Origin of the sequence: uncultured Sphingomonas sp., assembly GCF_964237335.1 — a bacterium.
Classification (GTDB): Bacteria; Pseudomonadota; Alphaproteobacteria; order Sphingomonadales; family Sphingomonadaceae; genus Sphingomonas.
This window is the reverse complement of the sequence record NZ_CAXSHM010000001.1, coordinates 175,694-232,195: the sequence shown is the minus strand read 5'-3', so window position 1 is coordinate 232,195 and position 56,502 is coordinate 175,694. Positions and strand designations below refer to the sequence as shown.

Annotated in this window: 52 protein-coding genes, 1 other RNA gene and 2 pseudogenes (2 of these 55 only partly in view); 39 read left to right on the top strand and 16 right to left on the bottom strand. The window is 68.7% G+C overall.

Features of this window, described 5'->3' with window-relative positions; translation table 11 throughout:
* The 6 genes from ACFE65_RS01100 to ACFE65_RS01075 form a co-directional block, all read left to right on the top strand.
* Positions 1–643 carry the 3' end of an efflux RND transporter permease subunit gene (locus tag ACFE65_RS01100; RefSeq protein ID WP_375380474.1) on the top strand. Its footprint begins 2,543 nt before the window's first position, so only the last 643 of its 3,186 coding nucleotides appear in the window; its start codon lies beyond the left edge, outside the window; its stop codon occupies positions 641–643.
* 64 nt (positions 644–707) lie between these two features.
* Positions 708–1,970 carry a DUF445 domain-containing protein gene (locus ACFE65_RS01095; protein ID WP_375380473.1) on the top strand — a complete coding sequence of 421 codons (1,263 nt, stop codon included), beginning with the start codon at positions 708–710 and terminating at the stop codon, positions 1,968–1,970.
* 57 nt (positions 1,971–2,027) lie between these two features.
* Positions 2,028–3,149: an MlaE family lipid ABC transporter permease subunit gene (locus ACFE65_RS01090; RefSeq protein ID WP_375380472.1), complete on the top strand. Its 1,122-nt coding sequence runs from the start codon at positions 2,028–2,030 to the stop codon at positions 3,147–3,149.
* The gene (locus ACFE65_RS01085; protein ID WP_375380471.1) at positions 3,149–4,036 is read left to right on the top strand and encodes an ABC transporter ATP-binding protein; all 888 of its coding nucleotides are present in this window, start codon (positions 3,149–3,151) and stop codon (positions 4,034–4,036) included. Before ACFE65_RS01090 ends, ACFE65_RS01085 begins: the two co-directional genes overlap by 1 nt.
* Entirely contained in the window at positions 4,036–5,013 is a 978-nt protein-coding gene (locus ACFE65_RS01080) for an MlaD family protein (protein WP_375380470.1), read from the top strand. Before ACFE65_RS01085 ends, ACFE65_RS01080 begins: the two co-directional genes overlap by 1 nt.
* An 8-nt stretch (positions 5,014–5,021) precedes the next feature.
* Positions 5,022–5,699 (top strand): ABC-type transport auxiliary lipoprotein family protein, encoded by a 678-nt coding sequence (locus tag ACFE65_RS01075; RefSeq protein WP_375380469.1) that lies wholly within the window; start codon positions 5,022–5,024, stop codon positions 5,697–5,699.
* Positions 5,700–5,926: 227 nt separating this feature from the next.
* Here the strand turns inward: ACFE65_RS01075 and ACFE65_RS01070 are convergent, their stop codons facing one another.
* Positions 5,927–6,799, bottom strand: a complete 873-nt coding sequence (locus ACFE65_RS01070; RefSeq protein WP_375380468.1) for a peptidylprolyl isomerase — start codon at positions 6,797–6,799, stop codon at positions 5,927–5,929.
* Between the two features lie 83 nt (positions 6,800–6,882).
* Between ACFE65_RS01070 and ACFE65_RS01065 the strand changes: the two genes are divergently transcribed.
* A complete protein-coding gene (locus tag ACFE65_RS01065; protein ID WP_375380467.1) occupies positions 6,883–7,149 on the top strand; it encodes a hypothetical protein in 267 nt (88 codons plus the stop codon).
* 91 nt (positions 7,150–7,240) lie between these two features.
* Here ACFE65_RS01065 and ACFE65_RS01060 read toward each other — a convergent pair whose 3' ends face one another.
* The gene (locus ACFE65_RS01060) at positions 7,241–8,032 is read right to left on the bottom strand and encodes a crotonase/enoyl-CoA hydratase family protein (protein WP_375380466.1); all 792 of its coding nucleotides are present in this window, start codon (positions 8,030–8,032) and stop codon (positions 7,241–7,243) included.
* 22 nt (positions 8,033–8,054) lie between these two features.
* Positions 8,055–9,194 carry a PQQ-dependent sugar dehydrogenase gene (locus ACFE65_RS01055; protein ID WP_375380465.1) on the bottom strand — a complete coding sequence of 380 codons (1,140 nt, stop codon included), beginning with the start codon at positions 9,192–9,194 and terminating at the stop codon, positions 8,055–8,057.
* A gap of 173 nt (positions 9,195–9,367) precedes the next feature.
* On the opposite strand from ACFE65_RS01055, the gene rimP reads away from it, so the two are divergent.
* From rimP to ACFE65_RS00980, 15 genes are all read left to right on the top strand, one after another.
* Positions 9,368–9,991, top strand: coding sequence for a ribosome maturation protein RimP (rimP, locus tag ACFE65_RS01050; protein ID WP_375380537.1), 624 nt, complete (start codon positions 9,368–9,370; stop codon positions 9,989–9,991).
* Positions 9,991–11,670 carry a transcription termination factor NusA gene (gene nusA / locus ACFE65_RS01045; RefSeq protein ID WP_375380464.1) on the top strand — a complete coding sequence of 560 codons (1,680 nt, stop codon included), beginning with the start codon at positions 9,991–9,993 and terminating at the stop codon, positions 11,668–11,670. The genes rimP and nusA overlap by 1 nt, the downstream gene beginning before the upstream one ends.
* Entirely contained in the window at positions 11,670–11,978 is a 309-nt protein-coding gene (locus ACFE65_RS01040; protein ID WP_375380463.1) for a 4-oxalocrotonate tautomerase family protein, read from the top strand. The genes nusA and ACFE65_RS01040 overlap by 1 nt, the downstream gene beginning before the upstream one ends.
* Entirely contained in the window at positions 11,959–12,741 is a 783-nt protein-coding gene (locus tag ACFE65_RS01035) for a DUF448 domain-containing protein (RefSeq protein ID WP_375380462.1), read from the top strand. The genes ACFE65_RS01040 and ACFE65_RS01035 overlap by 20 nt, the downstream gene beginning before the upstream one ends.
* Entirely contained in the window at positions 12,742–15,594 is a 2,853-nt protein-coding gene (infB, locus tag ACFE65_RS01030) for a translation initiation factor IF-2 (protein ID WP_375380461.1), read from the top strand.
* A gap of 36 nt (positions 15,595–15,630) precedes the next feature.
* Positions 15,631–16,032: a 30S ribosome-binding factor RbfA gene (rbfA, locus tag ACFE65_RS01025; RefSeq protein ID WP_375380460.1), complete on the top strand. Its 402-nt coding sequence runs from the start codon at positions 15,631–15,633 to the stop codon at positions 16,030–16,032.
* Positions 16,033–16,074: 42 nt separating this feature from the next.
* Positions 16,075–16,590, top strand: a complete 516-nt coding sequence (locus ACFE65_RS01020; RefSeq protein WP_375380459.1) for a TIGR02281 family clan AA aspartic protease — start codon at positions 16,075–16,077, stop codon at positions 16,588–16,590.
* 70 nt (positions 16,591–16,660) lie between these two features.
* Positions 16,661–17,263, top strand: coding sequence for a thymidine kinase (locus tag ACFE65_RS01015; protein WP_375380458.1), 603 nt, complete (start codon positions 16,661–16,663; stop codon positions 17,261–17,263).
* A 13-nt stretch (positions 17,264–17,276) separates the two neighbouring features.
* Entirely contained in the window at positions 17,277–17,954 is a 678-nt protein-coding gene (locus tag ACFE65_RS01010; RefSeq protein ID WP_375380457.1) for a site-2 protease family protein, read from the top strand.
* On the top strand, positions 17,947–18,972 hold the full coding sequence (gene truB, locus ACFE65_RS01005) for a tRNA pseudouridine(55) synthase TruB (RefSeq protein WP_375380456.1): 1,026 nt from the start codon (positions 17,947–17,949) through the stop codon (positions 18,970–18,972). Before ACFE65_RS01010 ends, truB begins: the two co-directional genes overlap by 8 nt.
* A 21-nt stretch (positions 18,973–18,993) precedes the next feature.
* The gene (rpsO, locus tag ACFE65_RS01000; protein ID WP_375380455.1) at positions 18,994–19,263 is read left to right on the top strand and encodes a 30S ribosomal protein S15; all 270 of its coding nucleotides are present in this window, start codon (positions 18,994–18,996) and stop codon (positions 19,261–19,263) included.
* A 173-nt stretch (positions 19,264–19,436) separates the two neighbouring features.
* On the top strand, positions 19,437–21,860 hold the full coding sequence (gene pnp, locus ACFE65_RS00995) for a polyribonucleotide nucleotidyltransferase (protein ID WP_375380454.1): 2,424 nt from the start codon (positions 19,437–19,439) through the stop codon (positions 21,858–21,860).
* A 406-nt stretch (positions 21,861–22,266) separates the two neighbouring features.
* The gene (locus tag ACFE65_RS00990; RefSeq protein ID WP_375380453.1) at positions 22,267–22,773 is read left to right on the top strand and encodes a hypothetical protein; all 507 of its coding nucleotides are present in this window, start codon (positions 22,267–22,269) and stop codon (positions 22,771–22,773) included.
* Positions 22,774–22,775: 2 nt separating this feature from the next.
* Positions 22,776–23,093 (top strand): hypothetical protein, encoded by a 318-nt coding sequence (locus ACFE65_RS00985; RefSeq protein ID WP_375380452.1) that lies wholly within the window; start codon positions 22,776–22,778, stop codon positions 23,091–23,093.
* 449 nt (positions 23,094–23,542) lie between these two features.
* Positions 23,543–24,280 (top strand): hypothetical protein, encoded by a 738-nt coding sequence (locus ACFE65_RS00980; RefSeq protein ID WP_375380451.1) that lies wholly within the window; start codon positions 23,543–23,545, stop codon positions 24,278–24,280.
* Between the two features lie 258 nt (positions 24,281–24,538).
* Here ACFE65_RS00980 and ACFE65_RS00975 read toward each other — a convergent pair whose 3' ends face one another.
* The 4 genes from ACFE65_RS00975 to ACFE65_RS00960 are packed head-to-tail and all read right to left on the bottom strand — an operon-like array spanning position 24,539 to position 29,833.
* On the bottom strand, positions 24,539–24,688 hold the full coding sequence (locus tag ACFE65_RS00975; protein ID WP_375380450.1) for a hypothetical protein: 150 nt from the start codon (positions 24,686–24,688) through the stop codon (positions 24,539–24,541).
* On the bottom strand, positions 24,685–25,584 hold the full coding sequence (locus ACFE65_RS00970) for a 5-oxoproline transporter, DUF979 family subunit (RefSeq protein ID WP_375380449.1): 900 nt from the start codon (positions 25,582–25,584) through the stop codon (positions 24,685–24,687). Before ACFE65_RS00970 ends, ACFE65_RS00975 begins: the two co-directional genes overlap by 4 nt.
* Positions 25,581–26,237, bottom strand: a complete 657-nt coding sequence (locus tag ACFE65_RS00965) for a DUF969 domain-containing protein (RefSeq protein WP_375380448.1) — start codon at positions 26,235–26,237, stop codon at positions 25,581–25,583. Before ACFE65_RS00965 ends, ACFE65_RS00970 begins: the two co-directional genes overlap by 4 nt.
* Complete coding sequence (locus tag ACFE65_RS00960) at positions 26,237–29,833, bottom strand: hydantoinase B/oxoprolinase family protein (RefSeq protein ID WP_375380447.1); 3,597 nt, start codon at positions 29,831–29,833, stop codon at positions 26,237–26,239. Before ACFE65_RS00960 ends, ACFE65_RS00965 begins: the two co-directional genes overlap by 1 nt.
* 331 nt (positions 29,834–30,164) lie before the next feature.
* On the opposite strand from ACFE65_RS00960, the gene ACFE65_RS00955 reads away from it, so the two are divergent.
* The 8 genes and pseudogenes from ACFE65_RS00955 to cobA all read left to right on the top strand — a co-directional run bounded on the left by ACFE65_RS00955 (position 30,165) and on the right by cobA (position 41,151).
* A complete protein-coding gene (locus ACFE65_RS00955) occupies positions 30,165–30,761 on the top strand; it encodes an ANTAR domain-containing response regulator (RefSeq protein WP_375380536.1) in 597 nt (198 codons plus the stop codon).
* Positions 30,761–31,975: a CmpA/NrtA family ABC transporter substrate-binding protein gene (locus ACFE65_RS00950; protein WP_375380535.1), complete on the top strand. Its 1,215-nt coding sequence runs from the start codon at positions 30,761–30,763 to the stop codon at positions 31,973–31,975. Before ACFE65_RS00955 ends, ACFE65_RS00950 begins: the two co-directional genes overlap by 1 nt.
* 272 nt (positions 31,976–32,247) lie before the next feature.
* Positions 32,248–33,627, top strand: coding sequence for an MFS transporter (locus ACFE65_RS00945; protein WP_375380446.1), 1,380 nt, complete (start codon positions 32,248–32,250; stop codon positions 33,625–33,627).
* 56 nt (positions 33,628–33,683) lie between these two features.
* Positions 33,684–34,897, top strand: a pseudogene (locus ACFE65_RS00940) (alginate export family protein).
* On the top strand, positions 34,897–37,380 hold the full coding sequence (nirB, locus tag ACFE65_RS00935) for a nitrite reductase large subunit NirB (protein ID WP_375380445.1): 2,484 nt from the start codon (positions 34,897–34,899) through the stop codon (positions 37,378–37,380). The pseudogene ACFE65_RS00940 and the gene nirB overlap by 1 nt, the downstream one beginning before the upstream one ends.
* Positions 37,377–37,730 carry a nitrite reductase small subunit NirD gene (gene nirD, locus ACFE65_RS00930; protein ID WP_375380444.1) on the top strand — a complete coding sequence of 118 codons (354 nt, stop codon included), beginning with the start codon at positions 37,377–37,379 and terminating at the stop codon, positions 37,728–37,730. Before nirB ends, nirD begins: the two co-directional genes overlap by 4 nt.
* Positions 37,731–37,745: 15 nt before the next feature.
* A complete protein-coding gene (locus tag ACFE65_RS00925) occupies positions 37,746–40,364 on the top strand; it encodes a molybdopterin-dependent oxidoreductase (RefSeq protein ID WP_375380443.1) in 2,619 nt (872 codons plus the stop codon).
* A complete protein-coding gene (gene cobA, locus ACFE65_RS00920) occupies positions 40,351–41,151 on the top strand; it encodes a uroporphyrinogen-III C-methyltransferase (RefSeq protein ID WP_375380442.1) in 801 nt (266 codons plus the stop codon). The genes ACFE65_RS00925 and cobA overlap by 14 nt, the downstream gene beginning before the upstream one ends.
* A 252-nt stretch (positions 41,152–41,403) precedes the next feature.
* Here cobA and ACFE65_RS00915 read toward each other — a convergent pair whose 3' ends face one another.
* The gene (locus ACFE65_RS00915; protein ID WP_375380441.1) at positions 41,404–42,111 is read right to left on the bottom strand and encodes a DNA helicase; all 708 of its coding nucleotides are present in this window, start codon (positions 42,109–42,111) and stop codon (positions 41,404–41,406) included.
* A gap of 270 nt (positions 42,112–42,381) precedes the next feature.
* On the bottom strand, positions 42,382–43,281 hold the full coding sequence (locus ACFE65_RS00910; protein ID WP_375380440.1) for a LysR family transcriptional regulator: 900 nt from the start codon (positions 43,279–43,281) through the stop codon (positions 42,382–42,384).
* 89 nt (positions 43,282–43,370) lie between these two features.
* Here ACFE65_RS00910 and ACFE65_RS00905 point away from each other — a divergent pair, with 89 nt between their 5' ends.
* Entirely contained in the window at positions 43,371–44,132 is a 762-nt protein-coding gene (locus tag ACFE65_RS00905) for an SDR family NAD(P)-dependent oxidoreductase (protein ID WP_375380439.1), read from the top strand.
* A gap of 28 nt (positions 44,133–44,160) precedes the next feature.
* Positions 44,161–44,373, top strand: coding sequence for a hypothetical protein (locus ACFE65_RS00900; RefSeq protein ID WP_375380438.1), 213 nt, complete (start codon positions 44,161–44,163; stop codon positions 44,371–44,373).
* Here ACFE65_RS00900 and ACFE65_RS00895 read toward each other — a convergent pair.
* Complete coding sequence (locus ACFE65_RS00895) at positions 44,351–45,136, bottom strand: class II aldolase/adducin family protein (protein ID WP_375380437.1); 786 nt, start codon at positions 45,134–45,136, stop codon at positions 44,351–44,353. The genes ACFE65_RS00900 and ACFE65_RS00895 overlap by 23 nt on opposite strands.
* A 235-nt stretch (positions 45,137–45,371) precedes the next feature.
* Positions 45,372–45,779, bottom strand: a transfer-messenger RNA (tmRNA) gene (ssrA, locus tag ACFE65_RS00890).
* 59 nt (positions 45,780–45,838) lie between these two features.
* On the opposite strand from ssrA, the gene ACFE65_RS00885 reads away from it, so the two are divergent.
* Entirely contained in the window at positions 45,839–46,270 is a 432-nt protein-coding gene (locus ACFE65_RS00885; protein ID WP_375380436.1) for an RrF2 family transcriptional regulator, read from the top strand.
* 129 nt (positions 46,271–46,399) lie between these two features.
* On the opposite strand, the gene mscL is transcribed toward ACFE65_RS00885, so the two are convergent.
* Positions 46,400–46,855, bottom strand: a complete 456-nt coding sequence (gene mscL / locus ACFE65_RS00880; RefSeq protein ID WP_375380435.1) for a large conductance mechanosensitive channel protein MscL — start codon at positions 46,853–46,855, stop codon at positions 46,400–46,402.
* A 107-nt stretch (positions 46,856–46,962) separates the two neighbouring features.
* On the opposite strand from mscL, the gene ACFE65_RS00875 reads away from it, so the two are divergent.
* From ACFE65_RS00875 to ACFE65_RS00855, 5 genes are read left to right on the top strand one after another with little or no spacing between them, the layout of a single operon-like run.
* Complete coding sequence (locus tag ACFE65_RS00875; protein WP_375380434.1) at positions 46,963–47,553, top strand: LemA family protein; 591 nt, start codon at positions 46,963–46,965, stop codon at positions 47,551–47,553.
* A gap of 4 nt (positions 47,554–47,557) precedes the next feature.
* The gene (locus ACFE65_RS00870; protein ID WP_375380433.1) at positions 47,558–48,436 is read left to right on the top strand and encodes a TPM domain-containing protein; all 879 of its coding nucleotides are present in this window, start codon (positions 47,558–47,560) and stop codon (positions 48,434–48,436) included.
* Positions 48,436–49,113: a TPM domain-containing protein gene (locus ACFE65_RS00865; RefSeq protein ID WP_375380432.1), complete on the top strand. Its 678-nt coding sequence runs from the start codon at positions 48,436–48,438 to the stop codon at positions 49,111–49,113. The genes ACFE65_RS00870 and ACFE65_RS00865 overlap by 1 nt, the downstream gene beginning before the upstream one ends.
* Positions 49,110–49,640 (top strand): NUDIX hydrolase, encoded by a 531-nt coding sequence (locus ACFE65_RS00860; RefSeq protein ID WP_375380431.1) that lies wholly within the window; start codon positions 49,110–49,112, stop codon positions 49,638–49,640. The genes ACFE65_RS00865 and ACFE65_RS00860 overlap by 4 nt, the downstream gene beginning before the upstream one ends.
* Positions 49,633–49,938, top strand: a complete 306-nt coding sequence (locus ACFE65_RS00855; RefSeq protein WP_375380430.1) for a hypothetical protein — start codon at positions 49,633–49,635, stop codon at positions 49,936–49,938. The genes ACFE65_RS00860 and ACFE65_RS00855 overlap by 8 nt, the downstream gene beginning before the upstream one ends.
* Positions 49,939–50,111: 173 nt before the next feature.
* Here ACFE65_RS00855 and ACFE65_RS00850 read toward each other — a convergent pair whose 3' ends face one another.
* Positions 50,112–50,396 (bottom strand): ETC complex I subunit, encoded by a 285-nt coding sequence (locus tag ACFE65_RS00850; protein ID WP_375380429.1) that lies wholly within the window; start codon positions 50,394–50,396, stop codon positions 50,112–50,114.
* Between the two features lie 9 nt (positions 50,397–50,405).
* Positions 50,406–52,937: an ATP-dependent helicase HrpB gene (gene hrpB / locus ACFE65_RS00845; RefSeq protein ID WP_375380428.1), complete on the bottom strand. Its 2,532-nt coding sequence runs from the start codon at positions 52,935–52,937 to the stop codon at positions 50,406–50,408.
* A gap of 121 nt (positions 52,938–53,058) precedes the next feature.
* Between hrpB and ACFE65_RS00840 the strand changes: the two genes are divergently transcribed.
* Complete coding sequence (locus tag ACFE65_RS00840; protein WP_375380427.1) at positions 53,059–54,072, top strand: cation diffusion facilitator family transporter; 1,014 nt, start codon at positions 53,059–53,061, stop codon at positions 54,070–54,072.
* Between the two features lie 194 nt (positions 54,073–54,266).
* On the opposite strand, the gene ACFE65_RS00835 is transcribed toward ACFE65_RS00840, so the two are convergent.
* Both ACFE65_RS00835 and ACFE65_RS00830 read right to left on the bottom strand, forming a co-directional pair.
* Positions 54,267–55,595, bottom strand: a complete 1,329-nt coding sequence (locus ACFE65_RS00835; protein WP_375380426.1) for a hypothetical protein — start codon at positions 55,593–55,595, stop codon at positions 54,267–54,269.
* A gap of 275 nt (positions 55,596–55,870) precedes the next feature.
* Positions 55,871–56,502, bottom strand: a pseudogene (locus tag ACFE65_RS00830) (polyprenyl synthetase family protein) (it continues 383 nt past the right edge of the window).

Sequence of the window (56,502 nt, the reverse complement as noted above, 5' to 3'; positions counted from 1 at the left end):
CATCTTCCTGGTCTTCGCGGTGCTGGTGCTGCTCTACCGCCGCTTCCTGCCGCCGTTCGTCAACATGGGGTCGCTGTTCCTGGCGCCGCTTGGCGCGCTCGTCGCGCTGATCGTCACGCACAACCCGATCTCGATGCCGGTGTTCATCGGCCTGCTGATGCTGCTGGGCATCGTCGCCAAGAACTCGATCCTGCTGATCGACTTCGCGCTGGAGGAGATGGCCCACGGCGTGCCGACGATGGCGGCGATCCTGGACGCCGGGCACAAGCGCGCGCAGCCGATCGTGATGACGACGGTGGCGATGGTCGCAGGGATGATCCCGACCGCGATGGCGCTGACCGGCGACAGCTCGTTCCGCTCGCCGATGGGCATCACGGTGATCGGCGGGCTGACGCTCTCGACCATCCTGACGCTGCTGATCGTGCCGGCGACGTTCAGCCTGGCGGTGGGCGCCGAGGAGTGGATCGGGCCGCGGCTGGGCAGGCGCCTGCTCACCTATCGGCCGGGCGACGATGGTTCGCCGGTGATCGAGGGGCCGCGCGGTCCGGCGATCGAGGGCGGGCGCGGGCACGGTGCCGGGCAGGGGGCCGCCCCGGGCGCGATCGGCTATCGCGGCGACGAGCCCCATCCGGCGGCGGAGTAGGCGGTACCGGCCGGCCGACGGTGGCGCGGGTGAACCTTCGCGACGGCCGGTCATTCGTCCCGCCATGGCCATCCGCATGATCGACGCCCGCGAGGAAGCGCCCCCCGGGCTGAAGCGCATGCGGGCGGTCGCGACCGGGCTGCTGATCGCGATGGCGGTGCTCTACCTGATCGCACGGTTGGCGGCACCGGCGCGGCCGGGTTTCGGGTTCCTGCGCGCGTTCGCGGAGGCGGCGATGGTCGGCGGCCTCGCCGACTGGTTCGCGGTCACCGCGCTGTTCCGCCACCCGCTCGGCTTGCCGATCCCGCACACTGCGATCGTGCCGCGCAACAAGGACCGGATCGGCGAGACGCTGGCCATGTTCCTGCGCACCAACTTCCTGATCCCCACGGTGGTGGCGCGGCGGATGCGACCGCTCGACGTCGCCGGCGCGGTCGCCCGCTGGCTGACCGATCCGCCCGAGGAGGCGGGCGGGCGGTTTCGCCGCGGCGCCTCGAAATTGGTGGCGCAGGCGCTGGAAGGGCTCGACCCCGCCCGGCTCGGCGGCATGGTCAAGGCGGCGGTGGGGCAGCGGTTGGCGGACACCAAGATCGCGCCGATCCTGGGCCAGCTGCTCGGCGCGGCGATCGCGGAGGGTCGGCACGCGCCGCTGCTCGACGGCGCGATCGGCTGGTCGGCGAACGCGTTGGCGGCGAACGACGTGCTGATCCGCCAGATCGTCCACGACCGCGCCGGCGCGGTGCTGCGCTGGACGGGGCTGGACGAGGCGGTCGCCAACCGACTGATCGCGGGGCTGCAGAAGCTGCTGGCCGACATGGCGGAGCATCCCGACCACCCGTTGCGGGTGCGCGCCGAGGATGGCCTCGCGAGCCTTGCCGAGCGGCTGCGGACCGATCCCGAGATGCAGGCGCGGGTGGAGGCGATGAAGGACGAGCTGATCGCCAACCCCGCGATGCAGCGCTGGCTCGACGGCCTGTGGGAGCAGGCGCGGGGCGGGCTCCTCAAGATCGCGCGCGATCCCGAGCGGGCGATGCGCGGGCCGCTGGGCGAGGTGCTGCGCCAGATCGGCGACACGCTGCACCGCGACCGGCGGCTGGCGACGACGATCAACCGCTTCGTCCGCCGCGCGGTCGTCGGCATCGCCGCCGATTACGGCGACGCGATCGTGCGGCTGGTGTCGGAGACGGTGCGCGGCTGGGACGCGCGGACCATCACCCGCCGGCTGGAGAACCAGGTCGGCCGCGATCTCCAGTACATCCGGGTCAACGGCACGATCGTCGGCGGACTGGTGGGGCTGGCGATCCATGTGGTGGACGTCGCGCTGTGAGGCGCCTTACCTGATGCGCTTGCGGTGGAGCAACCTTTGCAGCAAGGGTCCGCGGACATGAGCGGACGAGCCGACTTCGACGAGCAGGGCACGGGCGATGGCCGCACGCTGCGCTTCACCGGCGACCTGCGGCTGTCCGAGCTCGGCAAGCTGCCCGAGCGGCTGAACGGCGTGTCGGGCGACGTCGCCACCGTCGACCTGTCGGCGGTCGGCCGGATCGACACGATCGGCGCCTGGGTCGTCCACCGCTTCGCCCTGCAGCATCACGCGCGGATAGAGGGCGTGTCCGGCGACAACCGCCACCTGTTCCAGCAGGTGGAAAAGGCGGATCAGCCGGTCGCGACCCGCGTGGCGCCGCAGGCCGGTTTCGCCCGGGTCGTCGGCGAGATCGGCGACGCGACCGCGACCGCCGGATCGACGGTGATCGGGCTGCTCGGCTTCCTGGGCGCGACGGTGGTCGCGTTCGGCAACGTGCTGGTCAGCATCGTCCGGCCGCCGCGCCGGTTCCGCTTCAACGCGACGGTGCAGCGGTTCGAGGTGGTGGGCGTCTCCGCGCTCGGCATCATCGGGCTGATGAACTTCCTGATCGGCATCGTGATCGCCCAGCAGGGCGCGGTGCAGCTCCAGCAGTTCGGCGCGGAGGTGTACACGATCAACCTTGTCGGCCGGCTAACGTTGCGCGAGCTCGGCGTGCTGATGACCGCGATCATGGTCGCCGGACGATCGGGCAGCGCGTTCGCCGCGCAGCTTGGCACCATGAAGCTGACGGAGGAGATCGACGCGATGCGCACCATCGGCGTCTCGCCGATGGAGGCGCTGGTGCTGCCGCGCGTCATCGCCGCCGTCGTGATGATGCCGCTGCTGGCCTTCTACGCATCGATCCTGTCGATCGTCGGCGGCGGGCTGCTCGCGTGGACGACGCTCAACATCCCGCCCGTCACCTTCATCCAGCGCATCCAGGAGGTGGTGCCGATCACCGACCTGTACATCGGCCTCATCAAGGCGCCCGTCTTCGGCGTGATGATCGCGATCATCGGCTGCTACCAGGGCATGCAGGTGGAGGGCGACGCCGAGCAGGTCGGCAGCCGCACGACGTCGGCGGTGGTGCAGTCGATCTTCATGGTGATCGTGCTCGACGCGTTCTTCGCGGTGTTCTTCGAGAAGATCGGCTGGATCTGATGGCGCGCCACGACACCGACCCGGGGCTCGACTTCGACGCCGATCCGATCATCACCGTCCGCGGCCTGCGGAACCATTTCGGCGATCAGGTGGTGCACGACGATCTCGATCTCGACGTCCGGCGCGGCGAGATATTGGGCGTGGTCGGCGGATCGGGCACGGGCAAGTCGGTGCTGATGCGCTCGATCATCGGGCTGCAGCCGCCCGCGGCGGGCCAGGTCCATGTGTTCGGCGAGCCCACGATCGGCCGCAACGCGACGGAGGCGACCGCGGTGCGCAAGCGGTGGGGCGTGCTGTTCCAGGGCGGCGCGCTGTTCTCGACGCTGACGGTCGCCGAGAACGTCGAGGTGCCGTTGCGCGAGTTCTACCCGGACCTCGATCTGGCGCTGATGGCCGAGATCGCGGCCTACAAGGTCGTGATGACCGGGCTGCCGGCGGACGCCGCGCCCAAATATCCCGCCGAGCTGTCGGGCGGCATGAGGAAGCGCGCCGGCCTCGCGCGTGCGCTCGCGCTCGACCCCGAACTGCTGTTCCTCGACGAGCCGACCGCGGGGCTTGATCCGATCGGCGCGGCGGCGTTCGACGAGTTGACCAAGGCGTTGCAGAAGACGCTGGGCCTGACGGTGTTCCTCATCACCCACGATCTCGACTCGCTCTACGCGATCTGCGACCGCGTGGCGGTGCTGGCGGACCACAAGGTGATCGCGGTCGGGACGATCAGCGAGCTGCTCGCGCTGGACCATCCGTGGATCCAGGAGTATTTCCGCGGACCGCGCGGTCGCGCGGCGGCGGCGACGCAGGGACAGGACACGTCCGAGCGGCATGAGATCGAGGCCGACATGGCCGCACCGTCGGATCAATCCCAGGCAGGCAAGGCGGCGAGCTGATGGAAACGCGTTCCAACCATGTGCTCGTCGGCGCGGTGGTGCTGATCCTGCTGGCGCTGCTGGCGCTGTTCACCGTGTGGCTCGCGCGCATCGGCGGCACGCACATGAAGGAATATGACATCTTCTACAAACAGGCCGTCGACGGCCTGGCGAAGGGGTCTCAGGTCACCTATTCGGGCGTCGTCTCGGGGCAGGTGAAGGAGATCCGCATCTTCGATCCGCAGTTCGTGCGCGTGCGCGTCCAGGTGACGGACGACGTGCCGATCCTGCAGGGCACCACCGCGACGATCCAGGGCAGCTTCACCGGCACCAGCACCGTCAGCCTCGACGGCGGCCTCAAGGGTCAGCCGGCGCTGGTCTGCCCGCAGCCGGTCCCCAACCACGATTGCCCCTATGGCGTGCCGGTGATCCCGACCAAGACGGGCGGCCTGGGCGCGATCCTCAACTCGGCGCCGCAGCTCCTCGAGCGGCTGTCGACACTGACGGAGCGGCTGACCGGGCTGTTGACCGACAAGAACCAGGCGTCGATCGCGGGCATCCTCCAGAACACCAACCGGCTGACGAGCGCGCTCGCTGATCGGGCGCCGGAGATCGCGGCGACGCTGGCGCAGACCCGCGTCGCGATCGCGCAGGCCGGCGTCGCGGCCAAGCAGATCGGCGACCTGGCGCAGACCAGCAACGGCCTGCTCGCCAACGACGTGAAGCCGACGATCGCCAACCTGAACGCGACGATCGCGTCGGCGAGGAAGAGCACCGACACCCTCAACGCCGCGCTCGGCGACGCGCGTCCGGGGCTGCAGGCGTTCTCGAAGCAGACGGTGCCCGAGGTCGGGCAGTTGGTGCACGACCTGCGCGAAACCGCGCAGTCGCTCAATTCGATCGCCACCAAGGTGGACCAGCAGGGCGCCAGCTCGCTGATCGGCAGCCCCAAGCTGCCGGACTACAAGCCGGGCAAGAGCGGGGGTAAGGGCAAGTGATGGCCGCGATGAAGACGCTCGTACCGTTGGCGACCACCATGGCGCTCGCCGGCTGCATCAGCTTCGGCGCCAAGCCGCCACCTGTGCTCCTGACGCTGACCAGCACCGCGCAGGTGCCGGTGGGGCAGCAGCAGGTGGCGGCGGTGTCGCCGGGCACCACCGCCTCGACGCTGTCGCTCGGTGGCCAGCCGGTGGCGACCGTCACCAACCAGACGCTCGCGCCCCAGCAGGGTGGCGGCGGCACCGCGTCGATCACTATCCAGGTGCCGACGGTCCCGCAGGAACTCGCCACACCGCGCGTGCCGGTGCAGGCGAGCCCCACCACCGTCGCCTATATCAAGCAAGCGATTTGGGTGGAGCCGCCGGCGCAGGGGTTCCAGCGGGTACTGAGCGACACGATCACCGCGCGCACGGGCCGCATCGTGCTGAGCAGCGCGCAGTCGTACCAGACCGGATCGGCGCAGCTGACGGGTGAGCTGCGCACGTTCGGCATCGACGCCGCCAGCCGATCGGCGGTCGTGGTCTACGACGCCTCCCTGCTCCGCGCGACGGGCGGCGGCATCGTCAAGCAACGCTTCGAGGCGCACGTGCCGGTGGCCAGCATCGATGCGGACGGCGCCGGGCTGGGGCTGAACGCCGCGGCGAACCAGGTTGCGGCTGAGGTAGCGGACTGGGTGGGGCGGTAGGTGGAGGCATGTAGGTGGGGACACGGGAGATTGGTGGCTCGCGTCGCAAGACGCTCCTTTATCTCGCGGTCAGCACAGGCTTTTGGGGCAATTGCGGTTTGGATGGTGCGTAGACCCGACGGGGGCGGCTGGACCGGATGGTTCAGCATTATCTTTTTCGGACTAGGGCTAACCCGAGCGGATGGTAGCCGAACTTAACAGCTACCGTGCGCAAGCGCTCGGTTGTCCTACTCCGCCCGCCTGACCGACAGCGGTACGTCGCACACGTCGACGCCGCCCAGTGCCACCATCGCCTTGGGATGCTCGCGCGCGGCGATCATCGCGGCGAAACGCGGGTTGTCGGCGCTGCGGTATTGCCAGTGCGGGCGGGTGGCGGCGGGGAGGTCGCTGGCAAGGCGGGCGGAGATGATCGAGGTCCGTTCGGCCGTGGTCGCATAGACACCCATCGCCGCGCCGCTTCTCGGCAGGCCGGACAGATATTGCGCGCCGTCGATCACCCGCCCGATGATCGTGTAGTTGCGGTCCAGTCGCCGCGCTGCGCCGCCGAGCGGCATGAACAATTCCGATCCGCTGCCGGTGTCGGGCGCCGCGTCCCGCGCGACGCCGACCGTGCCGTAGCAGTGCGCCAGCCAGCCGCTCCCCGCCGCATCGCCCGCCACAGCCCAGCCGTCGGCGGTGATGCCGGATGCGGCGCTGTAGGCGTCACTTCGCGCGAGGCGCTGGACCGGGTGAAAACCGCCGGTGAGGTCATACTCGGCGGCAGGCGCCTTCACAACGCCGTCCGGCAGCGTTTTATTGGCCGGATCGGTGGGGGCGTCGGCCGGCTGGCCGCCCCATTGCACGACCCAGTTTTCCTGCACCCGATAGACGCTGGTCGCATCCCACCAGTGCGCGAGCGCCAGCCGGCGGATGTTGGCGACATGCTCGGGCGCCTGCGCCGCGGCGAGGCGGATCGTGACGGTGCGGCCGCCCGCCAGCGTCATCACCAGCAGCTCGTCGTCGGGGATGGGTCGCCAGTCGCCGGGCAGAGGATCGGACGGCAGCGGTGCGGCGGCGGCGGCAGGCGCGGCCTGGAGGGCGAGGAGCAATGCGGGGATCATCGCCTGAGGCTCGCATGAACCATGCGTCAGAGGCAACCGCCGTCCTGCTGCGCCGTTGTTGGGTGCGACAAGGAGAATGACCGATGGACGTGTCCACCACCCCCGTAGCCGAGCGGATCGCCCGGACGCTGGCCGGCCAGCGGATCAGCGCAAATGCCGAGGGACGTGAGGAGTCCGCCTCCGCACATGTCGAGGCGGTGTGGAAGGACTATCTGGCGGACGCGGCCGCCGTGCTGAGGACCTTGCGGGAACCCGACCAGGCAATGGCCGCGGCGGGTGACGTTGCGATTTGGGAGCGGATGGTCCTGGCGGCGATCGAGGAGGCGAAGCCGAAGACGGTGGTGCTGTAGCGACCCGCCGTCACCCCAGCGAACGCTGGGGTGACGGCGGGTAGTGGTCCTACCTACGACGCGATCCCAACGTTCGCTGGGATGACGATGGTCAGGCCGTGTCGATGAATACCGCCGGCCGTTTCTCCAGATTTGCCCGCACCGCCTCCGCTTGGTTGGCTGAGCCCAGCAGCGCCACCTGCTCGTCACTTTCCGCCTGCATTATCACGTGGCCGTCCGCGTCGGCGGCGACCGCGAATAGGCGTTTGGCCGCGCGGATCGCGTTGGGATTGTGGCCCGCGATGGTGCGTGCGAGCGCCAGCGCCTCGGCATGCGGATCGTCCGCCACCCTGGTGACGAAACCGTGCGCCAGCGCCTCGCCCGCGTCGAACTCGCGCGCGGTGTAGGTCAGCTCGCGCAGCACGTCGTCACGCGCCAGCGTGCGCCACAGCGCGATGCCGGCCATGTCGGGCACGATGCCCCAGTGCAGCTCCCGGATCGCGAAGCGCGCGCCGGGATGCGCGATCCGGATGTCCGCGCCCGTCATGATCTGGAAGCCGCCGCCGAACGCGACGCCGTGGACGGCGGCGATCACCGGCACCGCCAGCGTGCGCCAGCCCCAGGCGACATGCTGCGGCAGGTTGGCCGGGCCATGGCTGCGCGGGCCGAGCGCGGTGCCCGATCCGCCCGATGCCATGCTCGCCATGTCGAGCCCGGCGCAAAAGGCGCGTCCCTCACCCGACAGGACCACGGCGCGCAGGCCAAGCGTGACGCTGAGCGTCGCGATCGCCCTCGCGATCGCGTCGAACATCGCCGGGTCGAGCGCGTTCATCTTGTCCGGCCGCGATAGCCGGACGTCGGCGATGCCGCCCGCGATGTCGATCGTCACGCGCTGGTCAGTCATTCGACCTCCTCCACCCCACGCATCAATGCCGCGGTGTCAACCGCATCAGCTTCGCCCCGTCGCCGTCGCCCAGCAACAGGATCGAGCCGTCGGGCGCCTGCACTACATCGCGGATGCGGTCGCCCATCGCCCATTGATCGGCGGGCTTGGCCGTGTCGCCGGCGACCGTCACACGGATCAGCGCCTCGTCCGACAGCGCCGCGATGAACGCCGACCCTTGCCATTGCGGGAACAGCGCGCCCGAATAGATCATCATGCCGCCCGGCGAGATGGACGGGTTCCACCACAACTTCGGCGCCTCGAACTCGGGGTGCGTCGGGTGGTCGTTGATCGGGGTGCCGTCGTAATTGTCGCCGTTGGAGACGATCGGCCAGCCATAGTTGCGGCCGGGCAGGATGACGTTGAGCTCGTCGCCGCCCTTGGGGCCCATCTCGACCTCCCACAATCGGCCTTGCCGATCGAACTGGAGGCCGTAGGGATTGCGGTTGCCGCTCGTGAGGATGCCGTCGCGGGTGCCGGGTGCAGGCTGGCCGTCGAGCGTCAGGTGCATGATCTTGCCGAGCTTCTGTGCTGGGTCCTGGGCCGGGGTGAAGCGCTGGCGCTCGCCCGACGACAGGAACAGCGATCGGCCGTCGGGCGCGAAGGCGATCACCGCGCCGAACTGCCCGCCCGGGCCCGCCGAGCCCGATCGCCACAGCACCGCGACGTCGGTCAGCGTCCGCCCGGTCAGAGTCCCGCGCGCCATCGCGAGCTGGCTGCCGGCGCCGGCAGCCTCCGAATAGGTCCAGTAGATGTGGTGGCTGGTCGCGAAATCAGGCGCGGCGATCACGTCCAGTAGCCCGCCCTGGCCGCCCTTCGCCACCGGAGGCACGCCGGAGATCGCTAAGACCGATCCGTCAGTGCCGCGTATCTTCAGCTTCCCCGCCTTTTCCGTCACCATCAGGCGGCCGTCGGGCAGGAAGTTCATCGCGAACGGCTCGTCGAACGTGCCGATCGTCTCGACGGTGAACGGAAGCTGCGCCGACTCGGGCAGGTTGGCGCGGCCGGTGGTGGCGGGCACGTTGCGGTGCGTGGGGTCGGTCGGCGCATCCCTGGGCAGCGATTGGGCCGTGGCGGCGCCGGCAAGCAGGACAAGTGAGAGTAGCGGGATCGATTTGGTCATCATCGCGCAACGTCGGGAAGCACGTCGGGTTGCGATCGCCCCTGGCCGGGGATGATGCTTGCCTAGGATTGTGGCCGAAGCTATAGCGCTGCCACGTTCTCTACATCGTTGCGGTGAAGAGGTCGGAGCCACCCGGTTCCGGCGGCCTACTCGCATGTCGGAAAAGGTGCACGATCTTGGCGGAAGCCTTTGCAAAGGATTGGGCCGCTCTCGAACGGATGATCGCGCCGGAGGCGGAAGCGCTCGGCTTCGCGCTGGTGCGGGTCCGCATGTTCGGCGGCGCGTCCGACCCGACGTTGCAGGTGATGGCGGAACGGCCCGATACGCGTCAGTTGACGATCGACGATTGTTCCGAGCTGTCGCGCCGCATCTCCGACCGGCTCGACGAGGCGGAGGCGGCGGGGCGCGATTTGATCGACGAGGCGTATCGGTTGGAGGTGTCGTCCCCCGGCATCGACCGGCCGCTGACCCGGTTGCAGGATTTTGCCGATTGGGCCGGGCACGAGGCGCGGTTGATGCTTGCCGAGCCGCTCGACGGCCGCAAGCAGTTGACCGGCGACCTGATCGGCGTCGAGGGCGATCTCGTCAGCATCGACGTGCGCAAGCACAAGGTGATGAGCGTCGCCTTCGCCCAGATCGCCGATGCCAAGCTGCTCCTTACCGACCGGCTGATCGCCGCGACCCGGCCGCTCTCGTCGGCGGGAGCCGAGGAGTTCGAGGAGGCGCCCGGCGAAGGCGCGGACGAACACGAACTTGATGCGGCGAACGATGCCGCCGAAGAAGAGGAAACGAACTGATGGCCACCAAAGCCTCTACCGCCGGCTCCACCGGCGCTTCGTCCGGTGTCGCCACCGCCAACCGCGCCGAGCTGATCGCGATCGCCAACTCGGTCGCGACCGAGAAGATGATCGATCGCGCCATCGTGATCGAGGCGATGGAGGACGCAATCCAGCGCGCGGCCAAGAACCGCTATGGCGCCGAGAACGACATCCGCGCCAAGCTCGACGCGCAGACCGGCGACCTGCGGCTGTGGCGCGTCGTCGAGGTCGTCGAGGCGGTCGACGACTATTTCAAGCAGGTGGACGTCGCGCAGGCGGAGAAGCTGCAGCCCGGCGCCGCCGTCGGCGATTACATCGTCGATCCGTTGCCGCCGATCGAGTTCGGCCGCATCCAGGCGCAGGCGTCGAAGCAGATCATCTTCCAGAAGGTCCGCGACGCCGAGCGCGAGCGCCAGTATGAGGAGTTCAAGGATCGGCAGGGCGAGATCATCACCGGCGTCGTCAAGCGCGTCGAGTTCGGTCATGTCGTCGTCGACCTGGGCCGGGCGGAGGGCGTCATCCGCCGCGACGCGCAGATCCCGCGCGAGGTGGTGCGCGTCAACGACCGCATCCGCAGCCTGATCCTGAAGGTGGCGCGCGAGGTGCGGGGCCCGCAGATCTTCCTCAGCCGCGCGCACCCCGATTTCATGAAGAAGCTGTTCGCGCAGGAAGTGCCCGAAATCTACGACGGCATCATCACCATCATGGCTGCTGCTCGTGACCCGGGTTCGCGCGCGAAAATCGGCGTCATCAGCCGCGACTCGTCGATCGATCCGGTCGGCGCCTGCGTCGGCATGAAGGGCAGCCGCGTGCAGGCGGTGGTGCAGGAGATGCAGGGCGAGAAGATCGACATCATCCCCTGGTCGCCCGACACCGCGACCTTCGTCGTCAACGCGCTCCAGCCCGCCAGCGTCAGCCGCGTGCTGATCGACGAGGAGGAGGACCGGATCGAGGTCGTCGTGCCCGACGACCAGCTTTCCCTCGCGATCGGCCGGCGCGGGCAGAACGTACGGCTCGCCAGCCAGCTGACCGGCAAGGCGATCGACATACTGACCGAGGCGGACGCGAGCGAGAAGCGGCAGCGCGAGTTCGTCGAGCGGTCCGAGACGTTCCAGAACGAGCTCGACGTCGACGAGACGCTCGCACAGTTGCTGGTCGCCGAAGGGTTCACCAGCCTGGAAGAGGTCGCCTATGTCGACTTGAACGAGATCGCCGGGATCGAGGGCTTCGACGAGGACCTGGGCAGCGAGTTGCAGGAGCGCGCGGTCGAGGCGCTGGATCGGCGCGAGGCGGCGAACCGCGAGGAGCGCGTGGTGATGGGCGTGTCCGACGACCTCGCGGCGATCCCGCACCTGACCGAGGCGATGCTGGTGACGCTGGGCAAGGCGGGCATCAAGACGCTGGACGACCTCGCCGACCTCGCGACCGACGAGCTGGTCGAGAAGAAGAAGATCGAGCCGCGCCGCCGCAACGAGGATGCGCCAAAGCGTCCCGAGCCCAAGGGTGGCATCCTGTCCGCGTTCGGGCTCAACGACGAGCAGGGCAACGAGATCATCATGGCCGCGCGCGCGCACTGGTTCGAGGATGAGGACGCAGGCGAGGCCGAGGCCGCCACGGGTGACGAAGCGGTTGCCGCCGAGGGCGAGGAGCACGCCTGATGCCGTTCGTCTCGATCCGCATCTCGGGCACCGCCACCCGGGAGCAGAAGGCCGGCATCGTCGCCGACGTGACCGCGTCGCTGGTCGACCGGTTGGGCAAGAACCCCGCCGCCGTGCAGATCGTGATCGAGGAGGTGTCGACCGAGAATTACGGCGCGGCCGGCCAGTTGCTCGTTGATCGGGACGCGGCGAAGGCCGCCGTTCCGCCGCCGCCAGCTGCGCCATCGCCGTCCGCATCGGCTGCGGCGGGCAGCGAACCGGAACTGGCGCTGACGGGGGAGGACGCACATGCGGACCCCTCGCAATGAGACCGACGCGCTAGACGCTCCTGCTGCGCGGGAGGGGAAGTCGGATCCTGTCCGTTCCTGCATCTTGTCGCGCGAGAAGGACGCTCGCGATCACCTCGTGCGGCTCGCGCTCGGGCCGGACGGGCGGGTGTGGCCCGACGTGCGCGCCAAGGCGCCCGGGCGGGGCGCATGGATCGGCGTCACCCGCGCGGCGCTCGAGACGGCGCTCGCCAAGGGGCGCTTGCGCGGCGCGCTGGCTCGCGCGTTCAAGACGGCGGAGTTCGCCATCCCCGACGACCTGCCGGCACAGGTCGCATCGGCACTGGAGCGCGCGACGCTCGACCGGTTGGGGCTGGAGGCCAGGTCCGGCACGCTGCTGAGCGGCTCCGAGCGGATCGAGGCCGCGGCGCGCTCGGGTCGGCTCCATGCGCTGTATCACGCCGCCGACGCGGGCGCGGACGGCAGCCGCAAGCTCGCGCAGGCCTGGCGCGTCGGCGAGGGCGAGGAAGGCAGCGGCCGCCAGGGGGTGGTGATGCCCGTGACGCGTCCCATATTGTCGTTGGCGCTGGGCCGCGAGAATGTGGTACATATCGGTTTGACGGACCGCGCGGCGGCGAAGCGGGTGGGCGACATGCTCGACCGCTGGCTGCACTTCATCGGACCCAGCCCTGACGATCCTTGCGTAACGGCCTCGCAGGGAGCAACGGCGACCGGAACACCCCAGGACACTGGGGCCGGCGCGCAGGTGGGCGCACACCAGGCCGTGAACGCACGAGGAAATTGAGTGAGCGAGACCGACAACGACAAGCCGAAGCTCGGTATGCGCGCGCCACTGGGGCTGCGCCGCACCGTCGAGACCGGCAAGGTGAAGCAGAGCTTCAGCCACGGCCGATCGAACACGGTCGTGGTGGAGGTGAAGCGTCGCCGCGTCGTGGGCCCGCAGGGCGGACCGGCGGACGTCGCCGAGGCGCCTGTCGCGGCACCCGCGCAACCGGCACCCGCCGCTCCCGCGCCGCAGACCGCCGCACCGCGCGCCGACGCCTCGCTGTCCCCGCAGGAGCGGCAGGCGCGTCTGCTGCGGGAGGCGGAAGAGCAGCGGATGAGCGCGCTCGGCGACGCGCGCCAGCGCGAGGGTGCCGAGCGTCAGCGCGCGGTCGAGGACGAGCGGCGTCGCGCCGAGGATCGTGCCCAGGCCGAGGCAGAGGCGCGCGACACGCCGCCGGAGCCGGTCGCGCCCACCCCGGTGGCGGCACCCGAGCCGGCGCCAGTGGCCCCGGTCGTCGAGCCGGTGCAGGTGTCGATCGACGGGCCGCGACCGCGCGGGTTCCGGCCGGTGGTGCGCGAGACTGTGGCGGAGCCTGAGGCCGTCGCCGAGCCGGCAGCCGCGTCCGCTCCGGAGCCTGTCTCCGATCCCGTGGTGGCTGCGACCCCTGCTCCCGTGGCGGCGACGCTCGCACCTCGACCGCGTGTCACGCCGGCCGCTTCGCCCGCGGCTCCGAGCGCCGAGTTGACACTCGACTCTTCGATGCCTGCGCCACGCCGCTTCTCGCCGGTCGCCCGGCCCGAGATCGTCAGGCCGCAGCCAAAGCCGGTGGAGGCACCCGCGCCTGCACCCGTCGCGGCTTCGCCTGCTGCGCCGACCGGCGCCGGATCGCCGTCACGGCCGTTGCCGAGCGGCGTCGCGACGCCGCGCGCCGGCGTTCCCGCCCGGCCGCAGCAACGCGACCGTCGCGGCGACGACCGCCGCCAGTCGGGCAAGCTGACCGTCACTCGCGCGCTCGGCGATGACGGCGCACGCTCGCGCAGCCTCGCCGCGCTCAAGCGCGCACGCGAAAAGGAGCGCCGCGGCGTCGGCGGCGCGCGCGAGGCGCAGGCCAAGCAGGTCCGCGACGTCGTGGTGCCCGAGGCGATCACCGTCCAGGAACTCGCCAATCGCATGGCCGAGAAGGGCGCGGATCTGGTCAAAGCGTTGTTCAAGATGGGCATGCCCGTCACGATCAATAACACGCTCGATCAGGACACGGCCGAGCTGCTCGTCACCGAGTTCGGCCACAACATCACGCGCGTGTCCGACAGCGACATCGACATCGCGACCGACGAGGTCGACGACGCGGTCGAGACGCTGCGTCCGCGGCCGCCGGTCGTCACGATCATGGGCCATGTCGACCACGGCAAGACGTCGCTGCTCGACGCGCTGCGCGGCACCGACGTGGTGCGCGGCGAGGCGGGTGGCATCACCCAGCACATCGGCGCCTATCAGGTCACACTGAAGGACAAGTCGAAGGTCACCTTCCTCGACACGCCGGGTCATGAGGCGTTCACGCAGATGCGCGCACGCGGCGCGGACGTCACCGACATCGTCGTCCTGGTGGTCGCGGCCGACGACGGGCTGATGCCGCAGACGATCGAGGCGATCGCCCACACCAAGGCGGCCGGCGTGCCGATGATCGTCGCGATCAACAAGATCGACAAATACGAGGCCAATGCCCAACGCGTGCGCGAGCGCCTGCTGGAGCAGGAGGTCGTCGTCGAGGAGATGGGCGGCGACGTGCAGGATGTTGAGGTGTCGGCGCTCAAGAAGACCGGCCTCGACGAGCTGGTCGAGAAGATCCAGCTTCAGGCCGAACTGCTCGATCTGGGCGCCAACCCCGATCGTCAGGCGGAGGGCACGGTGATCGAGGCAAAGCTCGACAAGGGTCGCGGCCCAGTCGCGACGGTGCTGGTCAACCGCGGCACGCTGCGGGTCGGCGACGTGTTCGTGATCGGTGCCGAGTCCGGCAAGGTCCGTGCGCTGGTCGACGACAAGGGTCGCCAGGTGAAGGAGGCGGGTCCGTCGATGCCGGTCGAGGTGCTCGGACTGTCGGGCGTGCCGGCGGCGGGCGATCCGCTGCAGGTGGTCGACAACGAGGCCCGCGCGCGCGAAGTGGCGGAGTATCGCCAGTCGGTGCTGACCCAGAAGCGCACCACGTCGGCGCCGGCCAGCCTCGATTCGATGTTCTCCGCGATGCGCGAGAAGCAGGCGATCGAATATCCGCTGGTCGTCAAGGCGGACACGCAAGGGACGGTCGAGGCGATCGTCGGCGCGATCAACAAGATCTCGACCGACCTCATCAAGGCGCGGATCCTCTACTCGGGCGTCGGCGGCATCACCGAGAGCGACGTGACGCTGGCGGGTGCGAGCGGGGCGCCGATCATCGGCTTCAACGTCCGCGCCAATGCCAAGGCGCGCGAGATCGCCGAGCGTCAGAAGGTCGCGCTGAAATATCACGACGTGATCTATGACCTGACGGACGAGGTGCGCGCCGGCATGGCGGGCGAGCTTGGGCCCGAGGCGTTCGAGACGGTCGTCGGCCGGGCGGAAATCCGCGAGGTCTTCTCTGCGGGCAAGACGGGCCGCGCGGCCGGTCTGCTGGTGGTTGAGGGCAATATCCGCAAGGCGCTGAAAGCACGCATCACGCGCAACGACGTCATCATCTACCAGGGCGAGATCGCGTCGCTCCGGCGGTTCAAGGACGATGTCGCCGAAGTCCGGGCAGGCCTGGAGTGCGGCGTGACGTTCACGCAGAACTTCACCGACATCAAGTCCGGCGACTACCTGGAGACGTACGAGGTCGAACTGCGTGAGCGGACGCTCTGATCTCCTCCCCCCTCCCGCGCGCGGGAGGGGGGAGCAATGAACAAGGACCCCCAGGAACGCTCCGTCCGCCTGCTCCGCGTGGGCGAGCAGATGCGGCATGCGCTGTCCGAAATCCTCGCGCGCGGCGATGTGCATGACGACACGCTCGCCAAGCATCTCGTGTCGGTGACGGAGGTGCGCATGTCGCCCGACCTGCGTCACGCGACCGTGTTCGTGAAGCCGTTGCTGGGGCAGGACGAGGAGGCGGTGCTGAAGGCGCTGCGCACCAACACCGCGTACCTGCAACGCGAGGTCGCGCATCGCGTGCAGATGAAATATGCAGCGAAGCTCAAGTTCCTGGCCGACGAGAGCTTCGACGAAGGCGCGCATGTCGACGCGCTGTTGCGCGCGCCGCAGGTTGCGCAGGACCTTGGCAGCGAGCAAGACACCTCCTCTTAACGGGATCGCGCCTATCGCTGCGGCAGTGCGGGCGGAGGAACGATGCGGTCTTTTGTGATAGCAGCGATGGCGATCGCGGTCTGGACCGGTTGGGCGCTGGGCGGCGGCAGGCGTCCCGCGCCGGCGCCGCTCGGGGCGACCGTGCTCGGTGCCACCACCGGGAGCTGGCAGACGCCGCACGCGACCGGCGGAACGCTCGTCCTTCCGGCGGGCTGGCAGGGACATTATTTTGTCAACGGCGACGTCGCTGGCACACCGGTCCGCTTTCTGGTCGATACGGGCGCGAGCACCGTGTCGTTGAGCCGTGAACAGGCGCGCGCGGTTGGCGTCGACGTCGACCACCTGACCTTCGATCAGCGAATGGGTACCGCATCGGGGACGGCGCAGGGCGCGCTGGTGACCTTGCCCCGACTGCGCATCGGCGATATCCAGATGCTCGACGTACAGGCGGTCGTGATCGACTCTCCCAACGAGATCGCCTTGCTCGGCCAGAGCTTCCTCGGGCGGCTCGACAAGGTGTCGATCGAGGGCGAGCAGATGACGTTGACCAAGCGCTGACGTCGGTTCGGGGTTCGTCGGGGCGACCCGATGCGGGTGTCGGCAGCGCCACGAAGCGGACCCTTGCGCGATGGCCAAGCTGTACTTCTACTATGCGTCGATGAACGCGGGCAAATCGACCAACCTGCTCCAGGCGGACTTCAACTATCGCGAGCGGGGTATGCGGACGCTGCTGTTCACCGCCGCGGTGGACGATCGGTTCGCGGCGGGCACGATCGCCTCGCGCATCGGCCTGACCGCGCCGGCGACGCCGTTCGACGCGGACACCGACATCCTGGGCTGCATCGAGCGTGAGCTGGCCGCGGGCCCCATCGCGTGCGTGATGGTGGACGAGGCGCAGTTCCTGACGCACGCGCAGGTCGCCGGGCTTGCCCGGACCTGCGACGTGCTCGACGTGCCGGTGCTCGCCTATGGCCTGCGCACCGACTTTCGCGGCGCGTTGTTCGAGGGCTCGGGCCGGCTGCTCGCGCTCGCCGACGAGCTGGTGGAGATCAAGTCGGTCTGCGGCTGCGGGCGGAAGGCGAGCATGAACCTGCGCGTCGACGCGGACGGCGGGCCGATCGCCGAAGGCGCGCAGACCGACATCGGCGGCAACGATCGCTACGTCGCGCTGTGCCGGAGGCACTTCTCCGAAGTGATGGGCCGCCGCCATTTCGCCGAGGCGCTCGGCTGACTATATCCGGACGATGGACAACAATCTGATCTACCGCGCGGCGGTGGCGATCGTGCCGCTCGTGATCGCGATCGTCTTCCACGAGGTGGCGCACGGCTGGGCGGCGCGCGCGCTCGGCGATCCGACCGCACATGAGCAGCGGCGGTTGAGCTTCAATCCGCTGCGCCATGTCGATCCGGTGGGGACGATCGTGGTGCCTCTCGGGCTGGCGCTCGCGGGCGCGCCGGTGTTCGGATGGGCCAAGCCCGTGCCCGTCGACGCGCGTCGGCTGCGCGAGCCGCGGACGGGGATGATGCTCGTCGCGCTCGCGGGGCCGGGGATGAACCTGGCGCTGGCACTGGTGGCGTCCGTGCTGCTGGGCGCGCTCGCCGGGTCCGGCGGACCGACGATCGCGAACGGCTTCGTCGGGCAGATGCTGATCGAGTTCATCCTGGTCAACGTCTTCCTGGCGCTGTTCAACCTGCTGCCGATCCCGCCGTTCGACGGCAGCCATGTGCTGGAGGGGCTTCTGCCGCGGCCGCTGGCGGTGCGCTACGAGCGGCTGCGGGGCCTCGGGTTCGCGCTCGTCATCGTGCTGGTGGTCGTGCTGCCGATGGTCGCTCCGAACGCCAACATCGTCGCGCGGGTCGTGCTGCCGCCGGCGCAGTGGCTCGCGGGGCGGTTCTTCGCGGTGGCGCACGCGGTTGCATGACGGGCCGGCGCTGAACGGCTGGCTGGTGCTCGACAAGCCGTCGGGCCTCGGCTCGACCCAAGGCGTGAGCGCGGTCAAGCGCACGCTGCGGGAAGGCGGCTATGCCAAGGTGAAGGTCGGCCATGGCGGCACGCTCGATCCGTTGGCATCGGGCGTTCTGCCGATCGCGCTGGGCGAAGCGACGAAGCTCGCGGGGCGGTTGCTGGACGGCGACAAGGTCTATGAGTTCACGATCGCGTTCGGAACGCAAACCGACACGCTGGACCTGGAAGGACAGGTGATCGCGACGAGCGACGTCCGGCCGTTGCTGGCTGAGGTGAAAGCCGTGCTGCCGCGCTTCACCGGTCCCGTCGACCAGGTGCCGCCGGCGTTCTCCGCGCTGAAGGTGGATGGCGAGCGGGCGTACGATCTCGCGCGGGCGGGTGAGGCGGTGACGTTGGCGAGCCGGCGCGTGACGGTTCATTCGCTCCTCCGATCCTCCCCGAGCTTGCTCGGGGAGGGGGACCGCTCGCCGACAGCGAAGGGCGGAGGGGCCAGACTGGACGGGTCGCTGACGAGGTGCCCCTCCACCATCGGCTGCGCCGATGGTCCCCCTCCCCGAGACGAGCTCGGAGAGGATCAATTGACCCTCACCGCCCATGTGTCCAAAGGCACCTACATCCGCAGCCTTGCCCGCGACATCGCGCTCGCGCTCGGCACCGTCGGGCACGTCACCTATCTGCGCCGCACCAGAGCCGGGCCGTTCGACCTGTCCCAAGCGATATCGCTGGACAGGTTGGCGGAACTCGGGCAGGCGCGCACCCTTGAACAGTCACTCCTGCCGTTGAGGGCGGGGCTGGACGACATCCCGGCTCTTCCCCTCGCCCCCGAACAGGCAGGGGCGCTCCGCCAGGGGCGCGTTCTGATCGGGACCGGCGCCGCCGATGGTGCGACCCTTGCCACGCTCGACGACGTCCCCGTGGCGCTGGTCGAGTGTTCCGGCGGAGAGGTTCGCGTCGTGCGGGGCTTCAACCTGTAACGCGATGTCGAGGACGAACGAATGACGATCACTGCCGAGCGCAAGGGCGAACTCATCAAGGAACATGGCCGCGTCGAAGGCGATACCGGCTCCCCCGAGGTGCAGGTCGCGATCCTGACGGAGCGCATCCGCAACCTGACCGATCATTTCAAAGGCCACGCCAAGGACAATCATTCGCGCCGCGGGCTGCTGATGATGGTCAACAAGCGCCGCTCGCTGCTGGATTACCTTCGCAAGACGGAAGGCCAGCGTTACCTCGATCTCATCGCGAAGCTCGGGCTCCGCAAGTAATACCAAGGGCGGCTTTCGGGTCGCCCTTGTCGCATCCGGGACGGGGCGCAATCCGGCGTCTCGCACCCACCCTCATTCCGTTCGCCTGAACGGGATGTGGAACGAAGAGCCCACGAAGGGTTCGCATCGAAGGCCCCCGCCGCGATTGGCGCGCCGGGTGTGAAGGAAATCTAATGTTCGATACCAAGAAGGTCAGCATCGCGTGGGGCAACCAGACCCTGACGCTCGAGACGGGCCGGGTTGCCCGCCAGGCCGACGGCGCGGTGCTCGCGACGCTCGGCGAGACGGTCGTGCTGTGCGCCGTTACCGCCGCCAAGACGGTAAAGGAGGGGCAGGACTTCTTCCCGCTCACCGTCCATTACCAGGAGAAGTTCTCCTCCAGCGGCCGCATCCCCGGCGGCTTCTTCAAGCGCGAGCGCGGCGCGACCGAGCGCGAGACGCTCGTCAGCCGCCTGATCGATCGCCCGCTCCGGCCGCTCTTTCCGGATGGGTTTTATAACGAAATCAACTGCATAGCTCAGGTCATGAGCTACGACGGCGAGAACGAGCCTGATCTGCTGGCGATGATCGCGGCGTCGGCGGCGATGACGCTGTCGGGTGTGCCGTTCATGGGCCCGATCGGCGCCGCGCGGGTCGGCTACAAGGACGGCGAGTATCAGCTCAACCCGTCGGACGTGCAGGTGAAGGAGGGCGAGCTCGACCTGATCGTCGCCGCCACCCACGACGCGGTCATGATGGTCGAGTCGGAAGCCAAGGAGCTGTCCGAGGACGTGATGCTCGGCGCGGTCATGTTCGCGCACAAGGCATCGCAGGACGTGATCAACGCGATCATCAAGCTCGCCGAGCAGGCCGCCAAGGAGCCGTGGGAGCTGAAGGCCGGCGCCGACCTCGCCGCCAACAAGACCAAGCTCAAGGAGCTGATCGGCGCCGACATGGCCGCCGCCTACAAGCTGACCGACAAGCAGGCGCGCCAGACCGCGATCGGCGCCGCCCGCACCAAGGCGCGCGAGGCGTTCGAGGACCTGAAGCACGCCAACCCGGCCGAGTATCTCGGCACGCTCAAGCTGGTGAAGAAGGTCGAGGCGGAGATCGTCCGCGGCCAGATCCTGAACGACGGCGTCCGCATCGACGGCCGCGACACCAGGACGGTGCGCCCGATCGACGCGATGGTGCATTTCCTGCCGCGCGCGCACGGATCGGCGCTGTTCACCCGCGGCGAGACGCAGACGATCGCCACCACGACGCTCGGCACGCGCGACGCCGAGCAGATGATCGACGGGCTGAACGGGCTGAATTACCAGCACTTCATGCTGCACTACAACTTCCCGCCATACTCGGTCGGTGAGGTCGGCCGCTTCGGGGCGCCCAGCCGCCGCGACATCGGCCACGGCAAGCTCGCCTGGCGCGCGCTCCATGCGGTGCTGCCGACGAAGGAGGAGTTCCCCTACACGATCCGCGTCACGTCCGACATCACGGAAAGCAACGGCTCGTCGTCGATGGCGACCGTCTGCGGCGGCTCGCTGAGCCTGATGGACGCGGGCGTGCCGATCAAGCGGCCGGTCAGCGGCATCGCGATGGGGCTGATCCTGGAAGGCGACAAGTTCGCCGTGCTCAGCGACATCTTGGGCGACGAGGATCACCTGGGCGACATGGACTTCAAGGTCGCCGGCACGTCGGAGGGCATCACCAGCCTTCAGATGGACATCAAGATCGCCGGCATCACCGAGGAGATCATGAAGGTCGCGCTGGCACAGGCCAACGAGGGCCGCGCGCATATCTTGGGCGAGATGGCCAAGGCGCTGGGCGAGACCCGCACCGAGCTGTCGGCGCACGCGCCGCGGATCGAGAGCTTCACGATCGACAAGTCGAAGATCCGCGAAGTGATCGGCACGGGCGGCAAGGTGATCCGCGAGATCGTCGCCACGACAGGCGCCAAGGTCGACATTGACGACGAGGGCGTCATCAAGGTCTCGTCCTCCGACCCCGCGCAGATCGATGCGGCGATCGCGTGGATCAAGGGGCTGGTCGAGGAGGCCGAGGTCGGCAAGGTCTATGACGGCAAGGTCGTCAACCTGGTCGATTTCGGCGCGTTCGTGAACTTCATGGGCGGCAAGGACGGGCTCGTCCACGTCTCCGAGATGCGCAACGAGCGCGTCGAGAAGGTGTCGGACGTTGTCTCCGAGGGCCAGGCCGTGAAGGTGAAGGTCCTCGAGATCGATCCGCGCGGCAAGGTGCGCCTGTCGATGCGCGTCGTCGATCAGGAGACCGGCGCCGAGCTGGAGGATACCCGCCCGGCACGCGAGCCCAGGAGCGATCGGGGCGAAGGTGGCGGCGGCGACCGCGGCCCGCGCGGTCCGCGTCGTGACGGCGGCGGCGGTGATCGTGGTGGCGATCGTGGCCCGCGCGGCGAAGGCGGCGGCGATCGTGGTCCCCGCCGTGATGGTGGGGGGCCCCGGCGTGACGGCGACGGCGGCCGAGGCCCGCGTCGTGACGGCGGCGGTGAGCGTGGTGGCGATCGTGGCCCGCGCCGCGAAGGCAGCGCCGACGCCCCGGCACCCGAGTTCGCCCCGGCGTTCCTGACGGGCGATCGCGACTGAGCGACGGCTGCTTTAGCGCAAACGAAGAAGGGCTCGGCAGGCGACTGCCGGGCCCTTTTTCTGTGCGGAGGTCTCAAAGTGATCTTGAGCGGTCGGCCAGCTTTCAGGGGCCAGTGATGAGAGCTGCCGCCGCACAGAGTCGAGGCGTTCTCGAAAAGGATGGTTTTTCGGGAAGGCGGGAACACCGCCGTCTTTTGCTCAGCTCTCATCCCCGAGAGCTCCCTGCTCGAATCCGCTGACAACGGCCGCGCCGACGTGCTCACACTAATACGCAGTCTGCTTGCAATCGAACGCTTCTACTCGCCAACGGCGTCGTCGGCTCGCATTGCGTGCAACCGTCCACGGCGGAAACCTGAACACTCGTGCCAGCGTTATTTCTCCTTGAAGAGAAGAATGAGGATAGCGGATGAGCGATCTGGTTCTAGTCACGGGTGCCACAGGCAAGGTCGGTCGGCGCTTGGCTGCTCGTTTACGCATGGAAGGCGTCGGTTATCGCGCTTCATCGCGTAACTCCGACCCTCCATTCGACTGGACCAACCGGGACACCTGGAGCGCCGTGCTCGACGGTGTTAGCTCGATCTACCTGATCGCGCCCCCAATAATAAGTGATCCGTCTGCGCTAATGCTCGACCTCATACGCTTGGCGCTGTCGAAAGATGTCCAACGTTTGGTGCTGCAAAGCGCCGCGCCCCTTCCTCTCGGAGCGCCAGGGCTTGGGCAGGTGCACGGGTGGCTAAGCCAGCATTCGACTGATTGGGCCGTCCTCCGCCCCAACTGGATGATGCAGAACTTCAGCGAAGGTCCGTTCGCAACATTATCCGCGACGAGAACGCGATATACTCCGCTACGGGAGAAGGCCGTGTTGCGTTCGTCAGCGCCGACGACGTGGCCGCATCGGCTTTCGCGGCACTGACGATGCCCACCGCGCTGAACAGCGATTTCATTCTGACAAGCGATGACCCAATTACCTACGACCAGGTCGCTGAAGTGATCAGCGCCGTTTGCGGCCGGAAGATCCTGCATCACCGGTTGACCAAGGAAGCGCTGGCAGACCGCTACCACGACGCCGGTATGCCCGAGCCACAATCGCAGCGTCTCGCGAGCATGGATCAGGCAATCGCCGACGGTGCCGGAGACCAAACAACGGTTGCCGTCAAAGCGCTTACAGGCAAGTCCGCTATTTCTTTTCCGACTTTTGCGAATGCTGGCCGCAAGGTCTGGGACTTACCTTAAGCCGGAGCCAGGGTCTGAGTAGCAACGGAACAGAAACCCTACATAAGGCCGCTCGGGCCTTACGTGAGCCTTGAACAAACCCCGGGAGCTGTTGAAAAAGGCCCTACGCGTCCCCAGCCCCGCCTGTATCGAAAGCGATCGAGAACCGGGAATTGCAGGATCACGCAGCGCGGGCGTCCCAAGCTGCCTGATCCTGCAATAGGGCTGAGCGTCACGGAAAGGGACGCCTTCTCAAAACCTGTTCCCGATTGCGCTTTCCCGAAACGACCGATCGGACATGGAAAACTTAGGAACGCGGCCGACGGTTCGGATGGCGTGTTTCGGGGTCGTGCGCTGGTCGATCGAACGATCGAGACCGGACGCGTTCGATCCGACCGCTCTTAAGCCTGTCCTACACGCACTCGGTCGAAGTACTGGAACATCCCAGGAACGATAAGGGGAGCGAATCCATGTCGGCGAAGACGAGTGCGGCGCGGCGGCGGGCGTTCTTTGCCGCGCTCGCGGCGACGGGGAACCAGACGCTGGCGGCGGAGCGGGCGAAGGTGTCGCGGTCGTGGGTGTCCCTTCATCAGTCGACCGACCCTGCGTTCCGGGCCGAAATGGAAGCGGCGGTGCTGGCGGCCAAGGCGCGGCTGGACGAGGCCGCCACCGTGAAGCCGGCGCTCCGCTGGCGCGATCAGGACGGCGAGGAACTGGCGGTCCGGGGCTCGCGGGGGCGCTGGACGCAGGTGGCGCGGGCACGGCTGAAGCAGTGGACGCCGCGGGTCGAGGCGCATTTCCTGGCCGCGCTGCGCGAGACCTGCAACGTGAAGGCGGCGTGCAAGGAGGTCGGGCTCACGCAGCAATCGGCCTATGGCCACCGCAAGCGCTGGGTGGAGTTCGCGCGCGCCTGGGACGTGGCGATCGAGGACGGCTACGACCGACTGTCGATCGCGCTCGTCGCGTCGGCGGGCGCGATGCTGGGCGACACCTGCTTCGTGCCCGATGTCGCCCTGGGGCCGATCAGCGTCGATCAGGCGATCCAGATGCTCTGGCTCCACCGGCCGCGCGTGTGCGGGATCGGGAACCCGCCCGGGCGCGTCGCGAAGGAGCCGACGATGGACGAGGTGCGGAAGCTCGTGCTGCGCAAGGTGGCGATCTTCGAGCGGGCGCAGGCGTGCGAGCGGCGAATGAAGGGGGAGGGGTAGGTCGATATTAGTTATCCTCCCCCGCCAGGGGGAGGTGGCGCCGAAGGCGACGGAGGGGGAGGACTCACAAACGTCTGGGCTTCCTCCCCCTCCGTCCGGCTTACGCCGGCCACCTCCCCCTTGCGGGGGAGGATAGGAGTAGGCGCTGAGCATATGGACCTGCGCCTCGCACGCGCGCTCCAGGAAACAGAGGCGCAGGAAACAGCTCGCGACGCTGTCGCGACCGTAGCTCCTACATCCCTGCATGCGCCGGACCTGCTATGCCATGCCGAGCCGCTCGTGGCGTTTCCGGCTGGCGTCATGGCATGCGCGGTCGCGCGGCGGCTGACGATCCTCGACGGACGCAGCTTTGCCGATTGCATCGCCGCGGAAGATCGGGTGGCGCTGCGCCGGAGTGATCGTCGTCATCGTACCGCCCACCAGAGCAGCAGGATGTTGAAGAGGAGGAGCGGCAGCGCCGTCGCTACCTGCGCGCGGATGACGCCGTAGCGATCACGCAGGTCGAGCAGCGCGGCAGGGACGATGTTGTAGTTCGCCGCCATCGGCGTGAGCAGCGTGCCGCAATATCCCGCGAGCATCCCGAGTGCCGCAACCGGCGCGGGGTCGCCGCCGTGCCGGTGGACGAGCACCGGAATGCCGACTGCCGCCATCATCACCGGGAAGGCGGCGAACGCATTGCCCATGACGATCGTGAACAGCGCCATGCCGAGACCATAGGCGATCGTCGCGCCGAGCACACTGTCAACGGGGATCGCCGTGCCCATCAGCTCGCCGACGACCTTGCCGACGCCCGCCAGCGCGAACACCGCGCCGAGGCTGGCTAGGAGCTGCGGCATGATCGCGGCCCAGCCGACCTCGTCGAGCAGCCGGCGTCCCGCGCGGAGCCCCGCAAGGGGTGGAGGACGAAGGACGAAGTGGCAGAGCGCGAGCGCGAGCAGTGCGCCTGCGGCCAGCGCGACGAGCGTCGCCTGTCCCGGATCGACCAGCGCGGGCAGCTGCTTGAAGAGGAGGGTGCCGCCGAGCGCCGCGGCGGGGACGACGAGCGCGAGGGCGAGAAGCGGTCCGGCCGGCACGGTCTGCTCGGCCGGCTCGCCCCGACGCATCCTGCCGGAGGTGGCGGTGCCGACGAGCGCGAGCACGAGGACGCCGTTGCCGAGGTCGCCGATCCGGTCCCCTGCGAAGAACGAGGTGGCGAGCAGCGTATGGAAGAGCGCGTTGACCCAGCGCCGATCAACGGCTCCGAGCAGCGCGCAGGCGGCGAAGAAGGTCCCTGCGACGAGGTAGACGAAGCCCAGCCCGATCACGGCTTCCGCCGCCGCTCGAGCCGGCGGTCCAGCAGCCAGAGCCGGGTACCATGGATCAGGAAGGCAGCGATCGCGGTCGGGATCGCCCATATCGACAGGTGAGATGGCTCGATGCGGATCCCATAGCCGTCGAGCACGCCCTTCATCAGCAGGATCGATCCGATCGCGATGAAGATGTCCTCGCCGAAGAAGAAGCCGATGTTGTCGGTCGCGGCGGCAAGCGCGCGGATCTCCTCGGCGTCGACGCCGTCCTGCCGCTCCGCCGCAGCCTCCGCCATCGGGGCGAGTAGGGGGCGGACGGTCTGCGGGTGACCGGCCACCGCCGTCAGGCCGAGCGCCGCGGAGAGTTGGCGCAAGAGCAGGTAACCGGCGAGCAGCCGGCCGACGGTCAACCCGTTCAGCCCCAAGACGAGCGACCGTGCGCGCGCCTGCAACCCTCCGCGTTCCAGCAGACCGATGACGGGCAGCACCATGTAAATGGCGGTGACGTAGCGCGTCTCGTTGAACGCGTGTCCGAACCGCGCGAGCACGACCAGCGGATCGAGTCCGGCGGCAAGGCCGGTGACAAGCGCCGCGACCAGGATGACGAGCAGCGGATTGAAGCGCAGCAGGAAGCCAAGCGCGATCACCGCGATGCCCGAAAGGACGAGCATCAGCGCGCGCTGCCGTAGCCGCCGCCACCTGGCGTCTCGATCACGAAGACGTCGCCCGGCATCATGTCGGCCGACGCGACCGCGCCGAGCATCTCGACGCGGCCATCGGCTCGCTCGACGCGGTTCGCACCCACCGCACCGTCGTCGCCACCCGCGAGACCGAAGGGCGCGACCGCACGGTGGTTCGACAGGGTGTTGGCGCGCATCGGCTGGAGGAAGCGCAGGCGGCGGATCGCGCCGTCGCCGCCGGTCCACGCGCCCGCGCCCCCCGAGCCGCGCCGGATCGAGAACTCCTCGAGCAGGACCGGAAAGCGCGTCTCGAGCACCTCGGGGTCGGTCAGGCGGCTGTTGGTCATGTGCGTCTGCACCGCGCTCGCGCCCGCGAAACCCGGGCCTGCGCCCGCGCCGCCGGCGATCGTCTCGTAATATTGGCGCGCGTCGTCGCCGAAGGTGAAGTTGTTCATCGTTCCCTGGCTTGCCGCCATCGTGCCCAGAGCTCCCATCAGCGCATCGGTGACGACCTGGCTGGTCTCCACATTGCCTGCGACGACCGCGGCGGGGAAGCGCGGGTTGAGCATCGATCCTTCGGGCACGATCAGCGTCACGGGACGCAGGAAGCCGTCGTTGAGCGGCACGTCCTCGTCCACCAGCGTGCGCAAGGTGTAGAGGACCGCCGCGCGGGTCACGGCCAGCGGCGCGTTGGTGTTGCCCGGCCGCTGCTCGCTGGTGCCGGTAAAGTCGACGGTCAGCGCGCCCGCATCGTGATCGACGCCGATCGCAACGCGAACCACCGCGCCGTCGTCGGTGGCATAGGCGAACGCTCCGTCGGCGAGGTCGCGGATGACCCGCCTTGCCAGCGTCTCCGCATGCGCCTGAACGTGCTCCATATAGGCGGCGACGACCGCCAGCCCCTGTTCGCCGACGAGGCGGTCGAGCCCGGCGGCGCCACGCCGGCAGGCGGCGAGTTGCGCGGCGAGGTCGGCCATGTTCTGATCGACGTTGCGCGCCGGGTACGGCCCGCCCCCGAACAGCGCGCGCAATTCGGCGTCGCGCAGTCGCCCCTCGGCCACGACCAGCACGTCTTCCAGCATCACGCCCTCGTCGTGGATGCTGCGGCTGTCGGCGGGCATCGATCCGGGGCTGATGCCGCCCACGTCGGCGTGATGGCCACGCGCGGCGACGTAGAAGGCGGGAACGTCCCCGCCGGCGAACACGGGCTGGACGACCGTGATGTCGGGCAGATGGGTGCCGCCGCGATAGGGATCGTTGAGCGCATAGGCATCGCCCGGCCGCATCCCGCGCCCGTCCGCCGAGCGACTGGCGATCAGGTGGCGAACGCAGTCGCCCATCGAGCCCAGGTGAACCGGGATATGTGGCGCGTTGGCGACGAGGTGGCCGGCAGCGTCGAAGATCGCGCAGGAGAAGTCCAGCCGCTCGCGGATGTTGACCGAAGCGGCGCTGCGCTGGAGCGCGGAGCCCATCTCCTCGGCCAGCCCCATGAAGAGGCCGGCGAAGATCGCAAGGCGCACAGGATCGACCGATGCGTCGACCGAGGCGTCGGCAGCCCCGGGCGCGGCGCGGGGCGCCGTTCGGGTAAGCCGCAGCGTGCCGTCGTCGAGAACCGCCGCCGACCAGTCCGGCTCCACCGCCGTGGTCGACGTCTCGTCGACGATCAGCGCCGGACCGGCGACGACGGCTCCCGCGGCGAGGGCCTCGCGGCGGTGGAGCATCGCGCGGTGGCGGGCGCCGGCCATCGCGACCTCGACCGGCTCGGGTGCGGCGCCGCCACCGGGTGCGGCGCGTATCGTCAGCGGGGCGGTGGGAAGGATCGCCTCGACCTGAAGCCGTTCGACGACCAGCGCGTCGTCGCTGTCGAAGCCGAAGCGGTCGCGGTGCGCGGCGGCGAACGCGGCGGCCATCTCGGCAGGATCGCCGACGTCGACGTCGATGCCCTGGTCGGTGCGGGCGTAGCGGAGCGTCGCGGTCGCCTCGACGACGGCTTCGGCTCCCGCCCCGGCGTCACCGAGATCCTGCCGCACCTCCGCATCCAGGTCCGCGAGAGCGCCGCGCCAGGCATCGCGGTCGAGCGGTGCGTCGACCGTGCGCTGACGCACGGCGCGGCGATCGGCGAGCGCGATGCCCCAGGCGGAGAGGACCCCGGCCAGCGGGTGGACGAGCACTTCGGTCATCCCCAGTGCGTCGGCGACGAGGCAGGCGTGCTGCCCGCCCGCGCCCCCGAAGCTCATCAACGCGTAGGTCGAGGGATCATGGCCGCGCGCCACCGACACCGCCTTGATCGCGTTGGCCATGCTTGCGACGGCGATCGCGACCAGCCCCTCGGCGACGGCGAGCGGGTCGGGACGCGTGCCGGTCGCCGCCGCCACCTCGCCCAGGATCGCGTCGAGCCGCGCCTGCGCGGCGTCGGGATCGAGCGGCTGGTCACGCTCCGGCCCGAAGACCCTTGGAAAGTGGCCGGGGACGATCTTGCCGAGCAGCAGGTTGCAGTCGGTCACCGTCAACGGCCCGCCGCGTCGATAGCAGGCCGGGCCGGGATCGGCGCCCGCCGACTCGGGGCCAACCACGAACCGCCCGCCGTCGAAGCGGCAGATCGAACCGCCACCCGCTGCCACCGTGTCGATCCGGAGCATCGGCGCCGACACGCGCACGCCGCCGATCACCGCCTCCTGCCGCCGCTCGAACCCGCCCGCCCATAGCGACACATCGGTCGACGTGCCGCCCATGTCGAAGCCGATGACGCGCCCGACGCCCGCCCCCGCGGCGGCGGCGGCCATTCCGACGATCCCGCCCGCGGGTCCGGACAGGAGCGCGTCCTTGCCGCTGATGGTGCGTGCCTCGGCGAGCCCGCCCGACGACTGCATGAAGAGCGGTGCGCCGCCGAACGCCGCCTCGAGCCCGTCGACGTAGCGGCGCAGTACCGGCGACAGATAGGCGTCCGCCGCCGTCGTGTCGCCGCGTGCCACCAGCCGGACGAGCGGCGAGACGCGATGGCTGGCCGAGACCTGGGTGAACCCGACGCGCGCCGCGAGGTCGGCAAGCGCCTCCTCGTGCGCCCGGTGGCGCCAGCCGTGCATCAGCACGATCGCGATGCTGCGCAGCCCGGCGTCGAACGCCGTGCGGAAGTCCGCTTCCGCGCCTGTCAGGTCGAGATCGCGGATCACCCGCCCGTCGACGTCGACTCGTTCGTCGATCTCGACTGTGCGCTCGGCAAGCATCGGCGCCTTGCGGATGTCGCGTGCGAAGATGTCTGGCCGGTCCTGGTAGCCGATCGCGAGCGCATCGCCAAAGCCGCGCGTGATCGCCAGCAACGTCCGCTCGCCGCGTCGCTCCAGCAGCGCGTTGGTCGCGACCGTGGTGCCGATCCGTACGTCGACCGGCGGAAACGGACCTGCGGTGGTGCCGATCAGCCGCCGCACCGCCTCGACCGCGGCGTCGTCGTAACGTCCGGGATCGACCGAAAGCAGCTTCTCGATGGCGACCGAGCCATCCGCGCGCTCCGCCACGACGTCGGTGAACGTGCCGCCCCGATCGATCGCGATACGACGAAGCGGCGAGGGGCGGTCAACCGGTGCATCCATGCGCGGCGTATCGCAGCGGCCACCGTGGTTGTCGATGAAGGTCGATCCGCCATCTCACGCGCTCCTGGCCCCTGCTGTGTCCCGCTGCTCCCGGCCGCACTCCGGCAAGGCCAAGCGCGTCTCGCGGACCCAGGCGCCGGCTATGCGCAGCTCGAAGAAGCGCAAAGCACAGGCAATCGAGGACTTGAAACGGCGGCTGACGATCCGGCCGAGCCTTCCCGCGATTGTCGGACCTCCCTCGGCGAATGCCGCGACACATTGTTTCGCCTGGATGGCCCGATGACTGCGATGCCGCTGGCGCCACGCTGCGGTGCGTCATAACGTCGTCGCGATGCGGATCGCCATCATCGATACCAGCCGGACGCGCGCCGCGATGATCTGCGACGGGCTGTGCGACGCCGGGCTGGAGGATATCGTCCTGATCGAGGGGGTCGGCGGCCTGGTCGCGCAGATCGAGGCGGTAGCGCCCGAAGTCGTCCTCATCAATCTGGAGAACCCCGGCCGTGACGTGCTGGAGGAGTTCTTCGTCGTCTCGCGCGCGCTCGCTCGGCCGATCGCGATGTTCATCGACCAGAGCGGCGCCGCCTCGACCGCCGCCGCTGTCGATGCGGGCGTCTCCGCCTATGTGGTCGACGGGTTGCAGCGCCACCGGATCGCGCCGGTCGTCGATCTCGCGGTGCAGCGGTTCCGGGCGTTCGCGAAGCTGCAGGGCGAGCTGAAGGAGGCGCGCGACGCGTTGGCCGACCGCTCCTCGGTCGATCGCGCCAAGATCATCCTGATGCGTCGCCGCGCGATCGACGAGCCCGCCGCCTATGCCCTGCTGCGCGGCCATGCGATGCGCACCAACCGCCGCATCGCCGAAGTGGCGGAGGCGATCGTGACGAGCGACGCGCTGTTGGGCGACAGGCTGCTGGGGGAGGGAGCATGATGCTCGATCGGGTGCGGATCGGCTTCCTGCCGCTGGTCGATGCGGCGCTGCCGATCCTGGCGCGCGAAGGCGGGTTTGCCGAGGCGCAGGGGCTGGAGATCGAGTTGGTCCGCGACATGACCTGGGCGACGGTGCGGGACCGCCTGTTGTACGGTCACACCGACGCTGCGCATCTGATCGCGCCGCTCGCGATCGCGACCGCGCTGGGGCGGGGGCGGCCCGCGGTGCCGATGGCGGTGCCGTTCGTGCTGGGGCTGAACGGCAATGCGGTGACGCTGGCCAATCCGCTGGCGGACGAGGTTCTGGACGGAACGAACGCGCTGGCGGACCCGGTGACGCTCGGCATCCGGTTGCGCGACGTGGCGCGCGGGCGGGCGGCGGCGGGGCGGCCGCTGCGGTTCGGCGTGGTCCATCGCTATTCGAGCCACAGCTACATGCTGCGCTATTGGCTGGCGGGGTCGGGGATCCGGCCGGACCGCGACGTGGAGTTCGTCGTCACCAGCCCGCCGTTCGCCAGCGACGCGCTGGCGGCGGGCGAGGTCGACGGCATCTGCGTCGGCGAGCCGTGGAACAGCATCGCGGTCGATCGCGGCGCGGGGCGGATCGCGCTCGTCACCGCGCAGATCTGGCGGCGCGGCGTCGAAAAGGTGCTGGCGATGCGCGCGGATACGCTCGCGGCGCGCGGCGACGTCGTCCTGCGGCTGGTGCGCGCGCTGCACGCCGCCGCCGCGTGGTTCGTGTCCGACGGAGCGAGCGACGAAAGCGCCGCGATCCTCGCCCGCCCTGCCTATCTCGACGCGCCGGTCGATACCGTGCAGCGCGCGATCACCGACCGGATCCGTCTGCGGCAGGGCGCGCCCCTGCTCCACGTGCCCGATTTCATGTTCCAGTATCGCGAGGCGGCCAACTTTCCGTGGCGCAGCCAGGCCGCATGGCTGCACGCGCAGATGGTCCGCTGGGAAGGCGGCGACTATTCGGAGGACGAGGGACAGGTGGCGCAGGGCGTCTTTCGCCCCGACGTGTACCGCGCGGCGCTCGCCGGCACGGGCGCGCCGCTGCCCGGCGCCAGTTCCAAGCTCGAGGGTGCGATCGGCGTTGCTCCGCTAGGCGCGGGGTCGACGCAGGGGCGACTGATCCTGGGTGGCGACGGCTTCTTCGATGCGCGATCGTTCGATCCGGATGATGTCGCGGGGTATCTCGCCGACCTGCCCTGAGCGGCGTTCATCATGTCGAAATAATTTGCTTGTGCGCGGGAACCTGATGCGACATCCTCATCGCAGATCGGCAATGACGTCGATTATGACATAGCGATGGTCGTCTCCAATGGCGGGGCCGAGCATCGACGACGGGCAGTTGCCCGTCGACCGGCAACGAAGCCGCTCAGATGCGTCCGCAGGGTCGCCGTCTGGGCGGCTTTTTCCGTTCATCGCCAGGCTCGCTCACGCGAGAGCGGCCAGGCTCGCCCACGCCAGAAAGGAGCGTCGTCATGCTGTTCGCTTCCCCTTCCATCAATGCGACCGGCCCCAAGGCCACGCGCATCGATCTGTTCAGCTTTTCAACCCCGCAGATGCGCGCGTTCCACATCACCTGGATGGCGTTCTTCGTCTGCTTCTTCGCGTGGTTTGCGGCGGCCCCGCTGATGCCGATCATCAAGACCGAGTTCGGCCTGAGCAAAGACCAGATCGCGAACATCAATATCGCCGCCGTCGCGGTGACGGTGATCTTTCGCCTGATCGTCGGCCCGCTGTGCGATCGTTTCGGACCGCGCCGGACGTACACCTGGCTGCTGCTGCTGGGATCGCTGCCGGTCTTCGGGCTGGCGTTCTCGCGCAGCTATGAGGCGTTCCTGTTCTTCCGCCTGTGCATCGGCGCGATCGGCGCATCGTTCGTCATCACGCAATACCACACCAGCGTGATGTTCGCGCCCAACGTCGTCGGCACCGCCAACGCGACGGTCGGGGGTTGGGGCAATGCGGGCGGTGGCGCGGCGCAGAGCCTGATGCCGCTGATCGTCGCCGCGATCGTCGGTCTCGGTGTCGAGCAGGCGTTCGGCTGGCGCGTCGCGATGTTCGTGCCCGGCGCCGCGATGATCGTCATGGCCTTCGTCTATGCCCGCTTCACGCAGGACACGCCCAAGGGGGACATCGTCGATCTGCGCGCGCAGGGCATCGCCGTCGACAGCGGCAAGAAGGGTGGCCTCGCCATCTTCCTGCAGGCGGCGGGCAATTATCGGACCTGGATGCTGGCGGCGGTCTATGGCGCGTCGTTCGGCGTCGAGATCTTCATCCACACGATCGCGGCGAGCTATTACGTCGATCGCTTCGGGCTGTCGCTGACCAGCGCGGGCTTCGCGGCCGGGATCTTCGGCGGCCTCGCCCTGTTCGGCCGCGCGCTGGGCGGGATCTTCAGCGACAGGATCGCGCTGTCCAAGGGGCTGGACGGCCGCGCCAACCTGCTGTTCGTGCTCATGCTGGGCGAAGGCTTGGGGCTGCTCGCGTTCGGGAACGCCGCCGGGGTGACGCTTGCGATCGTCACGATGACGGTCTTCGGCCTGTTCACGCACATGGCCTGCGGCGCGACCTATGCGATGATGCCGTTCGTCGATCGCAAGGCGCTGGGCGGCGTGGCGGGCGTGATCGGCGCCGGCGGCAACATCGGCGCAGTGCTGGCAGGGTTCCTCAACAAGGGCTCGGCCTCGCCGCAACAGTGCCTTGTGTACTTGGGCTATATCGTCGCCGCGACCGCCTTCTGCGCGCTGACGGTACGCTTCTCCAGCGCACACAAGACCTCGGAACAGTCGCTCCTCGATGCCGCACTGGCGGAGCGGCGGTCCGACCGCTTCGGCAATGGCGCGGTGGCCGCATGATCGGACGGCGGGCGCCCAGACGGCCGGCGGCTATGCGAGCCGCCGAGGATATGCAGATGAAGCGCGTGTTCTTCCTCCTGATCGGCTCGGCCTGTATCGGCACCGCCGCAGCAGCCCAGACGATCGACATCAAGCCACTGGTCGACGCGCGGCTCCGCTACGAGCATGTCGAGCAGGACGCGCTGCCCACCACCGACGCCGACGCGGTCACCATCCGCGTTCGGGCGGGCGTGCAGGCGACTGACGGTCCGCTGTCGGTGCTCGGCGAGGCTCAGGGCACGCTGGCGGTGGTGCCCGATTATTATGATGGCCTGCACGGCGCCATGACCCGGCCGCTCGTGTCCGACCCGCAGAACGTCGCGCTGTATCGCGCGCAGGTGCAGTACAAGACGACGCCGTTCACGCTCACCGCCGGTCGCCAGCGGATCGCGCTGGACGACGAGCGGTTCGTGGGCGCTGTGAACTTCCGCGACAACGGCCAGACGTTCGACGCGGTGCGAGCGCAGATAGCCCCCATCAAGGGCCTGAAGGTGGACGTCACCTACGCGTGGAGCGTCCGCACGATCTGGGGCGTCGACGGCGTCGGGGCGCGGCCGTCGCACATCGACGGCAATTACGTCTTCGGCAACGTCAGCTATGCCACTGCGCTGGGTACGATCACCGGCTTGGATATCTGGTCGACGAGGATCAGGCGGCGGTGCAGGGGTTCCGCCTGTCCAGCCAGAGCTATGGCGGTCGTTTCGCGGGTGCGCATGCCTTTTCCAAGCAGGTGAAGCTCGCATACCAGGCGAGCTTTGCGCGGCAGAGCAACTACGACAACAATCCCAACCGGTATGCCGCCAGTTACTATCTGGGCGATCTGGCGCTCGATTTGGGCGGTCCCAAGATCGGTGGTGGATACGAAGTGCTGGGCGCGAGCAGCGGCGTCGCGCTGACGTCGTTCCAAACGCCGCTCGCCACGCAGTTCAAGTTCCAGGGTTGGGCCAACAAGTTCCTGATAACGCCACCCGACGGCATCCGCGACCTGTATGGCAGTGTCGGCTATGGCGTGCCATCGATCGGTCCGCTAAAAGGTGTAGGGTTCAGCGCGATCTACCACCGCTTCGACAGCGATCGTCTGGTGCGTCACTATGGCAATGAGATCGATCTGCTGGCGAGCGCGAAAGTGACGAAGCGTACCGTCGCCTCGATCCGCTTCGCCGATTACAAGGCCGACCTGTTCGCCACCAACACACGCAAGTTCTGGCTGCAATTGGATTGGACGATCTGATGGAACATTCGACCGTCGAAGCCGGGACCGACCCGCGCCCGCACCTCGTCGTCGGCAACGGCATGGCCGGCTGCCGCGCGGTGGAAGAACTGCTGGAACGGGACCCCGACCGCTACCGCGTGACGATCTTCGGCGCGGAGCCGCTGGTCAACTACAACCGGATCATGCTCTCGCCGGTACTCGCCGGCGAAAAGACGTTCGACGAGATCGTCATCAACGGCGTCGACTGGTACGCCCGCCACGGCATCACCTTGGTCAGCGGCGACCCGGTGATCGCGATCGACCGTGAGGCGCGCGAGGTCGTCACGCGCGGCGGCGTGCGCAGCGGTTACGACAAGCTGCTGATCGCCACCGGCTCCGATCCGTTCATCATCCCGGTGCCGGGCAAGGACCTGCCCGGCGTCATCTCGTTCCGCGACATGAAGGACGTGGAGCACATGCTGGGCGCTGCCGAGCGGGCCAGGGAGACGGGGGCTGGCGATGCGGTGGTGATCGGCGGCGGGCTGCTGGGGCTGGAGGCGGCGCACGGGTTGAACCTGCGCGGCATGAAGGTGACGGTGCTCCACCTGCCGGGCACGCTGATGGAGCGGCAGCTCGACGAGGCGGCGGGCTGGTTGCTCAAGACCGCGCTGGAGGCGCGCGGCCAGACGATCCTGACGAGCGCCGATACCGCGGAGGTGGTGGGCACGACGCATGTCGAGGGCGTGCGGCTGAAGGACGGAACGCTGATCCCCGCCAGCCTGGTCGTCATGGCCGTCGGCATCCGGCCATCGGTCGCGCTGGCCCGCGCCGCCGGGCTCGACGTCGGTCGGGGCATCAAGGTCGACGACCATATGGTGACATCCGATCCCGACGTGCTGGCGGTGGGCGAGTGCGTCGAGCACGACGGCCTCGTCTACGGCCTCGTCGCGCCGTTGTGGGACATGTGCCGCGCGCTGGCGGACGGGCTCGTCGACGCGCATACCGGCTATCGCGGCTCCGTCACCTCGACCAAGCTGAAGGTGTCGGGGATCGACGTGTTCTCCGCCGGCGATTTCTCGGGCGGCGACGGGGCGGAGGATATCGTACTGCGCGATGCGGCGCGCGGCATCTACAAGCGCGTGGTGGTCAAGAACGACCGGGTCGTCGGCGCGGTGCTGTACGGCGACACCGCCGACGGTGGCTGGTATTTCGACCTGATGAAGCGGGGCGAGGATATCGCGCCCGTCCGCGACTTGCTGATCTTTGGCCAGACCTTCGCTTCCGGAGGAGGCGCGACGGACCCTAATGCGGCCGTTGCGGCACTGGCGGACTCAGGCGAGATCTGCGGCTGCAACGGCGTCAGCAAGGGCAAGGTCGTCTCGTGCATCGACGCGGGCGCGACGACGCTCGATGCGGTGCGCGGCGTCTGCAAGGCATCCGCCTCGTGCGGATCGTGCACCGGGCTGGTCGAGGCATTGCTCGCGATCACCTTGGGCGAGGAGTATGCGGGCGAGCGCACGACGAAGACGCTGTGCAAGTGCACGAGCTTCGGCCACGACGACGTGCGGCGCGAGATCGTCGCGCAGGCCATGCGCTCGATCCCCGAGGTGATGCAGAAACTGCACTGGTCGACCCCCGACGGCTGCTCGTCGTGCCGCCCCGCGCTCAACTACTATCTGCTCTGCGCGTTGCCCGGCGAGTATGTCGACGATCAGCAGAGCCGCTATACCAACGAGCGGATGCACGCGAACATCCAGAAGGACGGCACCTATTCGGTCGTTCCGCGCATGTGGGGCGGGTTGACCACCCCGCGCGAGCTGCGCGCGATCGCCGACGTGGTCGAGAAGTTCAACGCCCCGCTGGTCAAGGTGACGGGCGGTCAGCGGCTCGACATCTTCGGCATCAAGAAGGAGGATCTGCCGGCGGTGTGGGCGGACCTGAACGCCGCCGGCATGGTGTCCGGCCATGCCTATGGCAAGTCGCTGCGCACCGTGAAGACGTGCGTGGGAAGCGACTGGTGCCGGTTCGGCACGCAGGACTCGACCGGGCTCGGCGTCAAGATCGAGCAGATGACCTGGGGTTCGTGGATGCCGCACAAGTTCAAGATCGCGGTCAGCGGCTGTCCCCGCAACTGCGCCGAATCGACGATCAAGGACTTCGGCATCATCTGCGTGGATTCAGGCTACGAGCTGCATGTCGGCGGCAACGGCGGGATCAAGGTCCGCGTGACCGACCTGCTCTGCAAGGTCGCGACCGAGGCGGAGGCGATGGAGATGTGCGCCGCCTTCGTCCAGATGTACCGCGAGGAGGCGCGCTACCTGGAGCGGACCGCGCCGTGGATCGAGCGGGTCGGGCTGGCCCATATCCAGGCGCGGCTGCTGCCCGACGCCGACGAGCGCGCCGCACTCGCCGCGCGGTTCGTCCATTCCCAGCAGTTCATGCAGGACGATCCTTGGGCCGCGCGCGCGGCCGGTGCGGATGCGCAGGCGTTCACGCCGATGGCGACGCTGGAGATCGCATGATGGCCCCCTGCGACGATAGCCAGTGGATCGACATCGGCGCGCTCGATGCGATCCCGTCGCGCGGCAGCCGCACGGTGATCGTCGCCGGCGGCGAGCAGATCGCGGTGTTCCGCACCGGCGACGACGAGGCGTTCGCGCTCGTCGATCGCTGCCCGCACAAGGGCGGGCGCCTGAGCCAGGGGATCGTCCACGGCCACGCCGTCGCGTGCCCGCTGCACAACTGGCAGATCGCGCTGACAACGGGCGAGGCGCTGGGCGCGGATATGGGCTGTACGCCGACGATCCCGGTCCGCGTCGAGGCCGGGCGCATCCTGCTGTGCCGTGCGTCCAGCCTGGCGCGGGCCGCATGAGATGGTGGGCCTGAAATGACCGGCGCGGTCCGCACCACCTGCGCCTATTGTGGGGTCGGCTGCGGGATCGTCGCCACGCCGACGGGGGAACGGCCCGATGATCGTGGCGTGCGGATCGAGGGCGATGGGGATCACCCTGCGAATTACGGCCGGCTATGCTCGAAGGGCACGCACCTGGGCGAGACGGTGGGGCTGGAAGGCCGTCTGCTCCACCCGATGATCGGCGAGCGGCAGGTGGGCTGGGACAAGGCGCTGGACACCGTCGCGCGTCGCTTCCGCCAGACGACCGCGCAACATGGCCCCGACAGCGTCGCCTTCTACGTATCGGGGCAGTTGCTGACGGAGGACTATTACGTCGCCAACAAGCTGATGAAGGGGTTCATCGGGTCGGGCAACATCGACACCAACTCGCGGCTGTGCATGGCGAGCGCAGTGGCGGGGCACGTCCGAGCGTTCGGCGAGGACGTCGTGCCCGCGAGCTACGACGATCTCGACGTGGCGGACCTGATCGTGCTCGTCGGCTCGAACACCGCCTGGTGCCATCCGGTGATCTACCAGCGGATCATGGCCGCGCGCGCTACGCGGGGCTCGAAGCTGGTGGTGATCGACCCGCGCCGGACCGAGACCGCGGACGAGGCGGACCTGCATCTGGCGATCCGGCCGGGCAGCGACGTCGCACTGATGACGGGTCTGCTCGCCTGGTGCCGCGCGGCGGGGACGGTCGACGAGGATTATCTGGACGCTCACGTCTCGGTGCCCGGCGATTTCTGGGCGAGGCTGGGCGAGGGCAACGACCTGTGGTCGGCCGCACGGGCCTGCGACGTGCCGGCGGCGACCCTCAGGCGGTTCTACGAACTGTTCGCCGCGACGCCGTGCACCGTCACCTTGTTCAGTCAGGGGATCAACCAGTCGCTGACCGGCACCGATCAGGTCAATGCGATCGTCAACGTCCATCTCGCCACTGGCCGGATCGGCAAACCGGGAGCCGCGCCCTTCTCGATCACGGGCCAGCCCAACGCGATGGGTGGCCGCGAGGTCGGCGGGCTCTCCTCCAGCCTCGCCGCGCACATGGATTTCACGCCGAAGAACGTCGCTCGGGTCGGCAGGTTCTGGGCCTCCCCGGGAATGGCCACGAAGCCTGGGCTGAAGGCGGTCGACCTGTTCCGCAGCGTCGGCGAGGGCCGGATCAAGGCGTTGTGGATCATGGCCACCAACCCCGCGGTGTCGATGCCCGACGCAGGCCGGGTGCGCGAGGCGATCGCCGGCTGCCCGTTCGTGGTCGTATCCGACGTGATCGAGCGGACCGACACGTCGGCGCTCGCGCACGTCCGCCTCCCCGCGGCGGGATGGGGCGAGAAGGACGGCACGGTCACCAACTCCGACCGCACGATCAGCCGCCAGCGTGCCTTCCTTCCGCCTGCCGGGGAGGCCCAGCCCGACTGGTGGATCGTCAAGGAAGTCGGCCGCCGGATGGGGTGGAAGACCGCCTTTGCCTATGAGCACCCGGCCGAGATCTGGCGCGAGCATTGCCGGCTGTCGACCTATCAGAATGGCGGCGAGCGGCTGTTCGAGCTGCCCGGCCATGCCGGGCGCGGCACTGCCGATTATGACGCGATGGCCCCGTTCCGCTGGGGCGGCACACCGTTCGCGGACGGGCGCTTTCCGACGCCCGACGGCCGCGCGCGGCTGGTGCCCGTGGCGCAGCGCCGGCTGGCCGCACCGCTCCTCCAATGGCCGATGACGCTCAACACCGGCCGGTACCGCGACCAGTGGCATACGATGACCCGCACCGGCTTGTCGCCGAAACTCGCGCGGCATCGCGAGGAGCCGCTGGTGGAGATTCACCCAGCCGACGCCGCTGCGCTGGGTATCGAGGACGGCGCAATCGCGCGCATCGAGACGCCGTCGGGTGAGAGCGTCTATCGCGCGACGCTGGTCGACAGCCAGCGGCGCGGCGAGTTGTTCGTGCCGATCCACTGGACAGACCGGACCGCGAGCGCCGGCCGCACCGGGCTGCTGCCGCGGCCTACCGCGGATCCGATCTCCGGCCAGCCCGGCTTCAAGGCGACGCCGGCGCGGGCGAGCGCGCATCTGACCGACTGGTGCGGGTTCCTCGTCACGCGCGATCCGCTGGCCGGGCCTCCCGGCTGCGCATGGGCGGTGCGGGTCGCGGTGTCCGCAGGCGAGCTGTGGGAACTGGCCGGCACGGGCGCGTCCGAGATGCTGGAGGCGGTGCTCGCGGGCGGCGAGCGGATCGAGACACGCGATCCAGCACGCGGATCGTGGCGGGTCGCCACGCTGGTCGATGGTCGGCTGACCTCCGCGTTGTTCGTCGCCCGACCGGGGATGCTCCCCGCGCGGGACTGGCTGATCGCGCAACTCGCGGAGCCGCTGGCCGCGCCCCCGTTGCTCGCCGGTCGCGCGCCCGGCGTGCAGGTCGATCGCGGGACGATCGTCTGCGCGTGTTTCGACGTCGGCCTGAAGACGATCCTCACCGCCATCGCCGACCACCAGTTGCGTGACGTCGCCGCCATCGGTTCGGCGCTGGGTGCGGGCACCAATTGCGGGTCGTGCCGTCCGGCGCTCGCCCGGCTTCTTCCGCCGCCGCAGGAGGCCAGCCTTGTCATCCTCTGACTTTCCGCCTGGCACCGTCTGGCTCGTCGGCGCGGGGCCGGGTGATCCGGAGTTGCTGACCCGCAAGGCCGAGCGACTGATCGCCGCCGCCGACATCGTGTTCCACGATGCGCTGGTGGGCGAAGGCGTGCTGGCGCTGGTACCCGTCGGTGCCGAGCGGGTGAGCGTCGGCAAGCGATCGGGCCGCCACTCGAAGCCGCAGGAAGCGATCGACGCGGTGATCGTCGCCGCGGCGCTCGCCGGCCGACGCGTCGTGCGGCTGAAGGGCGGCGATCCGTCGATCTTCGGCCGGTCGACCGAGGAGATCGATGCGTGTCGCGCGGCCGGCGTGCCCATCCGCCTGTGCCCCGGCATCACCGCCGCCAGCGCGGCGGCGGCGGCGGCCACAACATCGCTGACGCTGCGTGGGCTCGCGCGCAAGCTGACCTTCGTCACCGCCCATGCGCGCGCGGGCGAGCCGCTGGATCTCGCGTGGGACACGCTGACCGCGAGCGATGCGACGCTGGCCGTCTACATGGGCCGTGCCGCCGCGCCCGAGATCGCGCGCCGACTGATCGCCGCGGGGCGCGACGCTCGCACCCCCGTTCTGGTGGCGGTGAACGTCAGCCTGCCCTCGGAGCGCATCATCCACGGCACGTTGGCCTCGCTCGCCTTCCTGGTCGAGGCGATCGGCGACGACGACCCGACCCTGTTGCTGATCGGCGAAAGCGTGGCGAGAGAAGGCCGCGGACGGACAGTACCGGCGTCCGCTGAGACCGGGCGGCGGTCGGATGTTCTATTGACCTGAGCGCGCGCGAGCGAGTTCGCACCTTACTGTATCGTCGAGGGTTAGAACCGCCGGACTTGCCGGGGCAGGCTTCGTGCGGGTTGATGCAGAGCGCGATCGCGCGGCGCAAGTCCTTCGAACTGGCAGCGATCGCCGCCCCCACCGAGACGAGGCACGCCCGTCCTGAGTTCAACGAGGGGGCACGCCGCGATTGCAAACTCGAGGGATCGGTTGAAATCCTCGCCACTTGGGTCGGCGGCCGAAAAGCTGAGGCTAATAGCGAACAACCTCTTGTAGGCGCATCTGGCCCGCGTTGAGGAAGCAGGCTTTCGAGAACACGCCCGATGAAATTGCGTTCGGCAGGCGTATATCGGCCATCCCCGGTAAAGCATCTAGCGCCGCATCGAAGGAGCGGTCGATCTGAGATAGGAAAGCCAGGATTGTACCTGTGTCCCGCGCGAAATGAGAAAGGGTTTCTAGTTGTTCAGCCAGAGGGGGCTTGGCGCGTTGCTGGTCTAGAATCTGGAGGTAGTCGATAACGGCTACCGACCCTCTCGGCGAGCCGGTCAAATGTCGAACGATCAGATCGGCGCTGATCTCTTCTGATGTCACGATTTCCGGCGGATGATCCTTACCGTCGAGCGACTGGATGCGACTCAATGCTTCCTGATCTGTATATTCCAACGTGAAAAACACCGCTCGCCGCCCTTCGCGTACCGCGTCGATCAGAAGACTTAAACCCAGCATCGTCTTGCCGCGCCCTGGTCGAGCACCGAGCAGCAGCATGTCTCCATCCATAAGGCTTGGAAGCATAGCGGGTGGCATAGCTCCTGCCGCCAAGCGGGCGGAAAGTGCACTCCAGGCAAGGAACCCCTCCTCACGGGCGATACGATCCTGTGCTTCGTGCAGCGGTATCCTCGCTTTGCGGGCAAGTGACTTAGCCCGGCGCTTCAACTGATAGATCGGGGCAGACAACAGCATCGTGGAACCTCCTCCCGAGCAACTGCCGCAATCCCTCCTTCTGCGAACGCCCGGCCAGATGGTCCGATGATCTTCGTCGCCCCGTATGTGCGATACTTCCCCGATCGGAGGGAGGAGGCGCGGGCCAAGCCTGTCTCGGCAACTATCGCACCCGCTCAGGTGGAGCAACCCCACGGCGGAGGATCGCGCTGCTGATTTGGCTGCCGGAAAACGAAGGGTCGTCAAGAAAGCCGGAGCGTTCCTGATCGGGATCGAGTTGTGGGATGCCGCTTACCACCCGTGCTGCTGCACGTAACCGATGAACGCCTTCAACGGCGCAGGCACATGGTCTCGGCCATGGTAGTAAAGGAACGGGCCGCCGAAACTCTGCCACCATGGCTCCAATACCGGTTCAAGCGCGCCGCTATCCAGCATCGGCCTCAGCCAGTCCTCGAAGAGATGCACGACGCCGCATCCACTGATCGCGGCTGAGACGGCAAGGTCCATCGCGCTGACGTCGACGACCACGGGCCCGGTCGGCTCGATCCTCACGGTCTCGCCGCCATGCTCGAACTCCCACGCGGCAACAGCGCCGCTTCCGAACCGGCCCGGCAGGCAGGCATGATCGATCAGATCGTTGGGATGCCGGGGTCGTCCGTGGCGCGCCAGATAGGCTGGGGAGGCAGCGGTCGCGAACCACTGTCTGGCAGGCCCGATCGGCACCGCGACCATGTTCTTGGTCAGCCGCTCGTCATAGCGGATGCCGGCGTCACAGCCTGCGGCAAGGATGTCGACGAAACCGTGCTCGGCCGCGATCTCGACGCGTATGGCGGGGAAGGCCTCGACGAAGCCGGGCAGGATGTGCGGCAACACGAGGCGCGCCGCGTTGACCGGCACGTTGAGGCGGATCGTCCCGCTGGGTGCCTCGCGATAGTCGTTGGCACGGTCGAGCGCCGCCTCCACATCGGCCATCGCCGCCTGCAATCGCTCCAGCACATGGCCGCCCGCCTCGGTCGTGACGACGCTGCGGGCCGTTCGGTTGAGCAGGCGGACGCCCAATTGGCTTTCGAGTCGCTTCACGGCCCCGCTGAGGCTCGACGCGCTGATGCCGGTCGCCTCTGCCGCATCGCGAAATCCTCCCGCGGTCGCAACCGCGACGAAGGCGCGGGCAGCAGGCAGGTCGGCGACCATTGTTCAAAAGTCCGTACAGCATGTGAGGCGATTGGCGTATTATCTGATGCAATCAGAGCCCCTATGTCTCCTTGCGAAGGAGATCAATCATGGCAGATCCAAAGCGTATCGCGATCGTCACCGGCGGTAGCAGGGGCATGGGCCGCGACACGGTCATGCGCCTGGCCGAGCGTGGCGTCTCGTCGATCCTCACCTACAACAGCCGGCGCGACGAGGCCGACAAGGTCGTCGCAGCCGTTCAGGAGGCCGGTGCCGCCGCGGTGGCGCTCCAACTCGACGTGGGCGAGGCGGCCACCTTCGACAGGTTCATCGGCGGAGTTCGTGATGCGCTCGTCACCCTTGGCGCTGAGCGGTTCGACTATCTCGTCAACAACGCCGGCACCTCCTCGTCGGCAACGCTGGCGAACGGCACCGAAGCGGAACTGGACACGCAATTCGCGGTCCACTTCAAGGGGTCGTTCCTGCTGACGCAGAAACTGCTGCCGCTGATGAACGACGGCGGGCGGATCGTGAACGTCTCGTCCGGGCTCGCGCGGTTCTCCTATCTGGGACGGTCGATCTACGGACCCATGAAGGCGGCTGTCGAGGCACTGACCCGCTACATGGCGTTGGAACTGGGGCCGCGCCGCATCGCCGTGAACGTCGTCGCACCGGGCGCCATCGCCACCGATTTCAGCGGGGGGATCGTGCGCGACAACCCGGAGGTCGCCAAAACGCTGGCCTCGCATACGGCGCTTGGTCGGGTCGGCGGTCCAGAGGATGTCGGCCCGGTCATCGCGGGCCTGCTTTCCGACGAGTTCGGCTGGGTCAATGCGCAGCGGATCGAGGTCGCCGGCGGCATACAGATCTGACTGTCTCCAGCTTGACGGTCGGACTTGGATGACGACGCGGAGTCTGTCCATGCGGCCCGTGTGCGGGATCGGGAACCCGCCCGGGCGCGTCGCGAAGGAGCCGACGATGGACGAGGTGCGCACGCTCGTGCTGCGCAAGGTGGCGATCTTCGAACGGGCGCAGGCGTGCGAGGATCGGGGCTCACAGGCTCGATCAAACCGGTCGGCTGCGCGGAAGATCAGTCCCGATAGCCCGGGCTGACCCTGTCGAGCTTCCTCAGCAGCGCGGGCCAGGCGAGTTTCTGCGCCAGCCTGCCCATGCCCGCCGGGTTGGACTGGTGCGCCACCTTGTCCTCCACGCCCCGCTCGGGATCGTGAAGGTTTTCGCGCCCGGCGCTGAGCATGTGGACCTGCGCCTCGCAGGCGCGCTCCAAGAAATAGAGCCGCAGGAAGCAGCTCGCGACGCTGTCGCCCACCGTCAGCGTGCCGTGGTTGCGCAGGATCATCGCGTGCTTGGTGCCGATATCCGCCACCAGCCGCTCGCGCTCGTCGAGGTCGGTCGCGATGCCCTCGTAATCGTGATAGGCGACGTCCGCGCCTGCGATCATCGACGTCTGGGTATGCGGCAGCAGGCCGAAGCGCATCGCCGACACCGCCTGGCCATGGGGGGTGTGCAGGTGCATCACCGCGCCCGCATCGACGCGCGCCATGTGCAGCGCGGAGTGGATGGTGAAGCCCGCAGGATTCACAGGATGCGTCGCGGGACCGACCGGCTTGCCCTCCACGTCGATCTTGACGAGCGACGAGGCGGTGATCTCCTCGAACATCATGTCATAGGGGTTGATGAGGAAATGGTGCTCGGGGCCGGGAACGCGCGCCGACAGATGCGTGAAGATCAGGTCGTCCCACCCGTATAGCGCGACGAGGCGGTAGGCGGCGGCGAGGTCGACGCGGGCCTCCCATTCGCCGGGGACCATCTGCGGCTGGGTGTCGTTCGAGACGGCGGGGGACGCGAGGCTGACCATGACGCTCTCCTGGGTTCTTTGGACATGGGGTACGCCTTTTGGGGGGCGGGGAGAAGAGGGCCCCGATCCTCCGTCATCCCGGGCTCGACCCGGGATCCCGCTTCTTGCTCGGCTGATCGGGGAGTCGGCCCGAGGTTAAGAACGGGCGTCGTGGCGGAGCCACGCCGTCGAACGGATCGGCTGAGGTCTCGGCCGTCCGCCGGCCGCGCTTGGCTCGGCTTTGCCGAGCCTGCGCGGTAGGGGGCTTCTGTTGCCCGGTGCCCCCCGAACCGCTGGAATCCGCTTCTGTTGCCCGGTGCGGTCCAACCGCGCTCTTTTAGAATAACCTCAGGCCGTCAGGCCCTCAGTTACGCCGCAATCGCGAGTGCTTCGTTATCGTTGGCACTTGTGTAATGGGCCGTTGCGGTGGTCCCATTCCGAGCGAAACGCTGCGCCTTTCAATGCCCGTCGATCCTGGTTCGGCCCCATCAGCTGAGCCGCTCGGCCGGCACGCTTCATGCGTGCTGGCTGACCGGCTCAAGTGGTGGAGCCGCCGGGTACTGCCCCCGGGTCCGCTGCATCTATTCTACGCCGCGATTTATCGCCATAGCCGGGCGGACCCGGCACGATGTGATATAGTCGGTTCCGCGCGCGCCGCAACGCCCTTCCAAATCGGTCCGGTCCGGCCTTTCGCTTGCCACAAACCGGGTGCAATCAGACCCCATGTTGACCCAGCGTTCCCGCTACGCGCTCCGCGCGATGCTGTTCCTCGCCGAGGCGCCGCCGGGCGGAGGCCCGATCCCGATGACGCGCATCGCGATCGAGGCGACCGTGCCGCGCAAGTTCCTGGAACTGATCCTCGCCGACCTGCGCGAGGCGGGGCTGATCGCCTCCACGCGCGGCAAGATGGGCGGATATCGCCTCGCGCGGCCGACGCACCTGATCTCGCTGGGCGAAATCATCCGCGTCATCGAGGGGCCGCTGGCGCTGATCCCCTGCGTCAGCCGCACCGCCTATCGCCGCTGCGCCGACTGCCGCAGCGAGGCGGACTGCGCGATCCGCGACGCGATGATGCGCGTCCGCGACGAGACGGCGCGCATCCTCGACGGCACCAGCCTGGCTGACGCGGCGACGCGGGAGATGGTCGCGGCTTGATCTGATCCGCTCACGCGGATGTAGCGGTACCGGCCCTCTCCCCCACCCGGCCTCCCACAGAGTATCCTTGATGGGAGGCCGGGTGGGGGAGAGGGCCGGTACCGCGCTCGTCGGAACGGCGAGCCTGACCTAAAGCACCCGCCCCTTCAGCTCGTCCCTGATCTCGCGCAGCAGAGCCACTTCGGTCGGCTCGGGCGCGGGGACGGCGGCGGACTTGTTCTTTTCGACCTCGAAGATCGTCGTCGCGCGGTTCACCGAGCGGACGATCAGGAAGATGATGAACGCGACGATCAGGAAGTTGACGAGCTGCGTCACGAACGCGCCATAGCCGAGCAGCGGCACGCCCGCCTTCTTGAGCGCGGCATAGTCGCTTGATCCGGCGAGCGCGGCCGGTACCTTGTCCTTGGACAGGACGATGAAATAGCCCGAGAAATCGAGCCCGCCGAAGATCTTGCCGATGATCGGCATCAGCACGTCGTCGGTCAGCGACGCCACGATCCGGCTGAACGCCGCGCCGATGATGACCGCGACCGCGAGGTCGAGCACGTTGCCGCGCGCGATGAACGATCGGAACTCCTTGAGCATGGCCGCCTCCCCGTTGTGGACCCGAAGGCTATCGCACCGAATGGCGGTCGCCAAGCCCGCCGCGGTGTCCTATACCGGCGATACAGCAGGTGGTGAGGATGCAGTCGATGAAGTTTCGTTCGGGGATCGTGATCGCGTCGGCCGCCGCGCTCGGCGGCTGCGGCATCAACTCGATCCCGACGCAGCAGGAGGCCGCCAAGGCGCGCTGGGCCGACGTGCAGAACGAGTATCAGCGCCGCGCGGACCTGATCCCCAACCTCGTGTCGACCGTGAAGGCGGCGGGCGCGCAGGAGAAGGACATATTGGTGCAGGTGACGCAGGCGCGCGCGCAGGCGAACACCGTCCACCTGTCGGGCGACGACCTGACCGATCCCGCCAAGGTCGAGCGGTTCGAGCATGTCCAGGCGGGCATCGGCACGTCGCTACAGCGGTTGCAGGAGGCGTATCCCGAGCTCAAGAGCCAGGGCAATTACACAACGCTGATGAGCCAGCTCGAGGGCACGGAGAACCGGATCGTGATCGCGCGACGCGACTACAACGACGCAGTCCAGAGCTACAACACGACGATCCGCACCTTCCCCGCCGCGATCGGCGCCAAGGTGGTGTACGGCGCGAAGCCGATGGTGCCGTTCACCGCGACGACGCAGGACACGCAGAACGGCGTCGCGCCGACGGTGAACTTCGGCAACGCGAGCTGATCGGGTGACGCGTCTCGCCCGGCGGCTCTCTGCGTCCCTGGTCGTCCTGCTCGCGCTGGTCGCGTCGCCGGCGCTGGCCCAGCAGGCGGATGCCGGCATCACGCCGCCCAAGTTCACCGGGCTGGTGGTGGACGCCGCCAACGTATTGCCGCCGGCGACCCGCGCCGATCTGACGGCCAAGCTCCAGAAACTGGAGACGGACACGCACCGTCAGCTCGTCGTCGCGACGATCCCGGATCTGCAGGGCCGCGACGTCGAGGATTACGGCTATCGGCTGGGGCGGACGTGGGGCGTCGGGTTGCGCGACGTCAACAACGGCGCGATCCTGTTCATCGCCCCCAACGAGCCGGCCGGGCATCGTGGGCCCCGGATCGAGGTCGGCTATGGGCTGGAGCCGGTGCTGACGGATGCGCTGTCCAGCGTCGTCATCAACCAGGACATGCTGCCGCGCCTGAAGGCCGGCGACGTGCCCGGCGCGATGGAGGCGGGAACGGACGCGCTCATCGCGCAGCTTCGTGCCTCTCCCGACGAGGCGAAGGCGCGCACTGATGCTGCGGTGACGGCGTTCGACAAGACTCACCAGCGCTCCGCCTCGCGCAGCGGCGGCGGCGGCGGGATCGGCCTGATCTTCTGGCTGATGGTCATCGGCTTCTTCATGCTCAGCCGGTTCCGGCGCGGGGGCGGCGGGCAGCGGTACGGCGGCGGCTCGGGGCTCGGCTCGGCGATCCTGTGGGGCTCGGTGCTCGGCAGCATGAACCGTGGCGGCGGCGGCGGCTGGCCCGGTGGCGGCGGTGGCGGTTCGTCCGGTGGTTGGGGCGACGGCGGCTTCTCGGGCGGCGGTGGCGGCTCGTTCGGCGGCGGCGGCGCGTCGGGGGACTGGTGATGGTGCTGACCGACGAGGATCGCGCGCGCGTCGCGGCGGCGGTGACAGCGGCGGAGACGACCACGGACGCCGAGGTCGCGGTGATCGCCGCCGCGCGGTCCGACGACTATCGCGACGCCGCGCTGCATTGGACGGTGCTCGCCATGCTGCTGATCGTCGCGGGCCAGGCGTTCGTGCCGGACCATTTCGCCCGGTTGCTCGACGTGCTGCCGGGCGCGGATCGCTGGGGCGAGGGGGCGCCAGCCGGTGATCTGCTGGCGCTGGCGGCGGTGCTCGCGGCGCTGGTGTTCCTGGCCGGGCAGGCGCTGTTCCGCGGCCCCGCCTTGCGCGTCGCCTCCGCGCCCCATGCGACGCGGGCGCGGCGGGTGCGGGGGCGCGCGATCCTGCTGTTCCGCACCGGCGTCGAGTCGCGGACCGCGACCCGCACCGGCGTGCTCCTGTACTTGTCGATTGCCGAACGGCGGGCGGAGATCGTCGCGGATGCGGCGGTGACGGCGGCGGTGGCGCCGGAGGAGTGGGGCGCGGCGATGGTCGCGCTGACGGCGGAACTGAAGGCCGGGCGCGCGGGCGACGGGCTGGTCGCCGCGGTCGGGCGCATCGGCGCGGTGCTGGCGCAGCACATCCCCTATACCGGCACCGATCCCAACGAGCTGCCCGACCGGCTGATCGAGCTTTGAGCGATCCGGTCGAGACGCCCTGGCACGGCAGGTTCCTCGAGATCCGCACGCAGGGGACGTGGGAATATGCGGCGCGGCGCGGCGACCTGCATGCCGCGGTGATCCTGGCGATCCACGAGGGCGCAGTGATCCTGGTGGAGCAATACCGGACGCCACTCGGCTGTCGCACGATCGAGCTGCCGGCCGGTCTGGTGGGCGATCAGCCTGTCGAGGATGGGCACGAGCCCGAGACGGTCGAGGCCGCCGCCGCGCGCGAGCTGGAAGAGGAGACCGGTTATCGGCCCTCGCGGATCGAACCGCTCGGCGTGTTCGCCTCGTCGCCCGGCATGACGAGCGAGACGTTCACGCTGGTCCGCGCGACCGGCCTGACGCGCGTGGGCGACGGCGGCGGCGAGGAGGGGGAGGGCATCACCGTCCACACCATCCCGCTCGCGGCGGTGGCGGGGTTCGTCGCGGCGAAGCGCGCCGAGGGATATGCGGTGGACGTCAAGATGCTGTTGGTGCTCGCTGGTGGATTCCTTGCCTGACGATGGCTATCAGCGAGCGCGGCTCGGTTGCGCCGGTTCGCTCGCCGTCTTCAACATCGTTTCCATGGGTTCGCTCGCATCCATATTTGCGGCGGGACCATATTCAAGCGTTGAGCAGGCATGGTGGTATCGGGGCGGATCGATCGGCCTGTTGATCGTCGGTGGGATTGGTCCGGTGCTGATTCTTTGTACGATTGCCCGACGATCGGCGCGCCTGACGGTCGCGTTGACGTTATGGATGCTGATCGCTTTGGTCCTGCTGGTTGGCTACGTCTTTAACTCGGGTGGTGGCATCTGATCGAGCGGATTACCTTCATCCGTTCACCCTGAGCTTGTCGAAGCCTGTCCTGAGCGCCTGCCCTGGCAGGCAGTGAAGGGGGCTGCTTCTCTTCTGCCCGTCGCGAAGAGAGAAGGACAGGGCTTCGACAAGCTCAGCCTGAACGGACCCCTGAACGGACTAGAGAACAGCGGCTACCGAAAATTGTCCGCGTACGCCTGCAGCTTCAGCGAGCGTTGCGGCGCGGGCGCGATGTGGAAGGCCCAGCCCTCGCGCTCGGCGTGCGCCACCGCCGCCTCCGAGCTGTCGAAGTACAGTCGGATCTGGTCGCGCGTGTCGCCGCTGCCCGCCCAGCCGGTGAGCGGATCGGGGCGCTTGGCCTCGGCGGGGTCGAACTCCAGCACCCAGCGACCGGCGCGGCCCTTGCGGCCGGAGGACATGGAGCTCTTGGGAGCCTGATAGATGCGGGCGGTGGGCATAGGGTGTCCTTACTTCCTTCCGCTCACCCGCGCATCCGCCTTTTTGGTGCGCAGCGTCGGATCGGCGGCGGCGGGGTCGTCGGGCCAGGGGTGGCGGGGGTAGCGGCCGCGCATCTCCTTCGCCACCGCGCTCCAGCTTCCTGTCCAGAAGCCGGGCAGGTCGCGCGTCGTCTGGATCGGGCGCCCGGCCGGCGAGGTGAGGCTGAGCACCAGCGGCACGCGCGCCGAGCCCACCGCCGGATGCTCGGCGAGGCCGAACAGCGCCTGGACGCGCAAGGTCACGGTTGGGCCGGCCTCCGCGGCATAGTCGATCGCGTGGGTGGAGCCGGCGGGGCTGGCGAAGTCGGCGGGGGCGAGCCGGTCGATCGTGCGGCCGCCGTCCCAGCCGAGTAGGCCGCGCAGCGCGTCGGTCAGCGCGCCCGGCGGGATCGCGTCGAGGCGCCGCCGGCCCGCGAGCAGCAGCGCCAGCCACTCATCGAGCCGATCGATCAGCGCGGCGTCATCGAGCGGCAGGCCGGCATAGGCGGCGCGGGCCCGCAGGGCCGTGGCGCCCTCGCTCCACGGCAGCAGCGCGAGCCCGTGGCGGCGCACGCCGTCCAGCAGCGCGGCGGCGATGGCGGCGGGGTCGGCACGGTCGTCGGGGCCGGCCGACAGCTTCAGCGCACCCAGCCGCCGTTCCCGGCTCGCCTGTACGCCGCCGGTCGCCGGATCGAAGGCGACGGTGCGGTGGACGGCGATGCGGTCGCCGAACAGCGCCTCCAGCGTTGCCAGGTCGATCGCCGCGCCGGACAGGATGCGCGCACCCGCCGCCGACCCTTGCGTCTCCGCGACCGCCAGCCACTCCGCGCGGGCGAGCGAGGCGGCGGGATCAAGCCGAAACCCGCGTCCGCCGACGCTCGCCCAATGCTCGCCCGACGCATCGCGCCGGCGCGCGACGCGATCGGGGAAGGCGAGCGCGATGCAAGCTGTGACGTCGTCACCCTCACCCTTCCGCGGCTCCGCCGCTCCCTCCCTCTCCCATCGGGAGAGGGAAGGGGCCCGCCCGCGCAGCGGGTGGGAAGGGTGAGGGCGACCAGATTGCACCAGCCCGGCCCACCGCTCCGCCATCCGCCGCGCGGCCTGCGCCTTGGCTCCGCGGTCGCCCCGCCAGCGGCGCAGGCGCACTTCCAGGTCGACGTCCGGCCCGCCGAGCCCGCGCTCGCCCAGCAGCACCGCCACCTCGGCGGCGACGCTCGCTAGTCCCAGGTCGCCGGCTCGTACCAGCATGTGCGCCAGCCGCGGCGCGAGCGGCAGGGTGGCGAGCGCGCGGCCGTGCGGCGTCGGCCGGCCGTCGGCATCGAGCGCGTCCAGCGTCAGCAGCCGCGCGCGCGCCTCGCTGACCGCCGCGTCGGGCGGCGGATCGATCCAGGCGAGCGCGCGCGGATCGGTGACGCCCCAGATCGCCGCCGCCAGCACCAGCCCCGACAGGTCCGCCTCCACGATCTCCGGCGGGTCGAAGCGGGGCAGCCCGGCGGTCGCGGCGGCTTCCCACAGACGGTAGGCGACGCCCGGCGCCTGGCGCGCGGCGCGGCCGGCGCGCTGGGTCGTCGCCGCCTGGCTCGCGCGCTCGGTGACGAGCCGCGTCATCCCCGCCGCGCGATCGTAGCGCGGGCGGCGCGCGAGCCCTGAATCGACGACGATCCGCACGCCGTCGAGCGTCAGGCTGGTCTCCGCGATGCTGGTCGCCAGCACCACGCGGCGCCGTCCGTCGGGATCGCGGACGAGCGCGGCGCGCTGGTGCGCAGGGTCGATCTGGCCGTGGAGGAAGTGGATCGCCACGTCGAGGTTCTCAAGCCGCTCCGCCGTACGCTCGATCTCCGCGACGCCCGGGAGAAAGGCGAGCAGATCGCCCGGCGCCTCGCGCAGCGCCAAGCGGATCGCGGCGGCCATCGCATCCTCGATCCGCTGCTCGCCCGCCCGGCCGAGATGGACCAGCTCGAGCGGGTGGCTCCGCCCTTCGCTCTCGATCACCGGCGCGGGTCCTGTACATGGATCGGCCATCAGGTCCGCGAACCGCGCGCCGTCGAGCGTCGCCGACATCGCCACCAGCCGCAGGTCGGGCCGGAGCGAGCCCTGGACGTCGAGCGCGAAGGCTAGGCCGGTGTCGCCGTCGAGGCTGCGCTCATGGACCTCGTCGAACAGCACCGCCGAGACGCCGGCAAGCTCCGGGTCGGCCTGGATGCGCGCGACGAAGATGCCCTCGGTCAGCACCGTCAGCCGGGTCGCGGCCGACCGCCTGCTGTCCATCCGCGTCGCATAGCCGATCGTGCGGCCGACCGGCTGGCCCAGCGTGGCGGCGATCCGCTCGGCGGCGGCGCGGGCGGCGAGGCGGCGGGGGGACAGGAGCAGCACCTCGCCCGTACACCACGGCTGCCCAAGCAGCGCGGGGGCGACCGCGGTCGTCTTGCCCGCGCCCGGCGGCGCGACCAGCACCAGGTTCGGCCCCGCACGCAGCGCGGCCAGGATCGCGGGCAGCACGGTCTGGATCGGGAGCGACGCCATCGGACTCGTCGATGGCACGGATCGCCGCCCGCGCAAGCCCCGAGCCGCCGATCGACATTCGCGGGATCATGACGCAACCGATGGGTAGGAAGCGGCGCGTGCCGGTGATAGGCAGTCGGCCATGCTCGGGCACTCACACCACGGTCACGATCACGGCCACGACCACGGCCATGCGCACGGCCATCCGCACGCCGAAGACCATCACGGCCACGCGCATGGCCATTCCCATGGCGGCCACGGCCATTCGCACGCCCCCGCCTCGTTCGACCGCGCCTTCGCGGTCGGCATCGCGCTCAACATCGCTTTCGTGATCGGCGAGACCGTCGTGGGCCTTGCGGTCAACTCGGTCGCGCTGCTGGCGGATGCGGGGCACAACCTCAGCGACGTGCTGGGGCTGGCGGTCGCCTGGGGCGGGGCGGCGCTTGCGCGAACCGCGCCGACCAAGCGCTTTACTTATGGCCTGCGCGGGTCGACCATCCTGGCGGCGCTGCTCAACGCGCTGCTGCTGCTGGTCGCGCTGGGCGCGATCGTGCTCGAGGCGATACAGCGGTTGCGGCTGGGCGACGCGCCGACGGTCGCCGGGATCACGATATCGGAGGTCGCCGCCGTCGGGATCGTCGTGAACGGGCTGACAGCCTGGCTGTTCGCGAGCGGGCGCAAGGGCGACGTCAACGTCCGCGCCGCGTTCCTGCACATGGCGGGCGACGCGATCGTCTCGGCCGGCGTCGTGCTGGCGGGGATCGCGATCTGGTACTCGCACCTCGGCTGGATCGATCCGGTCGTCAGCCTGGTGATCGCCGCGCTGATCTTCTGGCAGACATGGGGCCTGCTGCGCGAGACGGGGGAGATGGCGCTGGCCGGCGTGCCGCGCGGCATCGATTACGACGCGGTCGCGACCGCGCTGTCCGGCCTGCCTGGCGTGACGGCGGCGCACGACCTGCACATCTGGCCGATGAGCACGACGGAGACGGTGCTGACCGCGCACCTCGTCATCCCGGCGGGCCACCCGGGCGACACGTGGCTGGACGACGCGCAGGAACTGCTCCGCCGCCGGTTCGGCATCGGCCACGCGACGCTGCAGGTGGAGACGGGCGAAGGCCCGGACTGCGGCCTGAGGAGCGCGGCGGTGGTGTGAGACGCGGGGCGGGCGTGGCGCGCTGCGGGTGGCACGGCCGGCTTGAGGGGAAAGCGGTCTGGCAGCTTTGGTGCATCTGACCGTTCAAGCAGATATCAACAGCCCTGCTCCTTGATGCTATGGGCTCAGCACAGGTGTCGTCCAAGCAAGGCAACGTGGTTTGGCAGGCTCAGCGAGGTAGGCTCATCGCTGTATCAATGGGCGACAGCCGATTTCGCTACAGGCCTGTCGCAGACGTCGACTTCGTGAGCGTAGATAACCGAAAGCAGGAACAGACCAAAACCCGAGGCGATCGTCCACACGAAGATTCTATCCATAAACCAAGCATGAATTATCATATGCTGGTGGAAGATGAACGGCCACGCAAGGACAGGAACATTAGATCCTGCAAGCAACATCGCCTCTTGGCGAAAACGATGACGCCACGCAGCCCAACCACCTGATACCAAAGCAATCAGGAACACGCCGAAACTCAAGGGCCCCAAGCCCGGTGCGAGTGCGTCCATGTTTCCGACTATCGAACTCAGCAGATTCCGATCGCTGAACATCGGGTCCAGTGAACCGTTGATCCGTTGTTGCGCGGCCCTACCGACGATATGCAACGCTTCGGGACCAAATACCACAGCTACTGCCGCTAACTTGGTCAGGGCCGCTGCCGCAGCTGCTGTCACATAAGCGAGAGCACTGAGCTTGATGACGAAAGATCGTCGCTCTGACTCTTCAAGGGCGAACCAGGTCAATCCAGTAACCGCTGCTAGGCCGAGCGGTAGTCCTCCAGTAAGAAGTTCGAATACCATTGTGAGGGAGCCGAACAGTGAAGCTGCTAATGCTGCCGATCTAGCCGACAGCTTCCCAGTATTGACGGCTAGAAATACTATGTATCCGATCAGAACGGCATCGGCAGGCCCATGGCCAAGGGACTGCCCGAACATCTCAAGGCCAAAGAAACGCGAGAAGCTGATAATAACGACGAGGAAAACCGAATGTTCACGTACTGCCTGACCAAGACTGATCCTCAGCATGCAAATACCAATGCCTATTAGCAGAAGAGCTTCAATCATTAATCTGTAAAAGTCACGAATACTCTTTATTGAAAAGTAAGGTAGAAGAAATCGGACTAAGACAGTGCTTCCATGCAAATAATTATGATAGAAATGGTTTCCGCTCGCCTGATCGGCTTGAAGAGCCTTGCAAACATCTGGAGCGGAAGCAAACGGGATTGTGGGACTTACAGCCAACTCCCTTGGTCGAGCTCGCTGATCCAACGCCATTCCTAATATCAGGCAATCGTTGAATTGATGCTTGCCCCGATTGGTATCCCCAGCAAGGTAGTCACCGACCAGCGCCTGAGTTGCAAATGCCTCATGGATGCGCTCACTCCCTCCGCGGCCAAGGCTCATCTGGGTCAACCAGAGAAGGGACAGAGTCGTCAGGGCACCGATCGTAGTAGCAAGTGCTAGCCAAATGATAACTCTTGACCAGGAAAACTGATATTCTTCCTTTTCGAGATTACCTGTCCCCACGCTACCCCTCCGATCAAGACGGTCTAATGCCGTTTGATGATGGAGTCGTTAACCAACTCGTATAATCGAGTGGCTGGGAGGCCCGTGTCGCAAGCTGACCCTGCCGACCGACAAGGTTTAGTAGACCGAGCATGATGCCGGACTTCTGCGATCAGCAAGTTTCGGCACGTTCGGATGGATTGAACCGCGGTCGTGCTTATTGCCCATCCAAGATGCGATCAACGCGTGACCGCGGATCAAGTCCGGGGTGATGGAGATGGGTCACGGGACCCCCCTCAATACGGCCGCGCGACCGCGAACTCGACGGCCTCGACCATCGTCTCCTTCGCCTTGCTCGCCGCGAACGGCCCCAACGCGTCGATCGCGCGCTGGCCGTAGTGGCGGGCGCGGGCGAGCGTGTCGTCGATCGCACGGGTGGCGCGGACGCGGTCGACGGCCTCGGCCAGATCGTCGTCCGAGTTGCGGTGGCCTGCGATCGCCGCCTTCCAGAACGCCCGCGCCGCCGCATCGCCGCGCGCGTGCGCCAGGATGACGGGCAGCGTCATCTTGCCCTCCCGGAAGTCGTCGCCCGCATCCTTGCCCATCGTGCCCGCGTCCGAGATATAGTCGATCGCATCGTCGACGAGCTGGAACGCGATGCCGAGGTTGCGGCCATAGGCATCGAGCGCCGCCTCCTCCGACTCCGGCCGCTCGGCCACCACCGCGGCGATGCGGCAGGCGGCGGCGAACAGCGCGGCGGTCTTGGCGTCGATGATGTGGAGGTAGCGTTCCTCGGGCAGGTCTAGCCGGCGCGCGGCGGTGAGCTGGTTGACCTCGCCCTCCGCGATGATCGCGCTGGTGGCGGACAGGATCTTGAGCACCTTGAGGCTGCCGTCCTCCACCATCAGCTCGAACGAGCGGCTGAACA

What these genes read in the sequence shown, in the direction of transcription:
- ACFE65_RS01095 (WP_375380473.1), top strand. Translation starts at nt 708, where the DNA reads ATGGCCATCCGCATGATCGACGCCCGCGAGGAAGCGCCCCCCGGGCTG.
- ACFE65_RS01090 (WP_375380472.1), top strand. Translation starts at nt 2,028, where the DNA reads ATGAGCGGACGAGCCGACTTCGACGAGCAGGGCACGGGCGATGGCCGC.
- ACFE65_RS01085 (WP_375380471.1), top strand. Translation starts at nt 3,149, where the DNA reads ATGGCGCGCCACGACACCGACCCGGGGCTCGACTTCGACGCCGATCCG.
- ACFE65_RS01080 (WP_375380470.1), top strand. Translation starts at nt 4,036, where the DNA reads ATGGAAACGCGTTCCAACCATGTGCTCGTCGGCGCGGTGGTGCTGATC.
- ACFE65_RS01075 (WP_375380469.1), top strand. Translation starts at nt 5,022, where the DNA reads ATGAAGACGCTCGTACCGTTGGCGACCACCATGGCGCTCGCCGGCTGC.
- ACFE65_RS01070 (WP_375380468.1), bottom strand. Translation starts at nt 6,799, where the DNA reads ATGATCCCCGCATTGCTCCTCGCCCTCCAGGCCGCGCCTGCCGCCGCC.
- ACFE65_RS01065 (WP_375380467.1), top strand. Translation starts at nt 6,883, where the DNA reads ATGGACGTGTCCACCACCCCCGTAGCCGAGCGGATCGCCCGGACGCTG.
- ACFE65_RS01060 (WP_375380466.1), bottom strand. Translation starts at nt 8,032, where the DNA reads ATGACTGACCAGCGCGTGACGATCGACATCGCGGGCGGCATCGCCGAC.
- ACFE65_RS01055 (WP_375380465.1), bottom strand. Translation starts at nt 9,194, where the DNA reads ATGACCAAATCGATCCCGCTACTCTCACTTGTCCTGCTTGCCGGCGCC.
- nusA (WP_375380464.1), top strand. Translation starts at nt 9,991, where the DNA reads ATGGCCACCAAAGCCTCTACCGCCGGCTCCACCGGCGCTTCGTCCGGT.
- ACFE65_RS01040 (WP_375380463.1), top strand. Translation starts at nt 11,670, where the DNA reads ATGCCGTTCGTCTCGATCCGCATCTCGGGCACCGCCACCCGGGAGCAG.
- ACFE65_RS01035 (WP_375380462.1), top strand. Translation starts at nt 11,959, where the DNA reads ATGCGGACCCCTCGCAATGAGACCGACGCGCTAGACGCTCCTGCTGCG.
- rbfA (WP_375380460.1), top strand. Translation starts at nt 15,631, where the DNA reads ATGAACAAGGACCCCCAGGAACGCTCCGTCCGCCTGCTCCGCGTGGGC.
- ACFE65_RS01020 (WP_375380459.1), top strand. Translation starts at nt 16,075, where the DNA reads ATGCGGTCTTTTGTGATAGCAGCGATGGCGATCGCGGTCTGGACCGGT.
- ACFE65_RS01015 (WP_375380458.1), top strand. Translation starts at nt 16,661, where the DNA reads ATGGCCAAGCTGTACTTCTACTATGCGTCGATGAACGCGGGCAAATCG.
- ACFE65_RS01010 (WP_375380457.1), top strand. Translation starts at nt 17,277, where the DNA reads ATGGACAACAATCTGATCTACCGCGCGGCGGTGGCGATCGTGCCGCTC.
- rpsO (WP_375380455.1), top strand. Translation starts at nt 18,994, where the DNA reads ATGACGATCACTGCCGAGCGCAAGGGCGAACTCATCAAGGAACATGGC.
- pnp (WP_375380454.1), top strand. Translation starts at nt 19,437, where the DNA reads ATGTTCGATACCAAGAAGGTCAGCATCGCGTGGGGCAACCAGACCCTG.
- ACFE65_RS00990 (WP_375380453.1), top strand. Translation starts at nt 22,267, where the DNA reads ATGAGCGATCTGGTTCTAGTCACGGGTGCCACAGGCAAGGTCGGTCGG.
- ACFE65_RS00985 (WP_375380452.1), top strand. Translation starts at nt 22,776, where the DNA reads ATGCCCACCGCGCTGAACAGCGATTTCATTCTGACAAGCGATGACCCA.
- ACFE65_RS00980 (WP_375380451.1), top strand. Translation starts at nt 23,543, where the DNA reads ATGTCGGCGAAGACGAGTGCGGCGCGGCGGCGGGCGTTCTTTGCCGCG.
- ACFE65_RS00975 (WP_375380450.1), bottom strand. Translation starts at nt 24,688, where the DNA reads ATGACGACGATCACTCCGGCGCAGCGCCACCCGATCTTCCGCGGCGAT.
- ACFE65_RS00965 (WP_375380448.1), bottom strand. Translation starts at nt 26,237, where the DNA reads ATGCTCGTCCTTTCGGGCATCGCGGTGATCGCGCTTGGCTTCCTGCTG.
- ACFE65_RS00960 (WP_375380447.1), bottom strand. Translation starts at nt 29,833, where the DNA reads ATGGATGCACCGGTTGACCGCCCCTCGCCGCTTCGTCGTATCGCGATC.
- ACFE65_RS00955 (WP_375380536.1), top strand. Translation starts at nt 30,165, where the DNA reads ATGCGGATCGCCATCATCGATACCAGCCGGACGCGCGCCGCGATGATC.
- ACFE65_RS00950 (WP_375380535.1), top strand. Translation starts at nt 30,761, where the DNA reads ATGCTCGATCGGGTGCGGATCGGCTTCCTGCCGCTGGTCGATGCGGCG.
- ACFE65_RS00945 (WP_375380446.1), top strand. Translation starts at nt 32,248, where the DNA reads ATGCTGTTCGCTTCCCCTTCCATCAATGCGACCGGCCCCAAGGCCACG.
- nirB (WP_375380445.1), top strand. Translation starts at nt 34,897, where the DNA reads ATGGAACATTCGACCGTCGAAGCCGGGACCGACCCGCGCCCGCACCTC.
- nirD (WP_375380444.1), top strand. Translation starts at nt 37,377, where the DNA reads ATGATGGCCCCCTGCGACGATAGCCAGTGGATCGACATCGGCGCGCTC.
- ACFE65_RS00925 (WP_375380443.1), top strand. Translation starts at nt 37,746, where the DNA reads ATGACCGGCGCGGTCCGCACCACCTGCGCCTATTGTGGGGTCGGCTGC.
- ACFE65_RS00915 (WP_375380441.1), bottom strand. Translation starts at nt 42,111, where the DNA reads ATGCTGTTGTCTGCCCCGATCTATCAGTTGAAGCGCCGGGCTAAGTCA.
- ACFE65_RS00910 (WP_375380440.1), bottom strand. Translation starts at nt 43,281, where the DNA reads ATGGTCGCCGACCTGCCTGCTGCCCGCGCCTTCGTCGCGGTTGCGACC.
- ACFE65_RS00905 (WP_375380439.1), top strand. Translation starts at nt 43,371, where the DNA reads ATGGCAGATCCAAAGCGTATCGCGATCGTCACCGGCGGTAGCAGGGGC.
- ACFE65_RS00900 (WP_375380438.1), top strand. Translation starts at nt 44,161, where the DNA reads ATGACGACGCGGAGTCTGTCCATGCGGCCCGTGTGCGGGATCGGGAAC.
- ACFE65_RS00895 (WP_375380437.1), bottom strand. Translation starts at nt 45,136, where the DNA reads ATGGTCAGCCTCGCGTCCCCCGCCGTCTCGAACGACACCCAGCCGCAG.
- ACFE65_RS00885 (WP_375380436.1), top strand. Translation starts at nt 45,839, where the DNA reads ATGTTGACCCAGCGTTCCCGCTACGCGCTCCGCGCGATGCTGTTCCTC.
- mscL (WP_375380435.1), bottom strand. Translation starts at nt 46,855, where the DNA reads ATGCTCAAGGAGTTCCGATCGTTCATCGCGCGCGGCAACGTGCTCGAC.
- ACFE65_RS00875 (WP_375380434.1), top strand. Translation starts at nt 46,963, where the DNA reads ATGAAGTTTCGTTCGGGGATCGTGATCGCGTCGGCCGCCGCGCTCGGC.
- ACFE65_RS00865 (WP_375380432.1), top strand. Translation starts at nt 48,436, where the DNA reads ATGGTGCTGACCGACGAGGATCGCGCGCGCGTCGCGGCGGCGGTGACA.
- ACFE65_RS00850 (WP_375380429.1), bottom strand. Translation starts at nt 50,396, where the DNA reads ATGCCCACCGCCCGCATCTATCAGGCTCCCAAGAGCTCCATGTCCTCC.
- hrpB (WP_375380428.1), bottom strand. Translation starts at nt 52,937, where the DNA reads ATGGCGTCGCTCCCGATCCAGACCGTGCTGCCCGCGATCCTGGCCGCG.
- ACFE65_RS00840 (WP_375380427.1), top strand. Translation starts at nt 53,059, where the DNA reads ATGCTCGGGCACTCACACCACGGTCACGATCACGGCCACGACCACGGC.